Here is a 42776-nt window from a genome sequence, read left to right as displayed (position 1 = left end):
AAGTGGAGGAAATTGGAAAAAACACCAGGATAGCATCTTATTTACAGGGTTTTAACAACCTATATCACGGATTCAGGATTATATTAAAGTAATTACTCTGATTATATATGTGGTAACAGAACAGCAAATTAGGATGACAAATTCCAGTTTGTAAGGTTGAAATAATTAATTCTCACTTTTATTAAAATGGATCGAAGATTGTGATAGGGTGTACATACATTAACGGGTGGCACACATTATATAAGGAATTAAAACTTTTCTGGGTAAATTTAATTCAGAAATTTATTAAATTCAATGTTAAAATACAGTTCGATAACAATTGAGGAGTCTATTCAAGAATCAGGGCCCGATTGTGAAACAAAAAATAACAGGGAAGATACATATTAGTCATGTATAATATGTATTCCCCCTTTACGATTTAGGTCTTGATAATATACGATATCCGCGTTTTGTCGGCAGGACCCCTTATAATGTTTTTTTATTTATTGGAATAGGACAATACCTGTAATTGCAATAATATTACCTACGATAAAGAGCAGAACTGAAAATCCCATTAGATCTCGTAAGTCAATTTTAGCAATTGCGATTAATGGCAATGCCCAGAATGGACAAACAATGTTCCAAATACTTTCTCCCCATGCAACACCCATGGCTACTTTCCATGGCTCTACTCCCAATGTTTCTGCAGCTGGAAGCATGAAAGGCGCTTGAACAGCCCAGTGTCCTCCTGCAGAAGGGATAAAAATACTAATTATAATGGATAAAAAGTAACTAAACAGTTCATAAGTTTTGTAAGTCGCTAAGCTTAATAACCAGTCAGAAATCATCATTACAAGCCCACTGCCACCCATTATTCCCATCTACCTGCATAAAGGGGGAACTGAAGTATAATGCCTGACGCTGAAGACGTTCCTTCTCCGATCGCATTAGAATATTTAATTAAAGATCCGTGAGCAAAAACACCTAGAACATAAAAATGATGGCGATTGAATTAATATTCAAGTTAAAACCATTATTAGCAAAATAATAAACAAGGTATAATAAACCGAATAATCCTAGAGTCATACCTATGATTTTACTTTTATCAAATCTTTCGGCTAATGTTAAATTTTTACTTCTGCTTCCGAAGAAACTGCAGCCTCCTCTTCAAATAAAGATCCATCAACCGTTACTTCTTGTCCTTTTTTTGGCATCATTAGTACAAGTAGAATCGGTATAGCAATTATTAAACCAAACGTAATAAATAATGACTGAGAACCAAATATGGTTTCTGTTAGAGGAACAAGACCTCATATTACCGTATTAACATGAATCCGTGAAGGTAATATCCAGTTAAAAATTCCTCCTTCTCCTACCGAAAAAAGACTAGCCGAAATCCAGAAACCAGCTTATTATATTTTGAATTTGTTCGAATTTAACACAAAGCCTAATCATGTCATCATTGAACTGATTGTAGCGTTAAACCGGCCCATAGACGAATACCCATTTTGTTAAAATCGGGTTTCATCTTTTTTCCTGGGTCATATGGTGTATAGACAAAAAACTAAAGAAGGTGAATTGACATGAATCCTTATTTATATGGCTATCATGGTTATCCCATGCATGATTATGGTTATCCCATGCATCATCACGGTTATCCCATGCATCACCACGGCCATCCCATGCACCATCATTGGCATGATCACGGATTTGAGATGGACCAGATGCAATTTCAACATCAGGGCATGCATCCATATGCCATGCACCATATCCACCCTCACCACCATCATATGCATTAATGAAAATCGGATTAATAAGCTTGAGCGCTTGACAAGGGCGCTCTTTTATTTGTACATAACAAGGCTGCAGGAAATGTTTATTTGAAATTTATGGCTATTTTTGTCAGAGAAAAATTTTTATGATGAATGGAATACTTTCATGAGCATACATTTTACCAAGGGGGAATGCTCATGGAATTATGGATTACATTTGGTTTGGCAGGTGTATTGGCCGCTATCGCAGGATTTCTTGTTTATTATATCAGTACCGGATTGGATTTTGATGATCCGCTTAGAATTGATCCCTCCCCTTCTGATGAACCGGAAAAAACAAATAAGAATCATAAATTTTAAAAATATATTGACAAATGGGAATAGGATGTTTTATCTTTTAAAAAACAGGGTAATGACATGTAATAATGATCGGAAAACTGGAGGGAACAACGATGGAATTATCGGTTTTGATTGGATTGATCGTTTTTTTAGCGATAATTGCCGGAGGACTCGTTTTCTTTATCGGTTCCGCCTTAGATTTTGAAGATACCAGAAAAATCGATCGGCCTCCTTCCAATGACTGGCATCATGAATGATAAAAATGGAAAATCTCCTGCAGGCTGCAGGAGATTTTTTGCCTTTATTCATCGAGCATGGATATGTTGTCCTCATATTTTTTATAAAGCTGACGGACAATAGCTCCCCTGTTCCCTGGCAATTCACGCTTCATGAACTTGTGAACGGGGACGATTTCCTGAATGGAGTTGGTGAAAAACATTTCATCTGCCTCATGAAGGGCGCTCTCTTTAAATAGGCCTTCTTTAACGGGAATGCCCGAGCGTCCAGCCATTTTTAATATGAATTGCCTTGTAATTCCGTTTAAAATGCCCGTTTCGAGGGCAGGTGTGTACAAGACGCCCTCTTTTGCCCAAAATAAATTGGAAGTGATACCTTCTGCCAAATATCCTTCTTTTGTCAGGAAGATGCCTTCCTTATCAGGGTCAGGTCCGATCTCTCTTTTGGCGGCAGCATTGTTGAAAAAATGGTGGGATTTCAGCCGGCTTCCTGTTTCCGGCGTATTGCGCCGCAGTTTTAAAATGACCGCCTCTTTTTCCCGGAGGGGAGTGAGCGGCGGAAGCGGTTTTTGAAAAATAATAACGGTCGGATCTTCATACAGGGCTGTTTGCAGGCCGATGTCACCTATCCCTGCTGATACATTCATCCGGATGTAGGAATCCGGGAGCCCATTGATACGGCATAATTCGTGGATGATTGGCTTGATTTCGGAAGGTGTAAACTCTCTGTCTATCCCCAGCTCATTTAATCCATCGTTCAGCCTTTCTAAATGCTCTTCCAATAAAAACGGCTTCCCATTATATGTACGAAGCGTTTCAAAGATGCCCAAACCATATAAATAGCCATGGTCAAAAGGTGAGATGGCCGCCTTCTCCTTCTTGACAAACTTCCCATTTAAAAATAAAACCAATTTACTTCACAGCCATTCGAGTGATTTTCATAAAGTTGGCAAAAAGCTGTTTCCCATCACGGGTCATGATCGATTCGGGATGAAACTGGACACCTTCGACCGGCCATTCCTTATGGCGGATTGCCATGATTTCTTCATCTTCACTTTGCGCACTCACTTCCAAACAGGATGGGAGCCCTTCCCTGTTGACCAGAAGCGAGTGATAGCGTGTTGCCCGAAACGGTTCATCCAGTTCGGAAAAAATGGTTTTTCCGTCATGGTGGATTTCTGATGTCTTCCCGTGCAGCACATGTGGCGAAATACCGATTTCGCCTCCAAAAGCAACGGCCACCGCCAGGTGCCCAAAACCAATGCCAAAAATCGGAATTCTCCCGGAAAAATGCCGAATGATCCTGACAGTCATTCCTTCTTTTTCCGGCATGCCTGCTCCCGATGCAAGAATGATGCAGTCGGGGGAAAGCTTATCCATTTCCTGGAGTGAAAGCTTATCGGCCCGCTTGACGGCCACTTCCCTTTCCATAGCGCCAATCAACTGTACAATGTTATATGTAAACGAATCATCATGATCGATAATGAGTACCAACGCCAATCCCTCTTTTCTCTGCCAGTTCCTTTGCTTTCCAAAGGGCAGCCGCTTTTTTCAAAGATTCCTTGTACTCTGCCGCCGGCTCCGAATCAATGACGATTCCCGCCCCGGCCTGTACATGGCACATGTCCTCTTTTATCAGCATCGTGCGGATCAAAATATTGAAATGGAGATCACCGTTAAACCCGATCCAGCCAAGTGAGCCGGTATAGACCCCGCGTTTTGCGGGTTCCAATTCTTCAATCATTTCCATTGTCCGTCGTTTGGGTGCGCCCGTAATCGAACCGCCGGGAAATACAGCCTCCATTAAATCGTTTAAACTTTTATCTTCCGAAAGCTCGCCGCTTACATGTGAAACGAGATGCATGACATGTGAATATTTTTCGATCACCAACAGTTCATCGACTTTGACAGATCCGTAATCACATACTTTCCCGAGATCATTCCGCTCCACATCGACGAGCATAATATGTTCCGCCCGTTCTTTTTTATTGGTGAGCAATTCGTCTTGCAGAGCCCAATCCTCCGCCTCGTCTGCTCCGCGCGGCCTTGTTCCCCCAATTGGCCTCGTTTCTACATGGCGGCCATTTTTTTAATGAGCATTTCCGGTGATCCCGACACGATTTGACATTCAGGTGTATGAAAAAAACCCATATACGGTGAAGGATTCAATTTCCGTAATTCTTTGTACACCTGGATTGGCGGAACGGAAATGGGCTGCGACTGGCGCACCGTCAGGTTAACCTGTGAAACTTCACCATCTCTAATGTATTGCTGAATCTTTTTAACAGCAGCCTTAAACGCAGCCTCCGGTAAAGAAACTTGGATATCGTGATCGCCTTCTCCGGCATTTTCTGACATGCATTCCCCGATCGTTTGTTTGGATGCTTCCAGCCATTCCCATTTCATCCGGTCAATTGATTCCTCGGCCCTTCCATGCCGTAATGACATTAACCAGAGACTCTGTTCCTCATGGTCAAAAACAGCCCATTGGTCAAAAACCAGAAAATATAATATGGGAAATTGCACATCGTCTTTGACAATTTGGGGCAGGTTCACTACATGCTCTATGTAATCATAGCTAATAAAACCGATGGCTCCGCCTTGAAAATCGGGTATTCCCGGCAAAGGAGCAAAGGAAAAACGCTTCATCCATTTTTCAAGTGCTTCAAACGGCTTACCTTCCAATATCTGTTTCTCACCGTTATGAATAACCTCCAAACCGTTCCCAACTGCTCTTGCTTCCGCAAATGGACTGATCCCTGCAATACTGTACCGCCCTGTCCGCCCGCTTTCCAATAATACGTGCTTCTCCTTTTTGCGCGTCAGATGAGTGTATGCACAAAAAAAGCCATCTGAATCGAATGGTATTTTTTCAAAGATCACATTTCGTTTTGCCATATGTCAACACTTCCTACCTGTTCATATAAACATCCCATCCAAATTGTAAAATAAATGGTTGACAGAGTACAACCATTAATTAAAAATAAACTCCGCGGAGCTTTCCCCGTTGATCATTCTTTTTCCTGCTCTTTGCGAAAATGCTTCTTTTCTCTCTCAAATGCCTGCTTTGCTTTTTTCAAGTCCTTTCCCTCAATGTAATAGGCAATGCCTGCCTGGCCGATGCCATACGTTACCCCGCCGGCCACTGCGCCGGAAAGGACGTTCCCGGCAGCAGGAATCATTTTGGCCGCTGAACGGACTCCTTCCCTTACGACGAAAGCAACGCCAAAATTGACCCCAAGCGCTCCGATAAATTCGCCGGCAGTTGCCCTGCTGATTTCCCTTCCTGATATATAGGCGATCGCCATAATCATGATGGCTTGAAGGGCCGTTAACAGCGGCATATCCGCAAACGGAATCGGCTCAATTCCGATGATCACCGCCATGCCGGACATTGTTGCGACGATCTTCTGTGCCGCTTTTTTTTTAGCCGGAACCGCTTTTGCCGCTTTTGCAGTTTTTAATTTGGCATCATTCGGAAGAATGTCGACTAAATAAGCAGCCAGTTCATCCACGTTCCAGCGCATATCATAAACGATATTTCCGTCTTCATCAAAATCTGTATACGTGCAGACCGGAATCGTTGTGATAAGGGGAATGTGATGTTCCTTAAAGCGTTTTTCCATTAAATGGACGCCCGCTTTGATATTTTTTGCTTTTTCAGGATGGCCATCCAGCGGAAGCTGTTTATAATAAGGCGGATCAAGTTCATCCACTTGCGTCACGACGCAAATGACAGGTACATCATAGCTGTGGGCTTTGCGGATGAATGCCCTGATATCATTCAGTTCGCGCAAGTCTTCATCCACCCGTGCATCTGTTTCTTTTGCCTTGATTAAAAACAGGAATACATCCGGCGGATCGTCTTTCACTTCCTTTTTCATTTGTGCCACTGCACTATATTCATCTGCTTTTAGCGGCTTCTCGCTTTCACCAAGCCCCCTGGAATCCAGCAGCCTGATCTTCTTTTCTTCATCCGAAGGGTACCAAAGCCATTTTCCCCGTCCCGTACCTGCCTGGACGGATCCGGTCGCTTGCCGTCTTTCCCCAAACAAGGCATTGATGAGTGATGATTTTCCGGCCCCCCTTCTTCCAACAAGCGCAATTCTTGGTTCCCGTGCATCGATTGTAAGCTCCTTCAATTCAATGATCCTGGACTTCATTTTTTGTTTTGCATTGCCTGACAGCGGCAGCCTGTCCACCTGCTCCTTCAGATTTTTGAATACAGAAAAGAAGTTTTTGTCATTGCCCATCCCGATCCCTCTCGATCTGTGTTATATATGTATTTATATTTTCCCTATTTACCGTAATTGAACCATTTTCTATTTCTGTTTTTTACATCAAAAGATTATAATGGACAGGAGAGGAACGGTGATGATGGAGCTTTTACATTGGTCGTATACGAAAAAATACAATATTATGGCAATGTTTAATCCCTTTTTCCATTCAAAAGTTATTTTCAGGCCGATTAAAGACTATTATTTCGTTTATACCGTTCATTGGTCCTCCAGCGATCCTGTTGTTACCCGCCAGGATTTGGAAACGATGGAAATTCTGATGAACCGCGAGCTGGAAACAGAACAATCCTATTTTAAGAGACTTGTTTACAGGAATAATCCGGCAGGAACGGAGTGATGATGCAATGGTCAAGGCACTGGAGAAAAATCTCCATAGATTAAGAGAAAATGATCTTGTTTATTACGATGCGAAAGCGGACAGGGATGAAATCATCCAATATTACCGGCGTGTCAATCTGTGGGAAGTGAAATCATTATTCCGGCAGCTGCATGCCCTTGTGAAACAGACCCATAAAAACCGCCTTCCCTATACGGTAAGCAAAGACCAATATTTATATACGTGGGTGGATCTTCAGCCTAACGGTGAAATTAAAAGTATATACTCCGGAAAAAATCAAGATCCGGCCATCTTGATGGCAAAAGATGAAGAAGTTCGAAAAAAGCATGAACAGCTGATGGCAGAAAACAGCTTTCCCGATTACGTGCCGGCGGAACTGAAATTTAATGCCGAACACATTGTCCCGCAATCCTGGTTTTCTGGACGTGAGCCCATGAAAGGTGATTTGCACCATCTTTTTGCATGTGAACCAAGCTGCAACGCAACCCGGTCCAATTTTGCGTACTATGACTTTCCGGAATACAACCCGGAACTGCCCACTGAAAAAATACGAAACCAATGCGGCGTAGCTTCATCCGGGCTGTTTGAACCGGAATTCGGTAAAGGAACGGTTGCCCGCGCCCTGCTTTATTTTATCCTTCGTTATCCGAAAGGAATTAAAAAAGCATTTCGAAAAAAAGTGGACTTCACGCTCCTGCGGAATTGGAACAAGGCATTTCCCCCGGAGCTTTACGAAAAACACCGGAATCAGGCCATCTACCATATACAGGGAAATCGCAACCCGTTTATCGATTTTCCGGAGCTTGCGGAAAACGTTTATTTCCCCCTGCGGTGGTAATCTTTTGGTTGGCTAAACTCACCTTTATAGAGCCGCTTTCTTAGTATTGGAACCCCCAGCTTCCTGCCGTATTTTTGGAGTTCCCGTTCATCCCTTGGATGAACGAGTGAAACAACGGTTCCGGATTTGCCCATTCGGCCCGTTCTTCCGGAACGGTGGATATATTGTTCTGAGTCTTCCGCCAAATCAAAATGAATGACGTGTGATATCCCTTGAATATCCAATCCTCTTGCAGCTATATCCGTAGCGAGCAGGATACTGATATCTCCGGAATCCAGCTTTTTTAATGCCCTTTTTCGTTCATCCTTGCGCAAATCACTGTGCAGAATGGCCAAATCAACTCCCTCATAGGACAACTTATCCGCAATGACATGCAAATGACCGACAGAACGGATGAAAACGAGTCCTTTCATCCCGTCCATTTTCGCGATTTTACCCAGCAATTTGATTTTTTCGCGCGGCTCGCACAACAAATAAACATGCTCGATTTTAGATGGAACAGCTTGTTCCTCCTCAACTGTGACCCATTCGGGCTCCCGCCCCAGCATTGTCTTGACTTGGTCGGGATCTTGCAAAGCAGTTGCTGAAAAAAGTAGCAGCTGCCGGTCATTCAGCGCGGATTTTACTATACTGCGGACAGCGTCGAAGTGTTCTTTTTCGAGCAGCTCATCCCCTTCGTCCAGCACAATGGTTTTCACTTCATGCATCTTCACTTTTTTCATTTGAATCAGTTCCCATATTCTTCCTGGTGTTCCAACAATCAGTTGCGGGCGCTTTTTCAGTTTTTCCATTTGCCGCTTAATATTGGCCCCGCCGACGAGTGAGGTGCTCGAAATCCCTGTTCCTTCAGACCATTTTTTAATTTCCTCGAAAATTTGCATGACGAGCTCCCGTGATGGAGCCAAAATGACTGCCTGTGTTGCTTCCTTTGTTTCATCCAGCTGATTTAAAATCGGCAGTAAATAGGCAACTGTTTTGCCGGTGCCGGTAGGAGACCGGACAATGACATCCTTTCCTTCCAAAATGGCCGGTATGGCCCGTTCCTGAACGGGTGTCGGCTCCTTAAAAGACTTTTTCCAGGTTTCCTGCAATGCAGGTTTTAGGCTATGTAAAAAACCCATTTCATTTCCTCATTTCAACTTGTTTATGATGGATGCATCCCAAAGGCCCCCAGTTATCCTAAGTTTAAATCGCGGATAAGGAGAAAAGCAAATTTTATCACAAACTTTATGCTCGATCACTTTTTACTTGACTTTAGATATTTGAATTATTAGAATATATTTAATTCAAATCACTTATCCGGTTTTGAGAATCCGATCAAATGATCAAATACCCCCGCGCCATTCAGAAATCCGGCTCCCAAACACGGTGAACATAGCGAGGAAATAATGACCATTTTAAGTAAACATGTAAAATCAAAGGAGAGATTGCTATGATGAACACCCCTTTAACGCTCGCAGCGATGATTGAGCGTGCCGAAAAGTATTTTTCCAAGAAAGAAGTCATTTCAAGGACTCATGGCGGAATGCATCGTCTGGACTACGGGAAAGTCGGCCGCCGTACAAGAGCTTTATCGAGTGCGCTGGAAACATTGGGCGTTAAAAAAGGAGACCGTGTCGGGACATTTGCCTGGAACCATCATCGGCATTTGGAGGCGTATTTCGCCATTCCGTCCATGGGAGCAGTGTTGCACACCATTAATATCCGGTTGTCAGCGGAGCATTTAATTTACATCATCAACCACGCGGAAGATAAAATATTGCTGATCGACCCCGACCTTTTGCCCATCATTGAAAAAATAAAAGACAAGATACCTGCTGTACAGGCATTTATTGTCATGTCTGACGATGACATACCCCCTCAGTCCCATTTGAAACCTTTATATTCCTATGAAAAACTGATCAAGGACGGCGATGAAACGTACGAATTCGCATCTGATCTCGAGGAGAATGACCCTGCCGGCATGTGTTATACGTCTGCAACAACCGGAAAGCCGAAAGGTGTCGTCTATTCCCACAGGGGAATTGTTCTGCACAGTATGGCGTTAAGCATGGCCGATACTGCAGCGGTTTCTGAATCGGATGTTGCGATGCCTGTTGTTCCCATGTTTCATGTGAATGCCTGGGGAATGCCTTTTGCTGCCACCTGGCTGGGTACCACCCAAGTGCTTCCGGGCCCGACGATGACCCCTAAAATTCTCGCTGAACTGATTGAAACGTATAAAGTTACGATTACAGCCGGTGTACCTACTATTTGGCTGGGCCTTTTAAACGAACTGGAAAAGGGAAATTATGATACATCGAGCTTAAGGGCTGTCCTGTGCGGCGGGGCCGCTGCACCAAAGGGTATCATTCAGGCATTTGAGTCAAAGTTCGGCATTCCTTTTGTCCACGCATACGGCATGACCGAAACGACACCGCTTGTCACACTGTCACGGCTTAAAAGCTACCAGCAAGATCTTTCGGATGAGGAAAAACTGGAAATCAGGTCCAAACAGGGGCTCGTTGTCCCAGGCTTGGAAATAAAGGTTGTCAACGAAAATGGCGAAGTAAAGCGTGACGGAAAGGAAATGGGAGAGCTTCTTATCCGCGGACCCTGGATTGCCAATGAGTATTACAAAGATGACCGGACGAAAGAAGCTTTCCGTGACGGCTGGCTTCATACCGGGGATGTAGTGACAATTGATGATGAAGGCGCGATCCATATTGTCGACCGGACAAAGGACCTGATCAAAAGCGGCGGTGAATGGATCTCTTCCGTGGAACTGGAAAACGCGCTCATGGCCCATGAAGCTGTTTTTGAAGCCGCGGTTGTCTCGGTTCCCCATCCGAAATGGCAGGAGCGTCCCGTTGCGTGCGTCGTTTTAAAAGAAGGAAAAAGCGCTACAAAAGAAGAAATAATGGACTTTTTAAAACCGCAATTTGTCGGCTGGTGGCTTCCTGATGATGTGATTTTTCTCGATGAAATACCAAAAACATCGGTTGGCAAGTTTTTAAAACTGAAACTGCGTGAACAAGTGAGAGAACATGTGGCAAAGACAACCCAATAAAGTTGAAAAAGTCTGTGGCAGCATCTGCTACAGACTTTTTCTTTTTTCGGTGAAAACAATGATGTTGCAACCTGAATAATTCTTTCACACTTGCACCATTCATCATTCAGGCAGGTTTATTTGGGACTTGATGCAATATTTTTTTCTAAAGTGTTTGAGAGGTTTATAATATACATAAGAGTCAATTTAGAAAGGGTCGATGCCATGAAACTTACAGACAATGCAATGTATTCACAGCAGCAGCACAGGAAACAGACGAAAAAAACTCTTTTTTTTCGATTGGTTTTTGTTACCTTGGGAGCCATTTTAATGGCTGTCAGTCTTGAGTTTTTTTTAATACCGAACAATATTTTGGACGGCGGAATTACCGGCATCTCCATTATTATCGGATATCTCACCGGCTGGCGTGTTGGATTTATCCTCTTTTTGCTAAACCTTCCTTTTATTTATATCGGTTAAACAAATCGGGAAAACCTTCGCTCTCACGACTCTGTATGGCATTTTTGTTTTATCCCTGACCTCTGTTCTCCTTCATAATGTTTTTATCGTAACAGAAGATTTATTGCTGGATACGGTTTTTGGCGGAATCATTTTGGGGATCGGTGTCGGCATGGTGATCAGAGCCGGCGGTTCGCTTGATGGAACGGAAGTTCTCTCTATTCTATTAAGCAATAAACTGCCTTTTTCAGTGGGCGAAGTCATTATGTTTTTTAACTTTTTTATCTTTGCAACCGCAGGATTTATCTTTAGCTGGGAACGGGCCATGTATTCGATCATTACTTATTTCATCGCCTATAAAGCAATCGATTTGGTCGTCGAAGGCCTGAATGAATCAAAAGCCGTCTGGATCATCAGCGACGAAGCGGAAAACATCGGCAATTCCATTATTGCCAGGCTGGGCCGCGGAGTGACGTATTTAAAAGGCGAAGGCGCTTTTACGGGAGGCAGCAAAAAAGTCATTTTTTGTGTTGTGACCCGTTTGGAAGAAACAAAGTTGAAGATGATCGTAAACGACTATGACCCCCATGCTTTCGTTGCGTTCGGTAATGTATCCGAAGTCAGGGGCGGCAGGTTCAAGAAAAAGCATATTCACTAAACCGGCTCTTTTGCCGGTTTTTTTATGGAGGAACGGGACATCCTAATCCATACATGACAGAGAAATGGAGGCGAACAGATGAAAGCCGTGACATACCAAGGCCCGAAAAAGGTGGAGGTTAAAAATGTCGATGACCCCATGATAGAAAAAAATGATGATATTATCGTCCGTATCACATCTACTGCGATTTGCGGATCGGATCTTCATTTATACCTCGGAAATATTAAGCTTCGCGAAGGATATATCATTGGGCATGAACCGATGGGGATCGTTGAAGAAACTGGACCGGATGTTACCAAAGTCAAAAAAGGCGACCGGGTCGTCATTCCTTTTACCGTTTCCTGCGGAACTTGTTTTTATTGTCAAAACGACATGGAAAGCCAATGTGATCAATCCAATCGATTTGAAGATACAGGAGGATATTTTGGCTACTCCGAATGGTTTGGTGATTATGCGGGAGGCCAAGCGGAGTTCTTGAGAGTCCCTTATGGAAATTTCCTTCCGTTTGTCGTACCGGAATCGTGTGAACTCGAAGATGAATCCTTATTGTTTTTATCAGATGTCCTGCCTACTGCTTATTGGAGTGTGAAAAATGCCGGGGTAAAACCGGGGGATACCGTCGTTGTTCTCGGCTGCGGCCCGATCGGCCTGATGACGCAAAAATTCGCATGGAAGGCCGGGGCCAAACGGGTGATTGGCATTGACCATATTCCATACCGTTTGGATCATGCCAAAAACATAAACAATGTGGAGATCTTTGATTTCACAAAACATGATGATATGGGGCTGAAATTGAAGGGATTAACCGGAGGGGGTGCAGATGTAGTCATTGATTGCGCCGGCATGGACGGAAAAAAATCCCCGCTTGAAAAAATCGGGCAAAAACTGATGATCCAAGGCGGAACATTAAGCGCCATTCAAATTGCCACAAAAGCTGTCCGAAAGTATGGCACGATCCATCTGACAGGCGTTTACGGGTTAAACTACAACATGTTTCCGCTAGGTGACCTTTTTAGCCGAAACATTACACTGAAGATGGGACAGGCTCCCGCACGCCATTTCATGCCCGAACTTTACGAAAAAATTGTTTCCAAAGACATTGATCCGACGGATATTATTACACACCAGATCCCGTTGGAAGAGGCTTCCCGGGCTTATGAAATTTTTAACGAGCATGAAGATAACTGTATAAAAGTTGTTCTGAAACCATCATAAAATAAACTTAAATCAGCGGGGGATCTTTCGATCCCCCGCCGATTGTTCGCATCTCCTGCCCAGCGATTTGCTATACGCATCGTAAAAAAGGAATTCTTTTACCAATTTTCAATTTCAGGCCGTTCCGGCTTCGCATTTCCTTTTCTGGATGACCGTTTTTCCAATTCTGCGTATACCTCTTCAAGGGCAACCCCTTGCTCCGCCAATAAAACAAGGCAATGATAAAGCAGGTCTCCGCATTCGCTGATGATCTCTTTTTTATCACGATTTTTTGCTGCTATAATCACTTCTCCAGCTTCTTCAATCAGCTTTTTGGAAATTTTGTCGATTCCCTTATTCAATAAGTAATTTGTATAGGAACCTTCAACCGGATTTGTTTTTCGATCATGAATTTCTGCCATTAATGAAGCAAAAATCAAAGAATCAGGCGTTTTTTCGCCAAGAATCCGGTTAAAAAAACATGATGGCTCCCCCGTATGGCAGGCGGGGCCGAGCGGCTCTACATAAATGAGCAGGGAATCGCGGTCGCAGTCCAAATGGACCGATTTAACGATTTGCTTATTTCCGGATGTGGCCCCTTTGTTCCAATATTCCTGGCGGGATCTTGAAAAAAACCATGTTTCCTTCGTCTCCAGTGTCTTCCGGTAAGCCGTTTCATCCATATAACCGAGCATAAGCACCTCTTTGCTTGCATCATCCACAATGATCGCAGGAAGCAGTCCCTTGGAAAAATCAGGCTCCACTTACGTTCACTCCCCGCTCACGGCATAATTTCTTCACTTCAGGAATGGTTACTTCATCTTGGTGGAAAATAGAGGCTGCCAAAGCTGCGGCCGCATTCGTCTTTTCAAATACCTCAACGATGTCCTCTGCGGTGCCGCATCCGCCTGAAGCCGTAACCGGAATCTTGACAGCATCCACAATCGCTTTCGTTAATTCCAAGTCATAACCATCTTTTACGCCATCTTTGTCGACACTTGTCAGCAATATTTCCCCGGCACCAAGTTCTTCCAGCATTTTGGCCCATTGAACCGCATCCAGCCCGGAATCTTTCATTCCGCCATGCGTCATGACATGCCACGAGCCATCCGGAAATTGCTTCGCATCCACGGCTGCGACTACAGTGTTGGAACCGAATTTTTCCGCCGCTTCCTTTATGAGTTCCGGACGGTCCACTGCAGCCGTGTTGATGCCGACCTTATCCGCTCCAGCATCCAAAATGACGGCAATATCGTCTACTGTTCTGATTCCGCCGCCAACCGTGAACGGGATGTCCACTTTTTCCGCCACTTTCCTGACAACATCGACCATCGTGTCGCGTCCTTCCGTTGTAGCTGAAATATCAAGAAATACCAGCTCATCGGCACCATTTCTCGAATAATCTGAGGCCATTTCCAGGGGATCGCCCATTTCACGCATACCCTCAAAATGAATTCCTTTCACTACTTTTCCGTCTTTTACATCCAGACAAGGAATAATTTTTTTCACTGTTCATGACCTCCTTAATGTGACTGTGCCTTCATACATCGCTTTTCCGACGATCGCCTCTTCAATCCCCAATGCGGCCACGGCGTCCAAATCTTCCTGATTACGGATACCGCCTGATGCGACAATTTTGCAGCTGACGGCATCATTGATTTTTTTCAGCTGCGCAAGGTTCGGCCCCTGCATCGTCCCGTCTTTTGAGATATCCGTAAAAACGATCGTTTCAACGCCAAGCTGCTCCATTTGCTTCGCAAATTCAATATAATCCATTTCGGTTTCCTGCTCCCATCCCGAAACCGCCACTTTTTCATTGCGGGCATCAATGCCAATGACGATATGTTTTTGATAGTTTTCCAGGGCTTCATGTAAAAATGCCCTGTTTTGAATGGCAGCCGTCCCAATGACGATCCGGTCTACTCCGGCATGTACGTATGCCTCTACGGTTTCCAGATTCCTTATGCCCCCGCCAACCTGAACCGGCACAGTCGACCTGGTACACAGTTCCGTAATCAAATCTATCTGCTCAGGTCGCCCGGAACGGGCGCCGTCCAAATCAACAATATGAATGATTTCCGCACCGTTGTTAATAAAGGTTTGCAATTGCGAAGCGGGATCGCTTCCGACTTGCGTTGTTTTGTTAAAATCCCCCTGATACAATCTGACGCACTTTCCGTCCATTAAATCCATTGCCGGTAAAATCTTCATTTGCCGCCTCCTGATCATTCATTCAAATCATAATGGGCCTATTAATTCAATGTTTATTCAAGCAAGCCCTTTGTTGACAGAACACCTTCCAACGAAGGATCTATTTTTACCGCTTCAGCCAATGCCCGTCCCAGTGCCTTGAAAAGGGCTTCAATTTTGTGATGGGTATTTTCGCCATAGAGCACCCTGGCATGGAGGGTAATTCCTGCATGAAATGCAAACGCCTGGAAAAACTCCCTCACGAGCTCCGTATCAAAATTTCCCAGGGAAGGCAAATTAAACTCACCCTCAAAATGCAAAAATGGACGGCCGCTTATATCAAGCGAAACAAACCCAAGCGCGTCGTCCATCGGTACGTACGATGTACCAAAGCGGACAATGCCGTGCTTGTCCCCGAGCGCTTCCCGGACGGCTTTTCCGAGCACAATGCCTGTATCCTCAACCGTATGGTGGCTGTCGATATGCAGGTCGCCTTCAACTTGCAGCGTAAGCCCGATCCGTCCATGCCGTGCAAAAGCATGCAGCATATGGTCAAAAAATCCGACCCCCGTCTCAATCTTGATTTCCGATGGGTCATCGAGCCGGACCGTCAGGTCGATTTTCGTTTCGGCTGTCTCCCGCTTACCGGATGCTTGGCGCATAAGTCTCACTCCATTCTTTCAAGGCTGCCCGCAATTTCTCATGTTCTTCTTTGGTGCCCGCCGAGATCCGGACTGCTTCCAGCGGACAGCCAAAATAGCGGATCTTGATCTTTTTCTCATATAAAAAGTCTGTCAGGCTTTTCGCTTCGTTTAATTTCATTAAGAAAAAATTGGTACTGGAAGGATATAAAATGGAACCTTCCACTCCATCGGCAAATTCGTTGAGCAGCTCTTCCAGTTCGGCAATTTGGGCCAGCTGTATGAGCAAAAATTGATCCAGAAGCTCCGGTTTTTTTAACAGCTGCGTCCCGATTTGAGCGGAGACCGTATTGACATTATAAGGCGGTTTGACAGCGCCGATCCCGTCAATAAGATGATCATTGGCAGCCAAAAACCCGAGCCGGAGTGCCGCCATTCCAAGCGCTTTGGAAGCCGTTCTTAAAATGATGAGATTGTGATAATCAAGCAGCTTTGGCGCAAACGGAGATTCACCCGCAAAATCGATATAGGCCTCATCTAACACAAGAATCCCTTCGCCATGTGCTTCCAGCGCAGCAATGATTTGCTCTATATCCTGTTGTTCATAAAGCCTGCCAGTCGGATTGTTCGGGTTTGATAATAAGAAGAGCTTTGGCTTCTTTTGTTCAATTTTTTTCAAAACGGTTTCAATCGGCATGGAAAAATCATCATGTAAAGCGATTTTTTCAATATTTGCTCCCATAATACGGGCGTTTTTCTCATACATTGAAAAATCAGGTTCCAATACCATCACGACATCTCCGGGATCAAGAGCATATTGGCATATGAGTGTAATGCATTCGTCCGACCCATTACCTGCCAATAAATTGTTTTGGGGAAAACCGGAAAATTTGCTGTACGCCTCAATGAGGGCTTCCGTACTTTCTGCCGGATAGCGGTTAATCAGCGTTTTTTCAAGTTCGGAAAAATCAACGTACGAAAGCAAACTCGTATAAGCTTCATTGTTGTCCAGTCTAATGATGTCGCCCGGCTCTGGCTTTACCTTATAAGGGCTGATGCCCGAAAGTGTCTTTCTCACTGCTCCAGCCTCACTTTCACTGCACGCGCATGGCCGTCAAGCTCCTCTTCTTTCGCAAGGGTTTCCACATAGGGAGCGGCCGAACGCAATGCGTTTTCTGAATAATATACATAGGTTGTTTTTTTGATAAAATCATCGACGGACAATCCCGAAGAAAAGCGGGCTGTCCCAACCGTCGGCAACACGTGGTTCGGCCCGGCAAAATAGTCGCCGACAGCCTCCGGTGTATGGCTGCCGATGAATACAGAACCGGCATTTTGTACTTTGCTTAAATGATGCAGTGCGTTCTTAGTCTGTATTTCCAAATGTTCGGGAGCAAGGGCGTTGACAAGTTCAAATGCTTCATCTACGGAATCGACGAAGACAGCCGCCCCTTCATTGGTGAGTGACACTTCGGCAATATCTTTGCGCGGAAGCTTTTCACATTGCTGTTTTACTTCTTCCAGTGTTTTTTCAAGAAGGTCTTGCGAAGTGCAAAAAATAAAAGAACGCGCCTTTTCATCATGTTCGGCTTGCGCGATTAAGTCTGCAGCCAAATGTGCCGGATGGGCTGACTCATCAGCGATAATCGCCACTTCCGAAGGGCCGGCAATCATATCGATTCCGACATCGCCGAAAACGAGAGATTTTGCAGCGGCCACATAGGCATTCCCGGGACCGACAATTTTATCGACTGCCTCAATTTGTTCTGTCCCGTATGCCAGCGCCCCGATCGCCTGGCTCCCGCCGATTTTATAGATTGTGTCCACTCCCGCAATGTCTGCAGCAACCGACAAAACGGGCGGAATACTTTTGCCATCCCTCGCCGGGGTTGCCATGACAATTTTTTTGACGCCGGCAAGCTTTGCGGGTATGGCATTCATAAGAACCGTTGACGGATACGAGGCTTTTCCGCCCGGGACATAAATGCCAACCCGCTCAATGGGCCGGAATAGCTGCCCGGCAACAATGTCTTCGGTCATTTCCATCACGCGTGATGTTTGCAGCTGTTTGGAGTGAAAATTCCTGATGTTTTCCGCTGCTTTTTTCAGCGCGTCAACGACTTCCGGAGCGACCTCCTTCCAGGCGCTTTCCCGCTCTTCCTTGGAGACTGACAGGCAGTCAGCGGTTAAACCGTCAAACTTCTCCGTATATTCCTTCAGGGCCTCATCGCCGCGGTTCCGGATATCATCCAATATGTGTTTCACAGTCTGTAAAACGTCACTGTCAAATGGCTGTTTTTTTGTTTTAGCGGAAATAAAAGTATCCTTAAAATCCTTTGGAGAATAACTTCGAATCATATGGCTGCCTCCTCCATCCGGAAGGAGTCAATAAGAGGAGCCAAAATGGCCTTCTTCAGCTTCAGGGAGTTTCGGTTTGCAATGCAGCGGGCACTGATGGCCAGCATTTCTTCCTTAATTACAAGCCCGTTCTCCTTCAAAGTATTTCCCGTTTCCACAATATCAACAATATTGTCCGCCAGACCCAATAGCGGAGCCAGCTCAACCGATCCTTCCAGCTTCACGATATCGACCGATTTCCCTCTTTCCCGAAAATATTTCGTCGTGATATTTGGAAACTTTGTCGCGATTCGCTGTTTGGCAAACTTGTTTTTTGCCTTAGGCTCGCCTGCGACAGCCAAGCGGCATTTTCCGAAAGGGAGCGGCAGCAAATCGTACACATCAGGCTCAAACTCTAGCAATATATCTTCGCCGACAATTCCAATATCGGCGATCCCATGTTCCACGTAAGTTGCCACATCTACTCCTTTGGCAAATACGGCATAAAAATCCTCCGTCTCTATTTGCAGCTTTCTGCCTTTCTCCTTTAAAGGCTGTATATCATAATGCAGGGATTCTAAAAAGTTAAGAAATTGCTTTTCCAGTCTCCCTTTTGTTAAAGCAATAATCGGTTTCACTTTTCCAACACCTCATATTTTCCATCAATCAATTGTATCTCCACTACTTTATCATAATTTTCGGCATCCGTGGCTTCCAATTGCACGTCCACAATGCAGTTTTCAAACGATTTTCGTAATTTTTCCGCATAAACGATCGTATCGGCGTTGGCAATTATGCAAACGCGCTGCCTGGCGCTTTCTTCCTCATATTGCTCGGCAAGAATATCCAGATCAAACGCCAAACCGGCCGCAGATACATTCCGGCCGTATCTGTCATACAGCTTGTCGTAGCGGCCGCCGGAAAAGCAAACGTCACCGGTTTTTTTCAAAAAGCCCCTGTACATCATCCCGGAATAATAAGGCAAATTTTTGACCCTTCCCAAATCAACGAGAATGTCCCCGCTTCCGGATTCTTTCAAAATATGGGCTGTCTTTTTCATCTGTTCGAGAATTTGAAGCAAGTGGCCGCGGTCTTTCCAGCGCTTCTCATACTCATCGATGATCCCGATATCCCCATATGCATCCACAAGCGCCGCCAGCTCGCCCGCCGCTTCTTTGCCTCCGTTATGGAGTGCGATATGGTACACCTCATCTTTTTTCTTGTCATGCATCGCCTGGCGCAGCTTTTCACCGTCATCTTTACCAAGCTGCAGCTTTGAAACAATGCTTTCATAAATATCTGCATGCCCCAGCTCAATCACATAATCGCCCATCCCAATTTCATTCAAAAAAGAATGTGCCATGAGCAGACTTTCGATTTCTCCAATCAAAAGCGGCATATGTAATATTTCAATGCCGGCCTGGTTGCATTCTACCCCCGGGTGGTCCGTTTTAAATACGGACCCTTGATAGGCCCATTTTTGCGGTGTGGCTTCCTGGGAAGATAAAGCCCTCGCAATCGCTGTCGTCCAATCGGGACGCAGCACTTCAATCTCGCCTTCGGAATTGAACCACTTTAACATGTTTTGCAATTTCATATTAACGTATTCATTTGTAAAAGTGGACGCATATTCCACAACTGGCGTCGAAATCATTTCATAGCCGCGTAATGTCACAACCTTGCGGAACGTCTCCATAACCGAAAACCGGTTGCTGACGGCGGACCCCATTTCATCTCTGCTTCCTGCTGGCAAAAACATAACATGTCACTTCCCGAAACCATTATTCTTTAACTCTCTATCGAACTAAAGGATTTTAATAAATTGGTATTACTTTACCATAAAAGTAAATTAAACGTCAATTCCCAATGTATTTAAATCGTGTCGGAATTAGAAAAAAAATTCCGGATTTGCGGAAACGGTTCACGGGGTATTCCACGCTAAAGTTATATGAAAGACTTCATCATACAGCTCACTTTTTCAATATCTGTCCCTGTATTTTACATCATAACGTTTCGTTTCTTGACATTTGTAAATACATATTATATATTTTAACTGAATAAAATGTTTAACTACTTAAAACATTATGAGGTGATTCATGTGAACCAGGGTGAATTCATTAAAGAAGGTTTTTTATTATTTGATAAAATCAATCATTATTTGGCAATTAACTATTACTCCTTACTGGAAATTGAACTCTCTCCAAAGCAGTTTATGGTCCTCCATCTTATCCATGAAATTGAACCGGCAAAGATACAAGACATATCCCAGCAATTAAATTTATCAATGAGTTCAGTCAGCCAACTGGTTAATAAGCTGGAGCAAGAAAACTATGTCTCAAGAAGTATTAATCCCCAAAATAGAAGGGAGATTTTGGTGACAGTAGGCGAGAAAGGAAAGGAATTTTTTAAAAAGTATGAGGAAATGGATAACTTAGTTATCGAAAAATATTATTCTAAATTATCCATCAGAGAAACAAAGCAGTTTAGAGATTTTGCCAAAAAATTGTATAGTCTCATTGTTGAGGAATCAGACCATGTTTAATTGGGCCCTGTTTTTAACGCTTATTTCTATTTCCGTCCCGGGCATTATAATTTCTTCAATCATGCTTAATCATAAAACGGCTTCGGGAAAAAGAGAAGCGCCGATTGCTGCAGCTATTATGCTACAAATTGTTTTCCTAAGCATTTTTGTAGCACTGGGTGCTGCATTAATCAATAAAATCAGTCTTAATGCACAAAATATCTATATGAGCAGTTGGGTTGAGGCGGCTGTAGCAGGCATCGGGTGTTCGGTTACACATCTTTTCATCTATTACGGTTTCTTTAGGCCCCTTTTAGGCGAAGCGTTTTATAAGATTGAAAAACATAGAAATTCAATTGGCATTGCTGCTCGAATTTTGTATGCAAGTGTAGTTGAAGAGCTCATCTTTCGTTGGGGGATTATGAGTTTTCTACTTTGGTTCACGCAATCAATGTTAACAGAAAGAACATCGGTACTCACATCGATTGTTGTATCCAGTTTGATTTTTACCCTGGCGCATTATCCAGGTTCCTCAATAGCCGGAAAATCATTTGCCCTGTACAGCTATATATTTATAGGCAATATGCTTGTAGGCGTTATTTGCGGATGGCAATTTTATGAAAATGGCATATTTGCCGCAATACTGGTTCATATGTGCTTTCATTTACTTTTATATCCGCTTGAAGTCAATGTTCTAAAGAAGCGAGGATAAGCAACCCAAAAGAAAAACCTCACAATCCGCATGATTGCAAGGTTTCAAGAAGTATTTTAAGAGATATTCCAATATTTGACCAATACCGTTCCCGGTCTGGCAATCCGCGCTATTGATATAGATGACACGCTGTAAAATGCCCCGGCTTCACTTCCTGCCATTCCGGCTCAATCTTGGCACATACATCCATGGCGGCCGGACAGCGCGTTCGAAATACACATCCGCTTGGAGGGTCAATGGGGCTAGGGACATCGCCTTTTAAAATAATCCGCTCTCGCTTAACTTCCGGGTCCGGTATCGGGACCGATGACAATAATGCTTTCGTGTACGGATGCAATGGGTCATCATACAGCTGTTCACTATCGGCAAGCTCGAACATTTTTCCAAGATACATAACGAGGATGCGGTCGGATATATATTTGACCATAGATAAGTCATGGGCAATAAATAAATACGTCAAACCCATTTTCCTTTGCAAATCTTTTAAAAGGTTCACGACCTGGGCCTGGATTGATACGTCAAGGGCCGATATCGGCTCATCACAAACTATGAATTTCGGATCCAGTGCAAGGGCACGCGCAATGCCGATCCGCTGGCGCTGTCCGCCGCTGAACTCATGGGGAAAGCGGCTGATATGGTCGGCATTCAAACCGACCAGCCGCAGCAATTCTTTAATGCGCTCACGTTTCTTTTTTCCGCCCAACAAACCGTGAATTGCGAACGGCTCGCCGATGACTTCCTCAACGGTCATTCGTGGATTCAGTGACGCATAGGGATCCTGGAATATCATTTGGATTTCCCGCCGTAACTTCGACATTTCACGGTCATTATTTTGATAAATATTTTTTCCATTATATAAAACTTCACCTGAAGTAGGCTCATATAATCGGATGATCGTTCTGCCGGCAGTTGATTTTCCGCATCCGCTTTCACCAACAAGGCCGACAGTTTCTCCCGGGTATATATCCAAATTTAACCCGTCTACCGCCTTCAGTTTATTATCGCCTACGGTAAAGTATTTTTTCAAATTCTTTATTTGAATCAAAGGGGAAGAAGAATTTCCCTGTTCAAAAGATTTTTTTTCTTTCAATTGCGGTGCCATTTGCTTCCTCCTTTGTTACACACTTGCTCTCTTTTGGGCCATCGGGTGATGGAGCCAGCAAGCGGCAAACTGGTTTGTGCTTACTTCATCGAGCTCCGGATCATGATGTTCACATACGCGCATGGCATATTTGCACCTAGCATAAAACGGGCACCCTTCCGGAGGATCGATCAAGTCTGGCGGAGTACCGATAATAGGAGCAAGCGGCTGTTTTTTATCCATGTCCAAACGCGGAACTGAATTTAATAATCCCATCGTGTATGGATGTTGAGGTTTGGCAAAGAGCTCTTTCACCGTTCCGCTTTCGATCACCTGGCCGGCATACATGACGACCACGCGATCGGCCATTTCCGCGACCACTCCTAAATCGTGAGTAATGATGATAATGGATGTTCCGGTTTCCTCCTGGATTTTTTTCATTAACTCCAGTATTTGGGCCTGTATCGTCACATCCAGGGCAGTCGTCGGCTCGTCCGCGATCAACAGCCTTGGATTGCAGGCCAGCGCCATGGCAATCATGGCTCTTTGCCGCATTCCGCCCGAAAATTCATGCGGATATTGATTCACCCGTTTGTCAGGCTGCGGAATTCCCACGAGCTTGAGCATTTCAATCGCTTTTTCAACGGCTGCTTTTTTACTCATATTATTATGTTTGAGAATGGCCTCTATAATTTGGTTTCCAATTTTGCTTGTAGGGTTCAGGGACGTCATTGGATCTTGGAAAATCATGCTGATTTGATTGCCCCTGATACGCTGCATTTCTTTTTCAGTTACATTAAGAAGATCTTTTCCGCGGAATTGTATCGAACCCTGTTTATATTTAACAGGCGGCGAAGGGAGCAGCCTCATGATCGATTTGGCCGTCACACTTTTCCCGCAGCCCGATTCCCCGACGATGGCCACCGTCTCTCCTTCTCTTACGTTAAAATTGACGCCGCGGACCGCTTTTATCTCTCCGGCATAAGTGTGAAAGGATACATGCAAGTCTTTTACTTCCAGTACGTTCCCCATATCTTTCACCTCTCTCATTCTCGTAATCTGGGATCAAGCGCATCCCTGAGTCCATCGCCAAATACGTTAAATGCCAGCATTGTTAAAGATATTAAAATAGATGGTATGAACAATTGATAAAAATTTCCCACATGGATGCTGCCAAGGGAATCATTCACAAGCGTCCCCCAGCTTGCCTGGGGCGCCTGAACGCCTAATCCCAGAAAACTTAAGGTGGCCTCAGCAAAAATGGCCGTCGGCACAGTAAGGGTGATATTGACAAGAATCGGTCCGAGTGTATTCGGGATCATGTGCTTTCTTAAAATCCAGCCCATTTTAGCTCCCATTGCATTGGACGCATAAACAAATTCCTGCTCCTTCAATTGCAGAACCTGGCCCCGTACAAGCCTGGCCATCTGGATCCAGCCTGTGATCGACAAAGCAATAATGATTGGCCAAATCCCCTGTTGCATAACAATCATGACTAAAATGACAACAAGCAAATAAGGAATCGAGTACAGGATTTCAGCGATCCTCATCATCACATTATCGATGCGGCCGCCTTTTAAGGCTGAAATGCCCCCGTATACAACACCGATCAAGAAATCGATCAACGCAGCCATTAAACCGATAAACAGTGAAATTCTCGCACCATACCAACTGCGGGTAAATAGATCTCTACCAGCCGAATCAGTTCCAAACCAGTGTTCGGAATTCGGCCTCACATTCTTTTTTGTAAAGTCCTGTTCATAATACGTAAATCCGTTTAAATGCGGACCAATAATAGCCATGATCGTCAATAAAATAATAACAATTAGTCCGAGCATTGCAAGCTTGTTTTCAACGAGTCTGCGCCATACATCGGACCAGTAGGAAACTGAAGGCCTTGCAATTTTTTCAGCTTCTTTATAATTGTCTTCCGCGGGCAAAAACATCTCTTCCGTCAAATTCAGTTCATGCTTACTCATTAGCTGCTCTCCCTTGTGATCTTGATTCTCGGGTCAATCAACGTATAGGCAATGTCAACAATAAGGATTAAGGCAATCAGAATAATGCTGTAAAAAATGGTAGACCCCAAAATGACCGGATAATCGCGGCTGAAGATACTTTTGACAAACATTTCCCCCATGCCCGGAATCCCGAATATATGCTCGATAATGAAGCTTCCGGTTACCAGATTGGCGGTCAGGATGCCAAGAACGGTCACGACAGGAAGAATGGCATTCCGGATCGCATGTTTAATAATGATGATACTGCCAGTCAACCCTTTGGCTTTGGCGGTTAAAATATAGTCCTGGCTCATCACTTCCAGCATGCTGGACCTCATTAACCGGGCAATATAAGCCATGGGCATCATGGCGAGCGCAATCGAAGGGAGAATCGTATGCGACCACGACTTCCACGTAGCAACCGGCAAAAGATCCCATTGAACAGCCACGTAATAAATCAGAAAGGTAGCCAAAACAAAATTCGGGACCGACAGGCCGATGATGGCAAGGACCATCGATGAGTAGTCAGGCCAGCGATTCCTGTTCAACGCAGCAATGACCCCAAGGATCAAGCCGAATATAATCGCTATCAATAAGGCTTGAACGCCCAAATGAAGGGAAACGGGAAAGCCCTTTCGAATATAATCATTAACGGTGATGGATTTTGTTTTCATGGATGGGCCGAAATCGAACTGAAGAACAGATTTTAAATAAAGGCCATATTGGACGATTTCCGGCTTATCCAAATTATAATGGCGCTGCAGGTTGTTATAAACAGCCTCGGGCATCGGCCCTTCTCTGGCGAATGGATTTCCCGGAATGATTTTCATAATGATAAAGGTGAGTGTAATGATGACCCACACAGTTATGATTGCCCAAAATAAACGCTTTAACGTATATTTCCACATCGTTTACACCTCTTTCACAATGCTTTTTCGATGATTTAACATGCTGCAAAGAAGTAAAAACCGTCTTTACCAAAACCAGGTATGCCAAAAATGGCATACCCCGATTTTGGAATACATGATTATTTTTCAATATCAGCATAAATGAACTGCGGATAACGGTTGATCGGTGTATAAACCCCTTTTACGTATGATTTAACTGTATGAGGTTTTGTGTAGAAATAAAGCGGAATAATGGGCATCTCATCTATTAAAATCTCTTCCGCTTTGTGCAAGGCATCCATGCGCTCTTTTGGATCCATGGATGTTTTTGCAAGCTTGATATTATTATCATATTCTTTATTGCTCCAGTTGGCATCATTAAACGAGCCGTCGGTTACCCAAAGATCAGCGAAGGTCATCGGGTCGACATAGTCCCCTTGCCATCCGCCGCGGGAAATCTCGTAGTCGCCCGCTTTTTCCCGGTCAAGCTTGACCTGGAATTCGACGTTTTCCAATGTAACGTTGATGTCCAAATTTTTGCGCCACATTTCTTGTACGGCTTCGCCTATTTTCTTATGTCCCTCATCCGTATTATAAGTAAAAGTAAATTCCGGCATTTGATCCATGCCTTCTTCGGCAAGTCCTTCTTTTAAGAGCTTTTTCGCTTCTTCTACATCTTCCTTAAACAAGTCTCCGGAGTTCTCCTGGAAATCACCTTCAGCATCCGGAATTCCCGGCGGGATGATGCCATAAGCCGGCTTCTGGCCACCCTGGGCCACATGCTCGACGAGTGCCTTCCGGTCAATCGCCATCGATAAGGCTTTTCTAACCTTTACATTGTTAAACGGTTTTACATCGTTGTTTAAATTGTAATAGTAAAGAGACAAATCCGGAGCAATATCTAATTCTGGATCGCCTTTGCTTTTCAGTTCAGGAATGACATCCTGCGGCAGCGGATAGATGAGGTCAAGCTCATCGGACTGATACATCTGCCACGCAGTATCAGCATTCTCAATCATGACAAAATTGACTTCATCCAAGTTGATTTTATCCTTGTCGTAGTAGTTTTCGTTTTTCTCCAATTTCATGCTGTCTTTATGTTTCCATTCGGTCAGTTTGAAAGCCCCGTTTGATACATACGTTTCCGCTTCCAGTGCCCAGTCGGGATTCTCTTCCTGAACCTTTTTGTTTACAGGATAATACGTATAAAAAGATGTCAAATCAAGGAAATAAGGTGTAGGCTGTGCAAGCTTGACTTCAAGCGTATGATCGTCCAAAGCCTTGACGCCGACTTTTTCTTCCAACGCGGCATATTCATCCTTGTTTTCGGAGCTGTTGTACGCTTCCCCTCCCGCAAGATAATACAACTGATGCGCATAGTCGGAAGCGGTTTCAGGGTTGAGTGCGTATTTCCATGCATATTCAAAATCATGGGCTGTTACCGGGTCGCCGTTGGACCATTTCACATCATCCCTCAGATTGAATGTCCAAGTAATGCCATCATCACTGACTTCCCAATCTTTCGCCATTCCGGGAACAATTTCACCTTCCGGCGTTTTTTTCGTCAATCCTTCAAAAGCATGCTCCAATACCCATGAATCGTGGGTTCCTTGCGCCGTACCCGGATGCAGGGATCCCGGCTCTTCTTGGTTGTTCAGGTTTAATACTTTCTTGCCATCGGACTTTTGCTCCTCACCGGATTTTTTATCTTCGGACGAATCCGGCGCCGTCTCAGTCTGACCGCTGAAGCAGCCGCTAAGGAGCAGCATGAATGCGGTTACAAAACTGAGCAAAGCAAAGCGCGACATCCTCATAGTTATCCCCCTTTTCGATTTTTTGTAACGGTTAAGCAAAAAATTGCCTCCCCCATCATTATATGAGGGAAAACTGCAATTCATTTGCTTTTTCGTTACAACACTAATATACCAAAAAGGGGGGGAATTTCCAATAAAATATTATTCTATGAAATTAATTTTAATAGTTATTCTGTAATGGGAATAAGGATTCAATTTTCCATTTTATATGATTAGGCCGCAACATCGCGCCTTGTAAAAGAAATAAAAGCCAAGATATGGAAAACGGAAAAATAGAGCAATAACATTATAATAGAAAACTTCATCGTCATGCTTTCAACCATCGGCATTCCGTCAATGTATTGCATCAGATTCGTATTGGCAAACAGGCTGTACTTAGCCCATTCAAATTTGCTCGCCAATAAATTGGTAACGGTCCCGCCTGTAAACAACAGAAACACCGACAACCCGATCGCCAGCCCGCTGCTTCTGAAGACGGCAGAAATCATGAAAGCCATGGCAGCCAGCATAAAGACGCTCAAAGAATGGAAAGCATACGATTTGACCAAATATAAAAATAGACTTTGTTCCTTCACTTGGCCGTTTACATATGCCAGGTGAACGTTGTTAGAGGCTTCTCCCATCCCAAACAGAAAAGCGCCAATCAACCACGCGCCGGCAAATAAAATAAAAAGCATGAGGAGCAGGAATAGGTTGGCAGTAACATATTTTGCAAGCAATATCTTCCAGCGTTTATATGGCTTCACCAATAATACTTTGATCGTACCCCATGTAAATTCATTGGCAACAATCCCCGCAGCAATCACCAGCACGAACAAGCCAGCGAAAGGAATCAGGGATGTCGAATCATTGATGAACGTCCAGACCGTGCTCTTTGAAGCCGGGGGCAGATTATTTTTTATCCGATATTCATTAATAGCCGTCTGTTTATGAATGAATTCCCTCGTTGAAGGCGTCGTGATCTGTACACCTTCGGCCTCCTGCTTCAACGATTTGTTTTCTGCCATCAATTCCTGCTTCCACTCATTCGACGGCGCCTTTTCTTTTCCCTCAATATATTTTGTTATGGCACCCGAGGCAATCAAGATCAGGATAAGCAGTCCGATCATCAAATACGTGCTGGTCTGCCGAAAAATCTTCTCCCATTCATTTCGGATCAAATTAAACATTGGATGCCACCTCCGGGGTGTTTGTCATCTCCAGAAACCTTTCTTCCAGGGATTTCTTTACGGGGGTGATTTCGAACACGAGCAGATCGTGATCAATCAGCAATCTCAGTACATCCGGTATTTGGCAAGTTTCCAATAAAATCCGGATGCCTTTTTCGTGTTTGTATCCCTGGATGCCGTGTCTCGCCAATAATTTTAAGGCTTCATTCCAATTATCCACATCACAGTAGTACGTTTTTTTGTCAGACGCCACCTCTTCACTGGCTATGCTTTGAACATTGACCAGTTTCCCTTTTTGAATAATGGCGAACCGGTCGCACATCATTTCCATTTCCGACAACAAATGGCTGGAGACGATAATAGCGAGATTTTTTTCCGTAGCCAAATTTCTCAAGTAGTCCCTGATTTCCCTGATACCGGCCGGATCAAGCCCGTTCGTCGGTTCATCCAGTATAAGTACTTTCGGATCATGCAGGAGGCTTTGGGCAATTCCCAGCCTCTGTCTCATCCCCAAAGAATAGGTTTTGACTTTATCGTGGATTCTTTCTGTCAACCCTACAAGGCTTACTGCCTCATCAATTTTTTCTTTCGTGATGGCTTTTGTCAGCCGTGCGGCCTGCTGCAAGTTTTGATAACCGGTTAAAAACTTGTACAGCTCCGGATTTTCAACGATCGCGCCTACACGGCTGATGGCACCCTCATAATCTTTTCGGATGCTCTTTCCACAGATCGCAATTTCGCCCGACGTCATCCCGATCAATCCGACGATCATTCTGATCGTTGTCGTTTTCCCTGCGCCGTTTGGGCCTAAAAACCCGAACACTTCTCCAGCTTCGACTTCAAAGCTCAGATCATCGATGATTTTTCTCCCCCGAATCGTTTTCGTTACATTTTTCAACTCAACAACGGCTGTCATCTGCATTACACACCCTTTCCCTGTTTTTCCATTGTTGATTTAAACCACTCCAACACAGATAAACCTTGTTTTTCCCGAAGGGATTCTACATTTTCCCGGCCGATAATATCTCCGTTATAGATAGCGACGACTTCATCCATGAGCGGTTCGATCTCGTCAATTTCGTGGGTGGCGATGATGACGGTCTGTTTTTCAAAATGAATGTAGGTCAGCAGACTTTTGACAATCGAATCTCTCACCATCGGATCAAGGCCGGAAAACGGTTCATCAAGCAGCACTACCGGAACGTCCCTCGCCAATGTGAGAACCAGCTTCAACCTTCCCCTGTTCCCTTTGGAAAGCTGCTTGATTTTTTTATGTTCCGGCAGCCCCATTTCTTTCAAAAGCTGAAATGCTTTTTCCTTGTCAAAATCGGGAAATTGAGAGTCGTAGAAATCGATCATTTTCCCTGTGGTAAAAGAATCGTAGAACATATCAAGTTCCGTCAGGTACGCAACTTTTTTGCTGATCCTTCTAGTGACCTTCTCTTGTAACACCGTCACTGTTCCGCTGTTCGGATAGACAAGGCCCGTGATCAATTTCAATGTGGTGGACTTTCCGCTGCCGTTCGGGCCGAGCAGCCCGTAAATTTTGCCAGGTTCAAAATGCAATGTGACATTGTTCAACGCTTTTTCCGAACCGTATTTTTTCGTTACACCGTTCAGTTCAATTGTCACTTTGGTCACCCTCTTCCAAGAAATTTTTCAATCCGCTCACCATTTGCTGTTTCGTAAATCCCAATTCTTCCATGCTTTTTACAAATTGGCCGATCACTTCCATTTGCATGGAGTGCTTCAATTCATCCACGATGCTTTCTCTCTCGATGACAAATGTTCCTTGCCCGCGCTTTGTCTCCACAACACCCATCCTTTCCATTTCCGTATACGCCCTTTGAATCGTATTTGGGTTGACACCCGACTGTACAGCCATTTCCCTTACGGAGGGCAGTTTTTCTCCAGGCTTGATCTCACCGCGAATGATTCTTTGAAAAATCTTTTCCGTAATTTGTATATAAATCGGCTTTGATGCTTCAAAGTCTTTAGACATTTTTACACCTCGACTTTCCTGTCAAGCAGCCAACTGGATAGGAGGAAAACGATGATGGACACTATGACGTACAATGTGATTGTCATAATCGGGACAGAAGCATCGGTGTACAAGATATGCCAGCCGTCTTTCACTTCATAATCCATCTTAGGCGCAATATTTACGTTAATGCTGAAAGAGAACAACTCATCTTTAAAAAGTTTTGTTTTAACAAGGAAAAATTCCAGCAAATTGTATGCAAACCAAACAAGAATGACTGCAAGCCAGCGGAACTTTCGAATAGCCGGATATTTTCCAAGTGAATGGTATACCGTCCAAAGGAAAATAACCCAGACTGATATATACATCGATATTCCAAAAATCCCCATCTGCATATAAAAGCCCTGTTGAAAAGGGAGCAAATCGCTGAAGCGGTCAATCAATCCTTGATTTTGCAACACCTTCATGACAAAAAGGGCATATAAAGAGATGAAGATTTGCGCAACCATCTGAATTATTGCTGCTGTACTGATTTTCGATAACAATAATTTTATACTGCTTTGAGTGTTGTAGAGCCAGAGCTGTGTTTTCCCTTCAAGATTAAGAATATAAAGCAGCGAGATCGGTGCAAGAAACACATGAAAACCGGCCATCGTTACAAGAAAAGGGACAGATATGTTCGGCTCCGCTGTATACACGGAGAGCGCATATATTCCTATCATCCCAAGAAACATGAACGCAAGCCAAATCATGTACCAAAATTTCATTAGGCCTAAATCTTTTTTCAGCAATCCAATAAAAGCAGTCATGTTTTACCTCCAGCTTTGTATTAGTGTATTAATAATATAGTACACTAATACAAACATACATGTCAAACCCATTTTTGAAAAAGATGGTTGAAGATGAATTGTGCGCGGTCCTCCGTTGCATTCAGCTGCAATAAAGAAAACATTGGATACCAGGCAGATCGGAAAAGTAACAAATTCTGCTATTATCCGTTATGCTATTGATCAGATGTATCAAACCTGAAAGAAAAAGGAAGTGGAAAGTAGCCTAGATTGGAAAGCGCAGGGGGGACACTATTGTAGGAGAAACGGCGCCGGAAGTCATTCAACGTTGGTTGGATAAAATACATACAATTATTTAAAAAGATGAAGTTTATCTTAATACAGTTCATAAAAAAAGAACCTTCGAAAAGAAAGTTCTTGCCACAAGAATTATTTTGATACATATGGATTTCCCTTCATCCAAAAACGCCATGGATAATCGCGCGCCTCACCCGAATTGTGGATGCCGATTCTTGTTCCTTGTTCAATTTCGGCCGGAGACTTGCCTTCACTAATATATAGCGGCGGCTCATAAAGCTTCCGGCCGTAGTCCTCCATTGTGATCCCCATGGCCTTTGTCAATTTGCCGGGACCGTTTGTCAAGTTCTTCATTTGATCGACTGGGCGTCTCTTTTTCATCAAATCAATGCCTGCAAAAGGCTCCAATGCCCTGATCAATACGGCTTCGGGCTCATCAATGCCTGCACTGACCACATTGATCAGACAATGCGTGTGCATCGTGTATGTGTACACACGTCCTGCCTGGCCAAACATGATTTCCGTACGCTTCGTCCGTCTGTTGCCATAGCTGTGCGCCGCACGGTCATGCGGGCCTTTATAGGCTTCTGTCTCCACGATATAACCGGCAGACAGCCCTTCTTTAGTCTCCTTTACAAGAAGGCAGCCCAAAAGCGACCGGGCCAGTTGAAGCGTTGGTTGTTGAAAAAATTGTTTGTTCACGGGTTCCATTGAAATGTTTTCACTCACTGTTACTACACCCAATCATTCATCTAGTTCTTCAAGCGATACTTCTTTTACTTTCTTTACTTTATTTTGATCCGGATCATACTCATATATTTGCAAATGCCCATAATCCAGGACGCCAAAGCGGCCGTCTCCCAGCTGAACAACATGTTCCTGTGTGACACTCACTTCATTATCCTCGTAAGGAAAGTCGACATCAACATCCGACCTTCCCGCAGTAAACAGGGTAACAATCACCAAAAAAATCAATGCAATCCGTATTCTTCTTAGTTCCTTTGCCTGTTCCTCCAAAATGTTCACTCATTTCTCAGAATCATTTTTATTGTTGCAGCACCCCATCAAAAAAAGTACTCACCTTTTCTACATATTCCTCTGAATATTGTTCAAAAGATTTGACATGGCCGTCTCCTTCTGTGAGCCAAAACGAAAATGCTTCAGGGTGCTTTTTGTACATTTTTTCACTTTCCGTGTAGGGAATGGAATCATCCCCTTTATTGTGGATAAATAATACGGGACGCGGAGCGACATTATCCAACACGCTGATCGGGCTGGCTCCCTTCAAATCAATGTCTGCCATCATGGGAATAATATTCAGGATCAGCGGTGTAAAAGGAAAATTCGGCAAGTCGGTCCAGACCGGCATATTTTGTTGCAAGTAATCATGCAAATCACTGAACGGGCTGTCTGCAACGACTGCAGCCACATCCTCCGATTCTGCTGCCGCCAGTATCGATGTAGACGCCCCCATCGATATTCCCAAAAGACCGATCGGCTCGTCATAATGGGCGGCTGTCCAATCAATTGCCCCCAGCAGATCGAGCTTTTCTTTAACGCCGACGGTCGTCATGTCCCCTTCCGATTCTCCGGCATATCGGAAATCAAACATCACAATCCGGTATCCTTTTGCGAGCAAATTGTTGGCCAGCGGCATAAACGGAATATTCTCTTCGTAACGGTTACCTTTATAGCCGTGGGCAAAAATAACGTTCATTTTGGCCGGAACGGGAGGCTCAAGCACCCAGCCCGCCAGTTTCGTTTTCGCATCATTGCTGTAGAATTCGATATCCTGATAATCCATTTCATAATCACTTGGTGATATATCTATCGGCTTTTTGGCCGGCTTTGTTAAATTGGTGCCGACATATATTGAAATGGCAATACAGGCGGCGGCAATCAATAATAGCAAGACTGCCAGGGTACTGTAGACAAGTTTTTTTCTGCTCCATTTCTTCGGGCCCCCGTTGATCGCCGTCTCTCTGTTAATTTCAGTTGGTCCCATGGGACTCCCCCTTTTGCTTCGTTCTTCCCATTATATTTCTAGAAGAACTATGGAATTCCTCTTTTGGATATGACACAATATGTTCATTTTACAGCAAAAACAGGTTTAAAAAACCCTTGACTTTTTACCTTTAAATGTCTACTATATAAAAACAAATGTTTTTTACAGACACACAGAAAGGTGAGGAAAAATGAAAGACTATGTATCTATCGGATTATTGGGTTTGGGAACGGTTGGTTCCGGAGTTGTCCAGCTCATTCAAAATCATCAGGAAGAGCTGCAGCATCAAGTAGGATGTGAAGTAAGAGTAAAAAGCATTCTCGTAAGAAACACTGAAAAAGAACGGGATATTCAAATCGGGCAAACATTCCTCACCTCCAACCCGGATGATGTACTGCAAGACCCCGACATCGATCTTGTTGTGGAAGTAATCGGCGGTATCGAAGAGACACGGAAACATATTATGAAGGCCATCCAGGCGAAAAAACATGTAGTTACGGCCAATAAAGATTTAATCGCTCTTTACGGTCCGGAATTGCTGGAAGCGGCAGCGCAAAATCAGGTTGACCTGTTTTACGAAGCGAGTGTCGGCGGAGGCATCCCGATTTTAAGAGGATTATCGGAAGGCCTTGTATCGGATCGTTTGAAAAAAGTGATGGGCATTGTCAATGGCACGACGAATTACATATTGACAAAAATGGACGAAGAAGGCCAGTCATATGAAACAGCCCTGAAAAAAGCGCAAGAACTGGGATTTGCAGAAGCGGATCCTACAGCCGATGTGGAAGGTTTGGACGCCGCCAGAAAAATGGCCATCTTGGCGAGACTTGCATTCTCAACGAATGTTTCCCTTGATGATGTGGAAGTAGAAGGAATCAGCAGCCTTTCATTGGAAGACTTGCATTATGGCCAAAAATTGGGATATACGATGAAGCTGATCGGGATGGCGCAAATTGACGATAAAAAAGTGGAAGTCACTGTCCAGCCGACTTTCCTGGCAAAAAACCACCCGTTAGCCTCTGTCAAGAATGAATATAATGCCATTTACGTCAAAGGAGAAGCGGTCGGGGAAACGATGTTCTACGGGCCTGGTGCAGGCAGTTTGCCAACAGCCACTGCAGTGATGGCCGACGTTGTAGCGGTCATCAAAAACATGAGACTTGGCGTAAATGGAAAAAGCGTTGTAGCGCCCAGGTTTAAAAGTGTGCTAAAATCACCTCAGGAGCGGTATGGACAGTTTTATTTCCGCCTCCATTTAGCGGATGAAGTAGGGGCATTTTCCAATATCACAACCCTGTTCAACGAATTGGGCATCAGTTTTGAGAAAATCTTACAAACACCGCTCAATAAAGGAGAATTGGCAGAAATTATCATTGTTACCCATACCGTTTCATTGGAAAACTTCCAGAAAGCACTGATGAAATTGAGGGATCTCCCCGTTGTAAAAGATGTCATCAGTTACTATCGAGTAGAGGGGAATGGAACACAATGAATTGGCCGGGCCTGATTAAACAATATCAATCCTACTTGCCTGTTACAGATCAAACACCAGCGCTTACGCTTCAGGAAGGCAATACGCCTTTAGTGCATCTGGCCCATTTATCAGAGCAATTGGGAATCGAACTGTATGGAAAAATAGAAGGTGCCAATCCGACCGGATCTTTTAAAGACCGCGGAATGGTCATGGCAGTTGCCAAAGCCGTGGAAGATGGCAGCAAATCGATCATTTGTGCATCCACGGGCAATACATCAGCTGCCGCAGCAGCATATGCAGCGAAAGCCGGCATCAGGGCAATCATCGTGATCCCGAACGGGAAAGTGGCACTCGGGAAGCTTGCGCAGGCAATAATGTATGGTGCCGAAATCGTTGAAATCGAGGGAAACTTCGACGAAGCCTTGCACATTGTCCGAACTGTGAGTGAATCAGCACCGGTGACGCTCGTTAACTCCGTGAATCCGTACCGGATTGAAGGACAAAAAACGGCGGCATTTGAAATTTGCGACCAGCTTGGATCCGCTCCCGACATTTTGGCCATCCCGGTTGGAAATGCCGGAAATATAAGCGCATATTGGAAAGGTTTCAAGGAATATAACGAAGCAAAGCAAACCGGACTTCCGACAATGTTCGGCTTCGAAGCGGAAGGCGCGGCAGCCATCGTTCAAAACAGGGTGATCACCGATCCGGAAACCGTGGCAACGGCCATCCGCATCGGAAATCCTGCAAGCTGGAACCTTGCCGTTGCAGCACGTGATGAATCCGGCGGAATAATCGAGTCCGTTTCGGATGCCGAAATTTTGGAAGCATTTCAGCTTCTTCCGAAATTGGAAGGTGTATTTGCAGAACCAGGTTCTTGCGCCTCCATTGCCGGCGTGATCCAGCAAGTGAAAAACGGCCAAATTGAAAAAGGAAGCAAAGTCGCAGCAGTATTAACCGGAAACGGATTAAAAGATCCGCAGACGGCCATTTCGCAAATCGAATATGATCCTGTAGTCTTGCCGAATGATGAAGAAGTGATCATTGACTATATTAAAGGCGTGGTTAAAGCATGAACTGTTTGACCATTACGGTCCCAGCCAGCTCTGCCAATATCGGACCCGGATTTGATTCCGCAGGAATGGCATTGAACCGTTATTTGACACTGCACGTTACACCGAATGAAGAGTGGTTATTTGAGCACCGTTCTGTGCATCTTCCGCAGGCTCCTTCTGCGGAAGATCATTTTATTTTTAACATTGCCGGGAAGCTGGCTGGCGAATACCGCGCCTTGCTTCCTCCATGCAAAATCATGGTGGAAAGTGACATTCCTCTGGCACGCGGCATGGGGAGCAGCGCTTCGGCAGTCGTTGCAGGCATTGAACTGGCCAACCAGCTTTGCAAACTGGATTTAAACGAGCAGGAAAAACTGCAGTGGGCTGCCAAATTGGAAGGGCATCCCGACAATGTGGCGGCTGCCTTGCTGGGCGGGCTCGTCATCACGGCAACGCCTTCTGATGAACATATCGAATATTTTCAAGCTGCCAATATTGACCTGGATCTCGTATTATACATCCCGGGCTTTGAGTTAAAAACGGAAGCAGCAAGAAAAGTATTGCCGGAACAATTTTCACGAAGCTGTGCGGCTTCCGCGAGCAGTATCGGCAACATGATGGTGGCCGGCCTCCTGTCAGGGGATTATGAGCTGGCAGGACGCATGATGGAAGCGGATTTATTCCATGAACCGTACCGTGCTTCCCTTATTCCGAATTACGCCGAGATCCGCCGCGAGGCGAAACAGCTCGGGGCATACGGAACCGTCATCAGCGGCGCAGGCCCAACGATGATCTCCTTTGCTCCTAAAGGAGTCGGACAAACGATCGTGAACCATTTACAAACGATGCTTCCCGACTACTCCGTCCAGTTGGTGAAATTGGATGTTCAGGGACTCCGCGTCAACTATCACGTTGAAAATTCCGTGTGCAATTAAATGGGATTGTAAGGCGATTGGCACGAAATTCAAAAAATATGTACGAGTTCCGAATGATTTGCACGAATTCACGAATCCCAATATAAGCAGAAAAAACCCGGGCGCGATCCGCCCGGGTTCTGTTTATTTTACTTCCAATTCATGTTTTTCGTGTTCATGTAAACCGCCTTCACCTTCCACATGGATCTGTACCGTATATTTTCCTTCTTCTTTAAAGGAGTAGATTCCACTGTATTCGCCGGATTTTACTTCCTCTGCATCAACCCAGTCGTGCTGATCGGAGGTTTTTTCATGCCATAATTCAAAGCGGACGCGCGCTTTTTCCAATGGTTTTCCCCCATTTTCCAAATGGACTGTCAGACTGGACTCTTTCCCTTTGTGCAAATCATCCGGCTTCATAAAGTGCATGCTGAATTCGTCGGAATGGGCATGTTCCCCATGTTCATGTTCATCCGCAGCCCCCTCACCAACGGTTATCGACTTTTTCGGCATGTTGTGCATGCCGCGGGCGGTTACGTGAACCTGTACGGTAAACTCCCCGTCTCTGTCAAATGCTTTTTCCATCTCATAAGTGCCATCTTCGTTGTTTTTCGCTTCAATCATTTCTCCCTCATCTTTTTTTCCTTCTTCCCATATCTCAAATTCCACCTCATCAGCATCTTTTACTTTTTCATCACCTTGCGTGACCAAAGCTGTAAAGACCACTTTTTCATTGACATCCGCAGTATCAGGGCCTTCAAGCTGTACCTCAAGCATATCGGGAACCTCGTCGTTTGTTCCGCCGCTCTCATTTTGGGCGTTTCCGCACGCCCCCAATAATCCAATGGCAAAAGCCCATACTAAAAACGATCGTTTCTTTTTCAATTGATTTACCCCCAACTCCATTGTACTTGCCACAAACCCAATGTAACACCATTATGTGTAAACGATGTGAAATCTGCGTTACCAAATATAGAAATTTGGTTATACGAGCGGCAGCCTGATCGAAACGGAAGTGCCTTTTCCAACCTCGCTAGCAATCACCATCGTTCCTCCATGCAGCTTCGCCAGCCTGTCTACAATTGCCAGCCCCAGCCCCGTACCGCCCTGCTTGCGCGTTCTCGCTTTATCAACGCGATAAAAGCGCTCCGTTATTTTGGCCAAATCCGCCTCGGGAATTCCCTGTCCCGTATCGGAGATTGTAATGACAGCGAAGCTGCTGTCCTCCATTGCAAGCGAAACGCTTATTTTCCCTCCGGTATCAGTATAGTTGATGGCATTATCCAATACATTCATCAACATTTGGATGAGCCGCTCTTCGTCGGCTTCCACAATTAATTCGTAATTGAGGAAACGTTCCAGTTCGATCCCTTTTTCGGCCATTCTGTGTTTGACTTTGTTGATTGACTCCTCAACCGTTTGTGCAAGTGGAATCGGCGCCATCTTTAAAGAAAACTCCCGTGATTCAAACTTGGCAAGGTCAAGCAAATCATCCACAAGGCGTTCCATCCTGTTCGTTTCCCGCCAAATAATGTTTTCATATTGTTCTATGTCTTCTTTTTTTGCAACACCTGTTTGGATCGCTTCCATGTATCCTTTCATATAACTGAGCGGCGTGCGCAGCTCGTGTGAGACATTGGCCAAAAATTCCTTCCTCCGCTCATCTTCTTTTTGAACGGACTCGGCCATTTCATTGAACGTTTTGGCAAGCTGGCCAATCTCATCATCATGGTAATTGGCTACCCTTACAGCCAAATTGCCGGAAGACAGCTCCCGTGCCGCATTTTTCATTTCGATTAATGGTTTTACCGTTTTTTTCAGCCATTTATTCCCCAAAGTAAGGGCAACGAGCAAAAACAGGAATGCCCCCACTAGCCAATAAGCCGAATATCGCAAAGTCATTTCACTTAAATTTTCCAACGGATAATACAAATAAATAATGCCTTCAAGCCTTTTGCCGTCAAGCAGCGGAACGGCGACCGAAATGACATCCCTGCCAAGCCGCTTCACGTGGCCTTTTTTATAAACAGGTGAACCCGTTAACAGTTTTTCCCGGTCCTCCCCACTGATCAAAGCGTTGTAATCTATTTCAAAGGGCAGGCACATGCTTAACTCGCGCGGATTTTTCACAGCAAAAACTTCAAATTGTGATTTTTCCCCGAATCCGTTGATTTCGTTAATCAATGAGTCCCGTACGGCGCCCCCTTCATATGAAAGAGCGAGCCGTTTTCCGGTTTGAAGCATATCTGTTTTCAAATTTTTAACATATAACCCTTCATATAACATATACGAAAATAAAGAAGCATAAACAATGGAAACCAGAAAGGCTATTAATAGGGCAAAGGATAGTTTTCGGGATAAGCTCATCTGGGTACCTCGAATTTGTAGCCGTATCCCCATACCGTTTGAATGCAGCGCCCTGCATCTTCTCCAACCTTCATCCGGAGGGTTTTAATATGGGTATCAACCGTTCTCGGGCCTCCCTGGTAAGACAGATCCCACACCCGATCGAGCAGGGCTTCCCTTGAAAATACCTTTCCCGGTTCGCTCATCATCACTTTTAAAAGCTCAAATTCCTTGAATGTCAGCTCTACCTCCCGGCCTGACACCTTGAGCTTTCTCCTTTCCACATCCAGCAAATAGCTCCCCATTCCGATCTTCGGCTCATTATTTTTCTGATATGAAGTTCTTCTTAAAACAGCTTCAATTCTTGCAACAAGCTCACCGGGAGAAAAAGGCTTCACCATATAATCATCCCCGCCAAGCTTCAGGCCTTTTACCTTGTCCCATTCTTCCCCTTTTGCCGATAAAAAAATAATGGGGATCTCGCTCTTTTCGCGAAGCTCCCGGCAAATCTCAAAACCGTCTTTGTCGGGAAGCATGATATCGAGCAAAATGAGATCGATGTTTTCCTTGGATAAACAACTGTACAGTTCCTCGTATCCTTCCGCTTCGGAAGTCTTATAGCCGGAATTTTGCAAGTACATTGAAATCAAATGTCTCATATCTTCTTCATCGTCAACAATCAGAACATGTACCATTATTCCACCTTCTCGCGAGTAAAAATAATGAATGGACCTTTTCCCACCTTGGTTTTGCCCTCAATCTCAAGTGTCTCGGGGTCAACCCAATAAACTTCGTCACTGTCAAAACCGGCAATGACTAATTTTCCGGCAAAGAAATCGATCGCAAACGGATTTACCCCTACTTCCGTTTGGCCGCTGAGCTTTTTGTTGAAATCAAAGCGGTACAGCCTATTCGTTCCATGGCTCAGTGCATACAATCCGTATTGGTTTTCATGAAAATCAACAGGCATCAGCGGAGCGGGAATCTTCTCCTTCAATTCATGTGTCTTTAAGGAATAGACGGCAATGGAAGATTGCGGCTTCGTACCTTCACCATGACCACCAATCCATAGCTCATCATCCTTGTGCCGGAGCAGCATGCCGGTGCTTGATGCCGGAATGGGAATCTCCTTCTCGATTGAATAATCGTCTGCATTGATGAAAGCCAGTGTTTTTCCTTTAAAAGAGGCAACATATATATGCCGGCCATCCGCTTCCATTTCAAGCGGATAGGGCTTTGTTTTAACACGCTTGATTTCTTTGCCGTCCTGATCAAAAAAACGGACTTCGTTTCTTTCCTTGTCAGCGAAGGCAAAATCCGAGTTGTGTTCTAAATAGATTCCGTTCACAATTCCTTTTCCAGTCTTAAATGAGTGCTGGCGCTTTCCCGTTTTCAACGAATAGAAATCGACTGCTTCAAGCTCCGGCCCGAATAATAATAACGTATCTCCGTCAGGCAAAAGTTTTGCACCCGTGTATGTTTTGTCCAGTTCCCAGCGGGCAAACCTATTTCCGTTTTGATCTAAAAAATGTATGCTAAAGTCCCGTACATTTAACGTTGCAGCAAAATCTTGATCTTCCTTTACAGGTTCAAAATTTTTCTCCTGGCATCCTGTCAGGAAGATCAGCAATATAAAAAGAAGATGGACCTTCTTCACTCTCTCACCTTCTGTCGTAAAAACATTTTCATCTCATTTTAGCATAACGCAAAATTGTGATGTTTTAATGAAGTTCACATGAAATTTCAGGGTCGAATTAAACAGCAATCACAATTTTTCTTTTTTATAAGATCCCTGTTCCTTTTATCCAAAAATGAAAGTTCGCTGGCAAAAAAAAAAGAACTGCCAGGCTGTTCAAACAGCCTGGCAGCATCTTAACTGACATCTCTTTTCTTAAAGTCGTCGCTCTCCCAGAAGTCGGCGTTTTTAATGCCTACCTTCTTGGGGTCAAAGACAGGGTCTATTCCTTGTTTTTTCTGCTCCTCGTAGTCTTTCAAAGCGATCATGGCGGGTTTATACATAATCAGGATGGCTATCATGTTCAGCCAGCACATGAGGCCAAGCCCGATATCCCCCAGATCCCAGGCCACTTTGGCCGTCCTGATACAACCGTAAAAAGAAGCTGCCAGCAAAACGATTTTTACGAAAAACATCGCAATTTTTCCGTTCCTTCCCCTCGTTAAATAAGCGATGTTTGTCTCGGCAATGCAATATAGTAGTAGGCCATAATGGTCGTAAACGCGAAGAAAAAGAGTGAAATGGCAACAAAGCCTGACCCGAAACCCGGCAGTACAGTCTCTACGGCTGCCTGTGTATAACCCGGTCCCGGCTCCATATCACCAAGGCGCTTGACAATATAGGAATTGTCCGGCCGAACCGTATTGTACATCCCTGTAATAATAATCATAAAAGCGGTAGCAGAACAAACAACAATCGTATCAATATAAACGGAAAAAGCCTGGACGATCCCCTGTTTGGCAGGATGTGATACTTCGGCCGCACCGGCAGCGTGAGCGCCGGAACCCTGGCCGGCTTCGTTGGAATATATCCCCCTTTTTACTCCCCAGGAGACCGCCATTCCAAGTATGCCACCGAAGGCGGAATCAAGCCCAAAAGCACTTTTGAATATTAAGGCTATGACAGCTGGCAATTCCGTAATGTTAAAGGCGATAACAATGAATGAAACAAGTACGTAGCCAATGGCCATAAAAGGGACAACCAATTGTGCGGTTGCAGCAATTCTTTTGATGCCCCCAAAGATGATAAAGCCCAATAGTAACACAATAAAAATACCGGTTATAAGAGTATTGATCCCAAAAGAGTTATGAAGGGCACTTGCAATGGAGTTTGCCTGTACCCCCGGCATCAGAAACGCCATCGCCACAGCGGTTGCAACTGCAAAAATCACTGCATACCACTTTTGCCCCATCCCCTTTTCAATATAGTAGGAAGGACCTCCGCGATATTCCCCGTCCTGCTTTACTTTATAAATTTGGGCCAGGGTCGATTCTACATAAGCCGTACTGGCACCAAGAAATGCAATCGCCCACATCCAAAAGACCGCACCCGGCCCCCCGAAAGCAATTGCCGTGGCTGTTCCGGCAATATTTCCTGTCCCGACACGTCCAGAAAGCGCAACCGACAAAGCCTGGAAAGATGATATTCCGGCTTCTGAACTTTTTCCGGAGAATAATAGCTTAAACATATCCTTTATAAGACGAAGTTGCATGAAACGGGTCATGATGGAAAATAAGACACCAATTCCAATGGCAAGGTAAATCATGGGAGAACTCCACAATACGCCATTCAGCCATTCAACGAATTGTACCACTCGCATTCCTCCTCTTCTTTATATAGACTCTCGGCATTCGCCGAGTTAGATGGGTCAAAGGATCTCTTGACCCAACTGTTTGATTCCCCTCCTACTT

General features: G+C 44.5%; 42 protein-coding genes and 5 pseudogenes. 13 read left to right on the top strand and 34 right to left on the bottom strand.

From position 1 onward, the window contains the following. Window positions 1-482: 482 nt before the first annotated feature. From AB1L08_RS10485 to AB1L08_RS10475, 3 genes and pseudogenes are all read right to left on the bottom strand, one after another. Window positions 483-851, bottom strand: coding sequence for a TIGR00366 family protein (locus AB1L08_RS10485; protein WP_413064599.1), 369 nt, complete (start codon window positions 849-851; stop codon window positions 483-485). Continuing rightward, window positions 851-1104 (bottom strand): annotated as a pseudogene (locus AB1L08_RS10480) (TIGR00366 family protein); the annotation flags it as partial. The gene AB1L08_RS10485 and the pseudogene AB1L08_RS10480, both read right to left, overlap by 1 nt. Continuing rightward, window positions 1104-1274 (bottom strand): annotated as a pseudogene (locus AB1L08_RS10475) (hypothetical protein); the annotation flags it as partial. The pseudogenes AB1L08_RS10480 and AB1L08_RS10475, both read right to left, overlap by 1 nt. 288 nt (window positions 1275-1562) lie before the next feature. Between AB1L08_RS10475 and AB1L08_RS10470 the strand changes: the two are divergent. The 3 genes from AB1L08_RS10470 (at window position 1563) to AB1L08_RS10460 (ending at window position 2347) form a co-directional block, all read left to right on the top strand. Further along, on the top strand, window positions 1563-1778 hold the full coding sequence (locus AB1L08_RS10470; protein WP_413064598.1) for a hypothetical protein: 216 nt from the start codon (window positions 1563-1565) through the stop codon (window positions 1776-1778). 171 nt (window positions 1779-1949) lie between these two features. Next, the gene (locus tag AB1L08_RS10465; RefSeq protein ID WP_413064597.1) at window positions 1950-2111 is read left to right on the top strand and encodes a hypothetical protein; all 162 of its coding nucleotides are present in this window, start codon (window positions 1950-1952) and stop codon (window positions 2109-2111) included. Between the two features lie 92 nt (window positions 2112-2203). Continuing rightward, a complete protein-coding gene (locus tag AB1L08_RS10460) occupies window positions 2204-2347 on the top strand; it encodes a hypothetical protein (RefSeq protein WP_413064596.1) in 144 nt (47 codons plus the stop codon). 44 nt (window positions 2348-2391) lie between these two features. On the opposite strand, the gene pabC is transcribed toward AB1L08_RS10460, so the two are convergent. The 4 genes and pseudogenes from pabC to AB1L08_RS10440 all read right to left on the bottom strand — a co-directional run bounded on the left by pabC (window position 2392) and on the right by AB1L08_RS10440 (window position 6579). Continuing rightward, complete coding sequence (gene pabC, locus AB1L08_RS10455) at window positions 2392-3237, bottom strand: aminodeoxychorismate lyase (RefSeq protein ID WP_413064595.1); 846 nt, start codon at window positions 3235-3237, stop codon at window positions 2392-2394. A gap of 1 nt (window position 3238) precedes the next feature. Then, window positions 3239-3820 (bottom strand): anthranilate synthase component II, encoded by a 582-nt coding sequence (locus tag AB1L08_RS10450; protein WP_413064594.1) that lies wholly within the window; start codon window positions 3818-3820, stop codon window positions 3239-3241. Further along, window positions 3798-5224, bottom strand: a pseudogene (locus AB1L08_RS10445) (anthranilate synthase component I family protein). Before AB1L08_RS10445 ends, AB1L08_RS10450 begins: the two are co-directional and overlap by 23 nt. Before the next feature lie 113 nt (window positions 5225-5337). Continuing rightward, a complete protein-coding gene (locus AB1L08_RS10440) occupies window positions 5338-6579 on the bottom strand; it encodes a GTPase family protein (RefSeq protein ID WP_413064593.1) in 1242 nt (413 codons plus the stop codon). Window positions 6580-6700: 121 nt separating this feature from the next. Here AB1L08_RS10440 and AB1L08_RS10435 point away from each other — a divergent pair, with 121 nt between their 5' ends. Further along, window positions 6701-6961, top strand: a complete 261-nt coding sequence (locus tag AB1L08_RS10435; protein WP_413064592.1) for a hypothetical protein — start codon at window positions 6701-6703, stop codon at window positions 6959-6961. Window positions 6962-6968: 7 nt separating this feature from the next. Next, entirely contained in the window at window positions 6969-7799 is an 831-nt protein-coding gene (locus AB1L08_RS10430) for an endonuclease I family protein (RefSeq protein ID WP_413064591.1), read from the top strand. Here AB1L08_RS10430 and AB1L08_RS10425 read toward each other — a convergent pair. Further along, window positions 7778-8920, bottom strand: a complete 1143-nt coding sequence (locus AB1L08_RS10425) for a DEAD/DEAH box helicase (protein WP_413064590.1) — start codon at window positions 8918-8920, stop codon at window positions 7778-7780. The two genes, AB1L08_RS10430 and AB1L08_RS10425, sit on opposite strands and share 22 nt — an antisense overlap. A 311-nt stretch (window positions 8921-9231) precedes the next feature. Between AB1L08_RS10425 and AB1L08_RS10420 the strand changes: the two genes are divergently transcribed. From AB1L08_RS10420 to AB1L08_RS10410, 3 genes and pseudogenes are all read left to right on the top strand, one after another. Further along, complete coding sequence (locus AB1L08_RS10420) at window positions 9232-10848, top strand: long-chain fatty acid--CoA ligase (protein ID WP_413064589.1); 1617 nt, start codon at window positions 9232-9234, stop codon at window positions 10846-10848. A gap of 225 nt (window positions 10849-11073) precedes the next feature. Continuing rightward, a pseudogene (locus AB1L08_RS10415) lies at window positions 11074-11944 on the top strand (YitT family protein). Window positions 11945-12022: 78 nt separating this feature from the next. Continuing rightward, complete coding sequence (locus AB1L08_RS10410) at window positions 12023-13159, top strand: zinc-dependent alcohol dehydrogenase (protein ID WP_413064588.1); 1137 nt, start codon at window positions 12023-12025, stop codon at window positions 13157-13159. Window positions 13160-13257: 98 nt separating this feature from the next. On the opposite strand, the gene hisIE is transcribed toward AB1L08_RS10410, so the two are convergent. From hisIE to AB1L08_RS10370, 8 genes are read right to left on the bottom strand one after another with little or no spacing between them, the layout of a single operon-like run. Then, on the bottom strand, window positions 13258-13902 hold the full coding sequence (gene hisIE, locus AB1L08_RS10405; RefSeq protein WP_413064587.1) for a bifunctional phosphoribosyl-AMP cyclohydrolase/phosphoribosyl-ATP diphosphatase HisIE: 645 nt from the start codon (window positions 13900-13902) through the stop codon (window positions 13258-13260). Beyond that, window positions 13892-14647 carry an imidazole glycerol phosphate synthase subunit HisF gene (gene hisF, locus AB1L08_RS10400; protein WP_413064586.1) on the bottom strand — a complete coding sequence of 252 codons (756 nt, stop codon included), beginning with the start codon at window positions 14645-14647 and terminating at the stop codon, window positions 13892-13894. Before hisF ends, hisIE begins: the two co-directional genes overlap by 11 nt. Before the next feature lie 3 nt (window positions 14648-14650). Continuing rightward, window positions 14651-15349, bottom strand: a complete 699-nt coding sequence (gene hisA / locus AB1L08_RS10395) for a 1-(5-phosphoribosyl)-5-[(5-phosphoribosylamino)methylideneamino]imidazole-4-carboxamide isomerase (RefSeq protein ID WP_413064585.1) — start codon at window positions 15347-15349, stop codon at window positions 14651-14653. Window positions 15350-15402: 53 nt separating this feature from the next. Next, window positions 15403-15990, bottom strand: a complete 588-nt coding sequence (gene hisB / locus AB1L08_RS10390; protein WP_413064584.1) for an imidazoleglycerol-phosphate dehydratase HisB — start codon at window positions 15988-15990, stop codon at window positions 15403-15405. Beyond that, window positions 15971-17047 carry a pyridoxal phosphate-dependent aminotransferase gene (locus AB1L08_RS10385; protein WP_413064583.1) on the bottom strand — a complete coding sequence of 359 codons (1077 nt, stop codon included), beginning with the start codon at window positions 17045-17047 and terminating at the stop codon, window positions 15971-15973. Before AB1L08_RS10385 ends, hisB begins: the two co-directional genes overlap by 20 nt. Beyond that, on the bottom strand, window positions 17044-18327 hold the full coding sequence (gene hisD / locus AB1L08_RS10380; RefSeq protein WP_413064582.1) for a histidinol dehydrogenase: 1284 nt from the start codon (window positions 18325-18327) through the stop codon (window positions 17044-17046). Before hisD ends, AB1L08_RS10385 begins: the two co-directional genes overlap by 4 nt. Next, a complete protein-coding gene (hisG, locus tag AB1L08_RS10375) occupies window positions 18324-18944 on the bottom strand; it encodes an ATP phosphoribosyltransferase (RefSeq protein WP_413064581.1) in 621 nt (206 codons plus the stop codon). The genes hisD and hisG overlap by 4 nt, the downstream gene beginning before the upstream one ends. Beyond that, on the bottom strand, window positions 18941-20065 hold the full coding sequence (locus AB1L08_RS10370) for an ATP phosphoribosyltransferase regulatory subunit (RefSeq protein WP_413064580.1): 1125 nt from the start codon (window positions 20063-20065) through the stop codon (window positions 18941-18943). Before AB1L08_RS10370 ends, hisG begins: the two co-directional genes overlap by 4 nt. Before the next feature lie 339 nt (window positions 20066-20404). On the opposite strand from AB1L08_RS10370, the gene AB1L08_RS10365 reads away from it, so the two are divergent. Further along, a complete protein-coding gene (locus AB1L08_RS10365) occupies window positions 20405-20848 on the top strand; it encodes a MarR family winged helix-turn-helix transcriptional regulator (RefSeq protein WP_413064579.1) in 444 nt (147 codons plus the stop codon). A 61-nt stretch (window positions 20849-20909) separates the two neighbouring features. Continuing rightward, on the top strand, window positions 20910-21539 hold the full coding sequence (locus AB1L08_RS10360; protein WP_413064578.1) for a CPBP family intramembrane glutamic endopeptidase: 630 nt from the start codon (window positions 20910-20912) through the stop codon (window positions 21537-21539). Window positions 21540-21648: 109 nt separating this feature from the next. Here AB1L08_RS10360 and AB1L08_RS10355 read toward each other — a convergent pair whose 3' ends face one another. From AB1L08_RS10355 to AB1L08_RS10295, 13 genes are all read right to left on the bottom strand, one after another. Further along, window positions 21649-22641, bottom strand: coding sequence for an ABC transporter ATP-binding protein (locus AB1L08_RS10355; protein WP_413064577.1), 993 nt, complete (start codon window positions 22639-22641; stop codon window positions 21649-21651). Window positions 22642-22656: 15 nt separating this feature from the next. Next, on the bottom strand, window positions 22657-23652 hold the full coding sequence (locus AB1L08_RS10350; protein WP_413064576.1) for an ABC transporter ATP-binding protein: 996 nt from the start codon (window positions 23650-23652) through the stop codon (window positions 22657-22659). A 14-nt stretch (window positions 23653-23666) separates the two neighbouring features. Next, window positions 23667-24599, bottom strand: a complete 933-nt coding sequence (locus AB1L08_RS10345; RefSeq protein WP_413064575.1) for an ABC transporter permease — start codon at window positions 24597-24599, stop codon at window positions 23667-23669. Next, window positions 24599-25528 carry an ABC transporter permease gene (locus tag AB1L08_RS10340; RefSeq protein ID WP_413064574.1) on the bottom strand — a complete coding sequence of 310 codons (930 nt, stop codon included), beginning with the start codon at window positions 25526-25528 and terminating at the stop codon, window positions 24599-24601. Before AB1L08_RS10340 ends, AB1L08_RS10345 begins: the two co-directional genes overlap by 1 nt. A gap of 119 nt (window positions 25529-25647) precedes the next feature. After that, window positions 25648-27321 (bottom strand): peptide ABC transporter substrate-binding protein, encoded by a 1674-nt coding sequence (locus AB1L08_RS10335; RefSeq protein WP_413064573.1) that lies wholly within the window; start codon window positions 27319-27321, stop codon window positions 25648-25650. A 212-nt stretch (window positions 27322-27533) separates the two neighbouring features. Continuing rightward, window positions 27534-28490 (bottom strand): ABC transporter permease, encoded by a 957-nt coding sequence (locus tag AB1L08_RS10330; RefSeq protein ID WP_413064572.1) that lies wholly within the window; start codon window positions 28488-28490, stop codon window positions 27534-27536. Then, window positions 28483-29406, bottom strand: a complete 924-nt coding sequence (locus AB1L08_RS10325) for an ABC transporter ATP-binding protein (protein WP_413064571.1) — start codon at window positions 29404-29406, stop codon at window positions 28483-28485. The genes AB1L08_RS10330 and AB1L08_RS10325 overlap by 8 nt, the downstream gene beginning before the upstream one ends. 5 nt (window positions 29407-29411) lie before the next feature. Then, window positions 29412-30122 (bottom strand): ABC transporter ATP-binding protein, encoded by a 711-nt coding sequence (locus tag AB1L08_RS10320; RefSeq protein WP_413064570.1) that lies wholly within the window; start codon window positions 30120-30122, stop codon window positions 29412-29414. After that, window positions 30112-30492 (bottom strand): GntR family transcriptional regulator, encoded by a 381-nt coding sequence (locus tag AB1L08_RS10315; protein ID WP_413064569.1) that lies wholly within the window; start codon window positions 30490-30492, stop codon window positions 30112-30114. Before AB1L08_RS10315 ends, AB1L08_RS10320 begins: the two co-directional genes overlap by 11 nt. A gap of 2 nt (window positions 30493-30494) precedes the next feature. Next, window positions 30495-31280 (bottom strand): hypothetical protein, encoded by a 786-nt coding sequence (locus AB1L08_RS10310; RefSeq protein WP_413064568.1) that lies wholly within the window; start codon window positions 31278-31280, stop codon window positions 30495-30497. A gap of 408 nt (window positions 31281-31688) precedes the next feature. Further along, complete coding sequence (locus AB1L08_RS10305; protein WP_413064600.1) at window positions 31689-32267, bottom strand: DNA-3-methyladenine glycosylase; 579 nt, start codon at window positions 32265-32267, stop codon at window positions 31689-31691. A 33-nt stretch (window positions 32268-32300) separates the two neighbouring features. Beyond that, complete coding sequence (locus tag AB1L08_RS10300) at window positions 32301-32573, bottom strand: hypothetical protein (protein ID WP_413064567.1); 273 nt, start codon at window positions 32571-32573, stop codon at window positions 32301-32303. 28 nt (window positions 32574-32601) lie between these two features. Continuing rightward, on the bottom strand, window positions 32602-33561 hold the full coding sequence (locus tag AB1L08_RS10295; protein WP_413064566.1) for an alpha/beta hydrolase: 960 nt from the start codon (window positions 33559-33561) through the stop codon (window positions 32602-32604). Between the two features lie 190 nt (window positions 33562-33751). Here AB1L08_RS10295 and AB1L08_RS10290 point away from each other — a divergent pair, with 190 nt between their 5' ends. Genes AB1L08_RS10290 through thrB form a run of 3 tightly spaced genes read left to right on the top strand, consistent with a single transcriptional unit; the run spans window position 33752 to window position 37025 of the window. Next, window positions 33752-35053: a homoserine dehydrogenase gene (locus AB1L08_RS10290; protein WP_413064565.1), complete on the top strand. Its 1302-nt coding sequence runs from the start codon at window positions 33752-33754 to the stop codon at window positions 35051-35053. Next, complete coding sequence (thrC, locus tag AB1L08_RS10285) at window positions 35050-36111, top strand: threonine synthase (protein ID WP_413064564.1); 1062 nt, start codon at window positions 35050-35052, stop codon at window positions 36109-36111. The genes AB1L08_RS10290 and thrC overlap by 4 nt, the downstream gene beginning before the upstream one ends. Continuing rightward, window positions 36108-37025, top strand: coding sequence for a homoserine kinase (gene thrB, locus AB1L08_RS10280; RefSeq protein WP_413064563.1), 918 nt, complete (start codon window positions 36108-36110; stop codon window positions 37023-37025). The genes thrC and thrB overlap by 4 nt, the downstream gene beginning before the upstream one ends. A gap of 123 nt (window positions 37026-37148) precedes the next feature. On the opposite strand, the gene AB1L08_RS10275 is transcribed toward thrB, so the two are convergent. From AB1L08_RS10275 to AB1L08_RS10255, 5 genes and pseudogenes are all read right to left on the bottom strand, one after another. Continuing rightward, window positions 37149-37889: a FixH family protein gene (locus AB1L08_RS10275; RefSeq protein ID WP_413064562.1), complete on the bottom strand. Its 741-nt coding sequence runs from the start codon at window positions 37887-37889 to the stop codon at window positions 37149-37151. Window positions 37890-37988: 99 nt separating this feature from the next. After that, entirely contained in the window at window positions 37989-39371 is a 1383-nt protein-coding gene (locus tag AB1L08_RS10270) for a sensor histidine kinase (protein ID WP_413064561.1), read from the bottom strand. Continuing rightward, window positions 39368-40045 (bottom strand): response regulator transcription factor, encoded by a 678-nt coding sequence (locus AB1L08_RS10265; protein WP_413064560.1) that lies wholly within the window; start codon window positions 40043-40045, stop codon window positions 39368-39370. The genes AB1L08_RS10270 and AB1L08_RS10265 overlap by 4 nt, the downstream gene beginning before the upstream one ends. Next, window positions 40045-41007, bottom strand: a complete 963-nt coding sequence (locus AB1L08_RS10260; RefSeq protein WP_413064559.1) for a YncE family protein — start codon at window positions 41005-41007, stop codon at window positions 40045-40047. Before AB1L08_RS10260 ends, AB1L08_RS10265 begins: the two co-directional genes overlap by 1 nt. A 215-nt stretch (window positions 41008-41222) precedes the next feature. Next, window positions 41223-42685: pseudogene (locus AB1L08_RS10255) on the bottom strand (alanine/glycine:cation symporter family protein). Window positions 42686-42776: the final 91 nt, after the last annotated feature.

This window comes from Siminovitchia jepli (assembly GCF_047228825.1).
Classification (GTDB): domain Bacteria; phylum Bacillota; class Bacilli; order Bacillales; family Bacillaceae_C; genus Siminovitchia.
The sequence above is the reverse complement of the archived record's forward strand: the minus strand, read 5'-3'. Positions and strand labels throughout refer to the sequence as shown.

Bases quoted from the DNA above. Each gene is read 5' to 3' on its own strand.
- AB1L08_RS10325 (WP_413064571.1), bottom strand. From the start codon at position 29,406: ATGACAGCCGTTGTTGAGTTGAAAAATGTAACGAAAACGATTCGGGGG.
- thrB (WP_413064563.1), top strand. From the start codon at position 36,108: ATGAACTGTTTGACCATTACGGTCCCAGCCAGCTCTGCCAATATCGGA.
- AB1L08_RS10430 (WP_413064591.1), top strand. From the start codon at position 6,969: ATGGTCAAGGCACTGGAGAAAAATCTCCATAGATTAAGAGAAAATGAT.
- AB1L08_RS10350 (WP_413064576.1), bottom strand. From the start codon at position 23,652: ATGGGGAACGTACTGGAAGTAAAAGACTTGCATGTATCCTTTCACACT.
- AB1L08_RS10470 (WP_413064598.1), top strand. From the start codon at position 1,563: ATGAATCCTTATTTATATGGCTATCATGGTTATCCCATGCATGATTAT.
- hisB (WP_413064584.1), bottom strand. From the start codon at position 15,990: ATGCGCCAAGCATCCGGTAAGCGGGAGACAGCCGAAACGAAAATCGAC.
- AB1L08_RS10465 (WP_413064597.1), top strand. From the start codon at position 1,950: ATGGAATTATGGATTACATTTGGTTTGGCAGGTGTATTGGCCGCTATC.
- hisA (WP_413064585.1), bottom strand. From the start codon at position 15,349: ATGAAGATTTTACCGGCAATGGATTTAATGGACGGAAAGTGCGTCAGA.
- AB1L08_RS10330 (WP_413064572.1), bottom strand. From the start codon at position 28,490: ATGTTTAATTTGATCCGAAATGAATGGGAGAAGATTTTTCGGCAGACC.
- AB1L08_RS10370 (WP_413064580.1), bottom strand. From the start codon at position 20,065: ATGTTTTTGCCAGCAGGAAGCAGAGATGAAATGGGGTCCGCCGTCAGC.
- AB1L08_RS10340 (WP_413064574.1), bottom strand. From the start codon at position 25,528: ATGTGGAAATATACGTTAAAGCGTTTATTTTGGGCAATCATAACTGTG.
- AB1L08_RS10305 (WP_413064600.1), bottom strand. From the start codon at position 32,267: ATGGAACCCGTGAACAAACAATTTTTTCAACAACCAACGCTTCAACTG.
- AB1L08_RS10345 (WP_413064575.1), bottom strand. From the start codon at position 24,599: ATGAGTAAGCATGAACTGAATTTGACGGAAGAGATGTTTTTGCCCGCG.
- AB1L08_RS10270 (WP_413064561.1), bottom strand. From the start codon at position 39,371: ATGAGCTTATCCCGAAAACTATCCTTTGCCCTATTAATAGCCTTTCTG.
- AB1L08_RS10425 (WP_413064590.1), bottom strand. From the start codon at position 8,920: ATGGGTTTTTTACATAGCCTAAAACCTGCATTGCAGGAAACCTGGAAA.
- AB1L08_RS10355 (WP_413064577.1), bottom strand. From the start codon at position 22,641: ATGGCACCGCAATTGAAAGAAAAAAAATCTTTTGAACAGGGAAATTCT.
- AB1L08_RS10435 (WP_413064592.1), top strand. From the start codon at position 6,701: ATGATGGAGCTTTTACATTGGTCGTATACGAAAAAATACAATATTATG.
- AB1L08_RS10420 (WP_413064589.1), top strand. From the start codon at position 9,232: ATGATGAACACCCCTTTAACGCTCGCAGCGATGATTGAGCGTGCCGAA.
- hisD (WP_413064582.1), bottom strand. From the start codon at position 18,327: ATGATTCGAAGTTATTCTCCAAAGGATTTTAAGGATACTTTTATTTCC.
- AB1L08_RS10265 (WP_413064560.1), bottom strand. From the start codon at position 40,045: ATGGTACATGTTCTGATTGTTGACGATGAAGAAGATATGAGACATTTG.
- AB1L08_RS10295 (WP_413064566.1), bottom strand. From the start codon at position 33,561: ATGGGACCAACTGAAATTAACAGAGAGACGGCGATCAACGGGGGCCCG.
- AB1L08_RS10485 (WP_413064599.1), bottom strand. From the start codon at position 851: ATGGGTGGCAGTGGGCTTGTAATGATGATTTCTGACTGGTTATTAAGC.
- AB1L08_RS10440 (WP_413064593.1), bottom strand. From the start codon at position 6,579: ATGGGCAATGACAAAAACTTCTTTTCTGTATTCAAAAATCTGAAGGAG.
- AB1L08_RS10315 (WP_413064569.1), bottom strand. From the start codon at position 30,492: ATGTCTAAAGACTTTGAAGCATCAAAGCCGATTTATATACAAATTACG.
- AB1L08_RS10360 (WP_413064578.1), top strand. From the start codon at position 20,910: ATGCTTAATCATAAAACGGCTTCGGGAAAAAGAGAAGCGCCGATTGCT.
- AB1L08_RS10410 (WP_413064588.1), top strand. From the start codon at position 12,023: ATGAAAGCCGTGACATACCAAGGCCCGAAAAAGGTGGAGGTTAAAAAT.
- AB1L08_RS10335 (WP_413064573.1), bottom strand. From the start codon at position 27,321: ATGAGGATGTCGCGCTTTGCTTTGCTCAGTTTTGTAACCGCATTCATG.
- AB1L08_RS10310 (WP_413064568.1), bottom strand. From the start codon at position 31,280: ATGACTGCTTTTATTGGATTGCTGAAAAAAGATTTAGGCCTAATGAAA.
- thrC (WP_413064564.1), top strand. From the start codon at position 35,050: ATGAATTGGCCGGGCCTGATTAAACAATATCAATCCTACTTGCCTGTT.
- AB1L08_RS10290 (WP_413064565.1), top strand. From the start codon at position 33,752: ATGAAAGACTATGTATCTATCGGATTATTGGGTTTGGGAACGGTTGGT.
- AB1L08_RS10460 (WP_413064596.1), top strand. From the start codon at position 2,204: ATGGAATTATCGGTTTTGATTGGATTGATCGTTTTTTTAGCGATAATT.